Origin of the sequence: Fischerella thermalis PCC 7521 (genome assembly GCF_000317225.1) — a bacterium.
GTDB lineage: Bacteria > Cyanobacteriota > Cyanobacteriia > Cyanobacteriales > Nostocaceae > Fischerella > Fischerella thermalis.
This window is the reverse complement of record NZ_AJLL01000106.1, coordinates 1-57,671: the sequence shown is the minus strand read 5'-3', so window position 1 is coordinate 57,671 and position 57,671 is coordinate 1. Positions and strand designations below refer to the sequence as shown.

Annotated in this window: 45 protein-coding genes and 4 pseudogenes (1 of these 49 running past the window's edge); 28 read left to right on the top strand and 21 right to left on the bottom strand. The window is 40.7% G+C overall.

All coding sequences use genetic code 11. The annotated features are described in order from the left end of the window. Both UYK_RS0123140 and UYK_RS0123135 read left to right on the top strand, forming a co-directional pair. Positions 1 to 635: the 3' end of a CHASE2 domain-containing protein gene (locus UYK_RS0123140; protein ID WP_016872242.1), read on the top strand. 1,708 nt of this gene lie to the left of the window's left edge; the window shows 635 of its 2,343 coding nt (coding positions 1,709-2,343); its start codon lies off the left edge, out of view; the stop codon is at positions 633 to 635. Positions 636 to 1,041: 406 nt separating this feature from the next. After that, positions 1,042 to 1,806, top strand: coding sequence for a DUF928 domain-containing protein (locus UYK_RS0123135; RefSeq protein ID WP_026086570.1), 765 nt, complete (start codon positions 1,042 to 1,044; stop codon positions 1,804 to 1,806). Between the two features lie 167 nt (positions 1,807 to 1,973). On the opposite strand, the gene UYK_RS0123130 is transcribed toward UYK_RS0123135, so the two are convergent. Further along, the gene (locus tag UYK_RS0123130) at positions 1,974 to 2,597 is read right to left on the bottom strand and encodes a class I SAM-dependent methyltransferase (protein ID WP_009456640.1); all 624 of its coding nucleotides are present in this window, start codon (positions 2,595 to 2,597) and stop codon (positions 1,974 to 1,976) included. A 94-nt stretch (positions 2,598 to 2,691) separates the two neighbouring features. On the opposite strand from UYK_RS0123130, the gene hemH reads away from it, so the two are divergent. Continuing rightward, entirely contained in the window at positions 2,692 to 3,855 is a 1,164-nt protein-coding gene (hemH, locus tag UYK_RS0123125) for a ferrochelatase (protein ID WP_009456642.1), read from the top strand. Between the two features lie 257 nt (positions 3,856 to 4,112). Here the strand turns inward: hemH and hpsU are convergent, their stop codons facing one another. The 4 genes from hpsU to UYK_RS0123105 form a co-directional block, all read right to left on the bottom strand. Next, on the bottom strand, positions 4,113 to 4,715 hold the full coding sequence (gene hpsU / locus UYK_RS0123120) for a hormogonium polysaccharide biosynthesis acetyltransferase HpsU (protein ID WP_009456644.1): 603 nt from the start codon (positions 4,713 to 4,715) through the stop codon (positions 4,113 to 4,115). A 127-nt stretch (positions 4,716 to 4,842) separates the two neighbouring features. Next, on the bottom strand, positions 4,843 to 5,784 hold the full coding sequence (locus UYK_RS0123115) for a glycosyltransferase family 2 protein (RefSeq protein WP_009456645.1): 942 nt from the start codon (positions 5,782 to 5,784) through the stop codon (positions 4,843 to 4,845). Between the two features lie 89 nt (positions 5,785 to 5,873). Next, a complete protein-coding gene (locus UYK_RS0123110; protein ID WP_009456647.1) occupies positions 5,874 to 6,809 on the bottom strand; it encodes a glycosyltransferase family 2 protein in 936 nt (311 codons plus the stop codon). A gap of 251 nt (positions 6,810 to 7,060) precedes the next feature. Further along, a complete protein-coding gene (locus tag UYK_RS0123105) occupies positions 7,061 to 7,828 on the bottom strand; it encodes a hypothetical protein (RefSeq protein ID WP_009456649.1) in 768 nt (255 codons plus the stop codon). A gap of 383 nt (positions 7,829 to 8,211) precedes the next feature. Between UYK_RS0123105 and cobU the strand changes: the two genes are divergently transcribed. The 12 genes from cobU (at position 8,212) to UYK_RS0123040 (ending at position 19,828) form a co-directional block, all read left to right on the top strand. Continuing rightward, positions 8,212 to 8,757, top strand: a complete 546-nt coding sequence (gene cobU / locus UYK_RS0123095; protein ID WP_009456650.1) for a bifunctional adenosylcobinamide kinase/adenosylcobinamide-phosphate guanylyltransferase — start codon at positions 8,212 to 8,214, stop codon at positions 8,755 to 8,757. Positions 8,758 to 8,919: 162 nt separating this feature from the next. Beyond that, positions 8,920 to 9,360: a hypothetical protein gene (locus UYK_RS0123090; RefSeq protein ID WP_009456651.1), complete on the top strand. Its 441-nt coding sequence runs from the start codon at positions 8,920 to 8,922 to the stop codon at positions 9,358 to 9,360. 312 nt (positions 9,361 to 9,672) lie between these two features. Then, positions 9,673 to 9,924, top strand: a complete 252-nt coding sequence (locus tag UYK_RS0123085) for a CTB family bacteriocin (RefSeq protein WP_009456652.1) — start codon at positions 9,673 to 9,675, stop codon at positions 9,922 to 9,924. 42 nt (positions 9,925 to 9,966) lie between these two features. Beyond that, the gene (locus UYK_RS0123080; RefSeq protein WP_009456653.1) at positions 9,967 to 10,221 is read left to right on the top strand and encodes a CTB family bacteriocin; all 255 of its coding nucleotides are present in this window, start codon (positions 9,967 to 9,969) and stop codon (positions 10,219 to 10,221) included. Between the two features lie 77 nt (positions 10,222 to 10,298). Further along, positions 10,299 to 10,547, top strand: a complete 249-nt coding sequence (locus UYK_RS0123075) for a CTB family bacteriocin (RefSeq protein ID WP_009456654.1) — start codon at positions 10,299 to 10,301, stop codon at positions 10,545 to 10,547. A 187-nt stretch (positions 10,548 to 10,734) separates the two neighbouring features. Further along, entirely contained in the window at positions 10,735 to 11,046 is a 312-nt protein-coding gene (locus tag UYK_RS0123070; protein WP_009456655.1) for a hypothetical protein, read from the top strand. A gap of 66 nt (positions 11,047 to 11,112) precedes the next feature. Continuing rightward, positions 11,113 to 13,263, top strand: a complete 2,151-nt coding sequence (locus UYK_RS0123065; RefSeq protein ID WP_009456656.1) for a peptidase domain-containing ABC transporter — start codon at positions 11,113 to 11,115, stop codon at positions 13,261 to 13,263. A 111-nt stretch (positions 13,264 to 13,374) separates the two neighbouring features. Further along, entirely contained in the window at positions 13,375 to 14,784 is a 1,410-nt protein-coding gene (locus UYK_RS0123060) for an HlyD family secretion protein (protein ID WP_009456658.1), read from the top strand. Between the two features lie 219 nt (positions 14,785 to 15,003). Next, entirely contained in the window at positions 15,004 to 15,663 is a 660-nt protein-coding gene (locus UYK_RS0123055; RefSeq protein WP_009456660.1) for an HAD family hydrolase, read from the top strand. Positions 15,664 to 15,934: 271 nt separating this feature from the next. Further along, positions 15,935 to 16,612, top strand: a complete 678-nt coding sequence (locus UYK_RS0123050) for a response regulator transcription factor (protein ID WP_009456662.1) — start codon at positions 15,935 to 15,937, stop codon at positions 16,610 to 16,612. Positions 16,613 to 16,695: 83 nt separating this feature from the next. Beyond that, complete coding sequence (locus UYK_RS0123045; protein ID WP_009456666.1) at positions 16,696 to 18,582, top strand: sensor histidine kinase; 1,887 nt, start codon at positions 16,696 to 16,698, stop codon at positions 18,580 to 18,582. Between the two features lie 508 nt (positions 18,583 to 19,090). Continuing rightward, positions 19,091 to 19,828 carry a DUF928 domain-containing protein gene (locus tag UYK_RS0123040; protein ID WP_009456668.1) on the top strand — a complete coding sequence of 246 codons (738 nt, stop codon included), beginning with the start codon at positions 19,091 to 19,093 and terminating at the stop codon, positions 19,826 to 19,828. A gap of 64 nt (positions 19,829 to 19,892) precedes the next feature. Here UYK_RS0123040 and UYK_RS0123035 read toward each other — a convergent pair whose 3' ends face one another. Then, entirely contained in the window at positions 19,893 to 22,514 is a 2,622-nt protein-coding gene (locus tag UYK_RS0123035) for a CHAT domain-containing protein (RefSeq protein ID WP_009456670.1), read from the bottom strand. 496 nt (positions 22,515 to 23,010) lie between these two features. On the opposite strand from UYK_RS0123035, the gene UYK_RS0123030 reads away from it, so the two are divergent. After that, positions 23,011 to 23,967, top strand: a complete 957-nt coding sequence (locus tag UYK_RS0123030) for a ribonuclease Z (RefSeq protein WP_009456677.1) — start codon at positions 23,011 to 23,013, stop codon at positions 23,965 to 23,967. A gap of 294 nt (positions 23,968 to 24,261) precedes the next feature. On the opposite strand, the gene fabG is transcribed toward UYK_RS0123030, so the two are convergent. Continuing rightward, positions 24,262 to 24,960 carry a 3-oxoacyl-ACP reductase FabG gene (fabG, locus tag UYK_RS0123025; RefSeq protein ID WP_009456679.1) on the bottom strand — a complete coding sequence of 233 codons (699 nt, stop codon included), beginning with the start codon at positions 24,958 to 24,960 and terminating at the stop codon, positions 24,262 to 24,264. Positions 24,961 to 25,495: 535 nt separating this feature from the next. Here fabG and UYK_RS0123020 point away from each other — a divergent pair. Further along, positions 25,496 to 26,548 (top strand): J domain-containing protein, encoded by a 1,053-nt coding sequence (locus UYK_RS0123020; protein ID WP_016872239.1) that lies wholly within the window; start codon positions 25,496 to 25,498, stop codon positions 26,546 to 26,548. Positions 26,549 to 26,555: 7 nt separating this feature from the next. Here UYK_RS0123020 and UYK_RS25715 read toward each other — a convergent pair. Beyond that, positions 26,556 to 26,745: pseudogene (locus tag UYK_RS25715) on the bottom strand (IS701 family transposase); the annotation flags it as partial. An 837-nt stretch (positions 26,746 to 27,582) separates the two neighbouring features. On the opposite strand from UYK_RS25715, the gene UYK_RS0123015 reads away from it, so the two are divergent. Beyond that, positions 27,583 to 29,877 (top strand): GumC family protein, encoded by a 2,295-nt coding sequence (locus tag UYK_RS0123015; RefSeq protein ID WP_009456685.1) that lies wholly within the window; start codon positions 27,583 to 27,585, stop codon positions 29,875 to 29,877. 112 nt (positions 29,878 to 29,989) lie between these two features. Here UYK_RS0123015 and UYK_RS0123010 read toward each other — a convergent pair whose 3' ends face one another. Continuing rightward, positions 29,990 to 31,252 carry a sensor histidine kinase gene (locus UYK_RS0123010; RefSeq protein ID WP_026086569.1) on the bottom strand — a complete coding sequence of 421 codons (1,263 nt, stop codon included), beginning with the start codon at positions 31,250 to 31,252 and terminating at the stop codon, positions 29,990 to 29,992. Positions 31,253 to 31,398: 146 nt separating this feature from the next. Then, positions 31,399 to 32,076 carry a response regulator transcription factor gene (locus UYK_RS0123005; protein WP_016872237.1) on the bottom strand — a complete coding sequence of 226 codons (678 nt, stop codon included), beginning with the start codon at positions 32,074 to 32,076 and terminating at the stop codon, positions 31,399 to 31,401. Between the two features lie 114 nt (positions 32,077 to 32,190). On the opposite strand from UYK_RS0123005, the gene UYK_RS0123000 reads away from it, so the two are divergent. Continuing rightward, positions 32,191 to 32,568, top strand: coding sequence for a hypothetical protein (locus UYK_RS0123000; protein ID WP_016872236.1), 378 nt, complete (start codon positions 32,191 to 32,193; stop codon positions 32,566 to 32,568). Here UYK_RS0123000 and UYK_RS0122995 read toward each other — a convergent pair. Then, positions 32,546 to 32,785 carry a hypothetical protein gene (locus UYK_RS0122995; protein ID WP_016872235.1) on the bottom strand — a complete coding sequence of 80 codons (240 nt, stop codon included), beginning with the start codon at positions 32,783 to 32,785 and terminating at the stop codon, positions 32,546 to 32,548. The genes UYK_RS0123000 and UYK_RS0122995 overlap by 23 nt on opposite strands. Positions 32,786 to 33,013: 228 nt before the next feature. Here UYK_RS0122995 and UYK_RS0122985 point away from each other — a divergent pair, with 228 nt between their 5' ends. Together UYK_RS0122985 and UYK_RS0122980 are read left to right on the top strand one after the other, a co-directional pair. Continuing rightward, positions 33,014 to 34,366, top strand: a complete 1,353-nt coding sequence (locus tag UYK_RS0122985; protein WP_016872233.1) for an efflux RND transporter periplasmic adaptor subunit — start codon at positions 33,014 to 33,016, stop codon at positions 34,364 to 34,366. Between the two features lie 87 nt (positions 34,367 to 34,453). Then, complete coding sequence (locus tag UYK_RS0122980; RefSeq protein WP_016872232.1) at positions 34,454 to 37,621, top strand: efflux RND transporter permease subunit; 3,168 nt, start codon at positions 34,454 to 34,456, stop codon at positions 37,619 to 37,621. A 487-nt stretch (positions 37,622 to 38,108) separates the two neighbouring features. Here the strand turns inward: UYK_RS0122980 and hemN are convergent, their stop codons facing one another. Together hemN and UYK_RS25470 are read right to left on the bottom strand one after the other, a co-directional pair. Continuing rightward, a complete protein-coding gene (hemN, locus tag UYK_RS0122975) occupies positions 38,109 to 39,506 on the bottom strand; it encodes an oxygen-independent coproporphyrinogen III oxidase (RefSeq protein WP_009456691.1) in 1,398 nt (465 codons plus the stop codon). A 157-nt stretch (positions 39,507 to 39,663) separates the two neighbouring features. Next, positions 39,664 to 39,789, bottom strand: a pseudogene (locus tag UYK_RS25470) (coproporphyrinogen III oxidase); the annotation flags it as partial. Positions 39,790 to 40,096: 307 nt separating this feature from the next. Between UYK_RS25470 and acsF the strand changes: the two are divergent. Beyond that, positions 40,097 to 41,161 carry a magnesium-protoporphyrin IX monomethyl ester (oxidative) cyclase gene (acsF, locus tag UYK_RS0122965; RefSeq protein ID WP_009456695.1) on the top strand — a complete coding sequence of 355 codons (1,065 nt, stop codon included), beginning with the start codon at positions 40,097 to 40,099 and terminating at the stop codon, positions 41,159 to 41,161. A 200-nt stretch (positions 41,162 to 41,361) separates the two neighbouring features. Here the strand turns inward: acsF and hetL are convergent, their stop codons facing one another. Next, the gene (gene hetL, locus UYK_RS0122960) at positions 41,362 to 42,075 is read right to left on the bottom strand and encodes a heterocyst differentiation pentapeptide repeat protein HetL (protein WP_039990798.1); all 714 of its coding nucleotides are present in this window, start codon (positions 42,073 to 42,075) and stop codon (positions 41,362 to 41,364) included. A gap of 183 nt (positions 42,076 to 42,258) precedes the next feature. On the opposite strand from hetL, the pseudogene UYK_RS25710 reads away from it, so the two are divergent. After that, positions 42,259 to 42,342, top strand: a pseudogene (locus UYK_RS25710) (photosystem II protein D); the annotation flags it as partial. A gap of 65 nt (positions 42,343 to 42,407) precedes the next feature. Here the strand turns inward: UYK_RS25710 and UYK_RS0122955 are convergent. Further along, a complete protein-coding gene (locus tag UYK_RS0122955) occupies positions 42,408 to 42,770 on the bottom strand; it encodes an ArsR/SmtB family transcription factor (protein ID WP_009456699.1) in 363 nt (120 codons plus the stop codon). Positions 42,771 to 43,521: 751 nt separating this feature from the next. On the opposite strand from UYK_RS0122955, the gene UYK_RS0122950 reads away from it, so the two are divergent. The 5 genes and pseudogenes from UYK_RS0122950 to UYK_RS0122930 all read left to right on the top strand — a co-directional run bounded on the left by UYK_RS0122950 (position 43,522) and on the right by UYK_RS0122930 (position 49,961). Then, positions 43,522 to 44,442, top strand: coding sequence for a ribonuclease D (locus UYK_RS0122950; protein ID WP_026086566.1), 921 nt, complete (start codon positions 43,522 to 43,524; stop codon positions 44,440 to 44,442). Positions 44,443 to 44,669: 227 nt separating this feature from the next. Further along, positions 44,670 to 45,506 (top strand): tetratricopeptide repeat protein, encoded by an 837-nt coding sequence (locus tag UYK_RS0122945; RefSeq protein ID WP_009456702.1) that lies wholly within the window; start codon positions 44,670 to 44,672, stop codon positions 45,504 to 45,506. 47 nt (positions 45,507 to 45,553) lie between these two features. Further along, positions 45,554 to 45,946, top strand: a pseudogene (locus tag UYK_RS0122940) (sodium:solute symporter family transporter); the annotation flags it as partial. Between the two features lie 403 nt (positions 45,947 to 46,349). Then, positions 46,350 to 48,287, top strand: coding sequence for a tRNA uridine-5-carboxymethylaminomethyl(34) synthesis enzyme MnmG (gene mnmG, locus UYK_RS0122935; protein ID WP_009456719.1), 1,938 nt, complete (start codon positions 46,350 to 46,352; stop codon positions 48,285 to 48,287). A gap of 354 nt (positions 48,288 to 48,641) precedes the next feature. Further along, positions 48,642 to 49,961: a type II secretion system protein N gene (locus UYK_RS0122930; RefSeq protein WP_009456720.1), complete on the top strand. Its 1,320-nt coding sequence runs from the start codon at positions 48,642 to 48,644 to the stop codon at positions 49,959 to 49,961. Between the two features lie 585 nt (positions 49,962 to 50,546). Here UYK_RS0122930 and UYK_RS0122925 read toward each other — a convergent pair. From UYK_RS0122925 to UYK_RS24500, 6 genes are all read right to left on the bottom strand, one after another. Beyond that, positions 50,547 to 50,891: a hypothetical protein gene (locus UYK_RS0122925; RefSeq protein WP_016872230.1), complete on the bottom strand. Its 345-nt coding sequence runs from the start codon at positions 50,889 to 50,891 to the stop codon at positions 50,547 to 50,549. Between the two features lie 172 nt (positions 50,892 to 51,063). Beyond that, a complete protein-coding gene (locus UYK_RS0122920) occupies positions 51,064 to 51,450 on the bottom strand; it encodes a nuclear transport factor 2 family protein (RefSeq protein ID WP_009456724.1) in 387 nt (128 codons plus the stop codon). A gap of 184 nt (positions 51,451 to 51,634) precedes the next feature. After that, a complete protein-coding gene (locus tag UYK_RS0122915) occupies positions 51,635 to 53,527 on the bottom strand; it encodes a hybrid sensor histidine kinase/response regulator (RefSeq protein WP_009456726.1) in 1,893 nt (630 codons plus the stop codon). 15 nt (positions 53,528 to 53,542) lie between these two features. Next, entirely contained in the window at positions 53,543 to 53,989 is a 447-nt protein-coding gene (locus UYK_RS0122910) for a response regulator (protein ID WP_009456727.1), read from the bottom strand. Between the two features lie 130 nt (positions 53,990 to 54,119). Further along, complete coding sequence (locus tag UYK_RS0122905) at positions 54,120 to 57,035, bottom strand: PAS domain-containing protein (RefSeq protein ID WP_016872229.1); 2,916 nt, start codon at positions 57,033 to 57,035, stop codon at positions 54,120 to 54,122. A gap of 170 nt (positions 57,036 to 57,205) precedes the next feature. Beyond that, positions 57,206 to 57,671: response regulator (locus tag UYK_RS24500; protein WP_040469551.1), on the bottom strand; the 466-nt coding region annotated here is incomplete at its 5' end.

The window sequence follows — 57,671 nt, the reverse complement described above, 5'->3', positions numbered from 1 at the left end:
GCCTTGCGAGTCGTTACTTAAAAAATCATGGTATTCAACCTCAGCTAACTCCTGAAAATAATTGGCAGTTCGGCAAAGTTGTGTTTAAAAATATACAACAAAACAGTGGTGCCTACACTGGTATAGATAATCTCGGTCATCAAGTCTTGTTAAATTGGCGCGCAGCCGATTCAGTTGCCCAACAAGTTACTCTCAAAGAAATTTTCAACGATCAACTTACTGCCGATATAGTACGCGATCGCATAGTTCTCATTGGTACGACTGCCGAAAGTTTTCATGATTACTGGTCTACTCCCCATAGTCATCAAACGCCAGGGGTAGTTGTACAAGCACATATGGTAAGTCAGATCCTCAGTGCTGTCCTAGATGAGCGACAGTTGTTATGGGTTTTACCAAAGTGGTCTGAAATATTGTGGATCTGGAGTTGGTGTGTAGTTGGTGGTGTACTAGCTTGGCAGATGCGATCGCGCTTACGTTTGCTGATTGCTCTAGCAGGTGCGAGCAGCATTTTATATGTGACTTGCTTATACTTAATTATACAAGGAGGCTGGATACCACTGCTTCCCTCAACATTAGTCTTACTAGCTGGTGGAGCAAGCGTAGCAACCCTCACTTCATCTCAAAGACAAGAATAAAATATATACACTGAACCTTGTGTCTGCCCTAAAAAAACTAACAAAAGTATGCAACTTTATAGCGTGTATAAGAAATTATTATGTTTATAAATTACACGCAAGTGCATAATCTTATTTTAATAACACCAATAAATAATAATAGAAAGATTAGCTTAATAGAAATCAAACCAAAAAATTGCATTCTCTAGGAGAAATTCCAACAAGACAGCGCTTTGTATCTAAATAGAGTATACTCTCTGCCCCCGATCCCGGCGAGGGTGAACGTAGCGCGGGTGGGGTTATTCTGTAACTCACGCTTGTTGAAGTCTGCTTTATGTAACCAATCAAGAAGACAATTGTTTTTTTTGATTTGATGATTACATGCTCAACCTATGACTATTGATTAAACATACAAAAGCAATGACAAATGAGCAAATCAAAATGTGCATTGACTATAGCTTGTATGTTGCTTGGCTGGATGAGCTATTTCCTACCAGTAATAGCACAACCCAATCAACCGACTAATAACAATTCTCAGACCACACAAATTCAATTTCAGGACAAAGAACCAGATGGATCAAGCCGGGGTAGGCCTATTAAAAGGAAAGGAACTGGAAGCCGTGGTGACTGTCCGCCTGTGGATGTTTTAACGACTGCATTGATACCGGAAAAAAATGTAGGTTTGACTGTTGATGAATCTCCTAGCTTTTGGTTTTTTGTTCCTTATAAACGGACAGACATACCGATTGGTGAATTTGTATTACAAGATGAAACAAATAATGACGTTTACAGAACAAATTTTACTCTGCCTAATACGCCAGGTTTTGTGAGCTTGAGTTTACCATCTACAGTAGCCTTAGCAGTTAACAAAGACTATCAATGGTATTTCAAACTTTATTGTTCTAAACAACAACTATCTAACCCAATATTTGTACGTGGATGGGTGCAAAGAATACCTCTCAAACCTGAATTAGCAAGTCTTTTGAAATCAGCCACCACACCACGGCAGCGCATCGCTATTTATGCTGAAAAAGGCATTTGGTATTCAGCTTTGTCTGAGTTAGCTGAACTTCGCCTTGCTGAAACAAAAAATCCTATTTTTGCTAATGATTGGGCTAACTTGTTGCAGTATATTGGTTTAACTGATTTTGCATCAAAGCCAATTGTGGGAGAAGTAACAGAGGTGAAATAATATCATGTTCGCTTGAATACTTAATACTGTCGCGTAGGCTGGTAATAGGTAATGGGTAATGGGTAATTGATAGTAGGTAATGGGTAATTTATTTTCTATTTTCTTCCGTGTCCCCCTTGCCCCCTTGTCTGATCACTGAATTCTATCAGAAAGATAGTGAAACGGTATCATTTCCTTGCCTGTACTACCTGCAAACTTCCACCTGCATACAAACATTGCTTGTCGATACTGAACCCCATCTCCATCAATAACCCAGGTAAATCAGTTTTTAACAACTGCCAAGCAGTTTCGGTTTCAAATAACCATAAAAATAGCCATACAGATGGCAAAAATAAGGGATTATGAGGATTGTGGAAATCAACAACAGTAAACACTCCACCAGGCTTAAGCACACGATATACTTCTCTAATAATTTCTCTCAATTGTTCGGGCTGCATTTCGTGTAGGGCAACACTTGTATGCACCAAATCAAATTCATGATCTGCAAAGGGCATCTCTTCAGCAAAAGCTTCTACATATTCTGCTTGGGGAACATTCTGTTTTGCCCTTAGCAGAGATAACGGTGATGCATCTAATCCTGTTACATTTTGTGACATTTTCACTAAAAATTGTGTTGTTTGTCCACTGCCACAACACAAATCAAGAACTTTAGTATCTGAGTGAATTGTTAAGCCTTGCAAAGCCAATTGTCGAAAACGTTGTTCACCACCAACACTGATAGCTGCCAAACGGGATACACCATCGTACAGCCACTGGTAACGATAACTCCAATCTCGTAAAATTGTAGCCACTGTCTCTATCCTTTGTCGTTAACTTATATATTTAATAAAGATATATTGTTAACATTAGTAAAAAAGCTGAAAAGATTGGGGGATTGTTACTGCTATGGGTCGTGTAGGCGTATTACTACTCAATCTCGGTGGCCCGGAGAAATTAGAAGATGTAGGGCCGTTTCTTTTTAATTTGTTTTCTGATCCGGAAATTATTCGCCTACCTTTTCCCTGGCTGCAAAAACCCCTCGCCTGGTTTATTGCTTCACGGCGTACGAAAAAATCTCAAGAGAATTACCGCAAAATTGGTGGTGGTTCTCCACTACGGCGCATCACCGAAGCTCAAGCAGATGCCCTCAAAGGACAATTGCAAGCCTTAGGGCAAGATGCGAAAATCTACATCGGTATGCGTTACTGGCATCCTTACACCGAAGAAGCGATCGCTCGCATCATCCAAGATGGCATTGAAAAACTGGTGATATTACCTCTTTATCCACAATTTTCTATCAGTACCAGTGGTTCTAGCTTCCGACTTTTAGAAAAACTTTGGCAAGAAGACCCCAGACTCCAGCAGATAGAATACACAGTTATTCCTTCTTGGTACAAACAACCAGGCTATCTCCAGGCAATGGCAGAATTAATAGCCCAGGAAATTGACCAACTACCCAATCCCCATGAAGCTCACGTCTTCTTTAGCGCTCACGGCGTTCCTAAAAGCTATGTAGAAGAAGCAGGAGACCCCTACCAGCAAGAGATTGAGGAATGCACCTATTTAATCATGCGGACACTTGATCGCCCCAATGCGCATACATTAGCTTACCAAAGTCGTGTTGGCCCAGTAGAATGGCTACAGCCTTATACTGAAGATGCTATCCCTGAACTTGCAACAAAAGGTATTAAAGACTTAGTAGTTGTACCAATTAGTTTTGTTTCCGAACACATCGAAACCCTGGAAGAAATTGATCTTGAGTATCGAGAATTAGCAGAAGAAGCAGGAATTCACAACTTCCGCCGTGTACCTGCTCTCAACACCCATCCAGTATTTATTAAAGCTTTAGCAGACTTAGTTATTGATGCCCTCAAAACACCCAGTGTCAAGCTCTCGCAAGTCTACCAAATGAAGAAAAAGGTAAAAATTTATCCGCCAGAGGCTTGGGAATGGGGTATTACTACGAGTGCAGAAGTCTGGAATGGGCGTATTGCTATGCTTGGCTTTATTGCTTTGATGATTGAATTGATTACCGGACGCGGTTTATTGCATATGATCGGGATTTTGTAACTGCCATATGGACTAAAACTCAAAAGTTAATGAGTTCATTGTCATTACCTAACATTTTTGTAATAGTCGAAGTTCGCGCTCTCGTGTTATTCCGCCCAGAACTCAAGTTCTGGGCTAATAGCCTAAGTCCACTTGAAGTGGACTGAAATTTTTGTTGAGTCTACTGAGCGTAGACTTTGGCTATTAGCAAGAGAATTTATTCCCAGGCAGGATACAACGAAGCGAGAGGATTTAAAAGATGTGGGTAATGATAAGAGTTAAAAACATGAGTTGCCTTCTGTCTGTTGGCTTCTTTCTTCTGCCTTCAATCTGGAATATCGAGGACGGCATGGTGTTCCCCAAGATACCTTAGCAGCAGGAATGTCAGTAAAAACACTGCTACGTGCACCAATGACTGCATTTGTGCCAATTGTAACTCCTGCACCAACAAAGCAATCTGCTGCTATCCATACCCCATTGCCAATGCAAATACTCGCTGTTTTCAAGCCAAAGGCTGGATCGTACATATCATGACTACCAGTACACAGATAGCTTTTCTGGGAAATTACGCAATTTTCACCGATATGTATGTCATCCAAACTGTATAAAACTACGTCATCACCAATCCAACTATAGTTACCTATAGTGATTTTCCAAGGGTAAGTGAAGCGAGCAGTAGGTCTAATTATTACTCCTTTACCAACACGAGCGCCAAACAGACGTAATAAAGCACAACGCAGACCATTAAACGGATGAGGAGTTAGAGGAAAAGCGATCGCTTGCACAAACCACCATAAAAGAACATACCAACTTGGACGCCCCCGGTCAAACCAAGATTGGTCATATTTGCGTAAATCTATAAATGCTTGGTCATTAGTCATTTGTCAATGGTCAATGGTCATTAGTTAATTGTTGGTTGTTGATGGTTGTTATTTACCCCTCACACTCCACCCTACGGGAAGCCGTGCAAAGCGCGTCTACATACTCCCTCTACTCCCCATCTCCCCATCAAACAACTGTCTGTCTCACTTTCTGAGGGAGAGCAGTTGTTGTCACAGAAGTAGACTTGGTGTTAAGTTTGCCGCCACAGTGGCGTAATTCGTAGAGTTTAACCCCAATTTGATATTCATATTGGCTCAGCAGCTTTGCATAAATGTATCCAGCTCTACCATCCAAAAAACCACGCTGGATCCAATAGAACAACACAAACCGTAAAAAAGGTTTAAATGGCAGTCGCACCCAAATTTTTTTCAAAAAGCGTTTACGCTGCACAGCATCACCAAATAATTTAGCGCCAATAGTACCGTTGTCGTGATTACCTGTAAGCAAATTATAGTAAACACGGGCTTCCCAATTAGAATAGCGATTATGTCGTTCTAACCAATGAAAAAGGTCACGAAAATCCTCGTGAATCATATCATTTTGCAGATATCCTACTTTTCCATCTAGGATGACGTGTTCGTGAACTTCGTTATCACCTGTATTCGGAATATCTTCTGTATTAAGATTTTCGTAACGCCCTTTTTTATGCTTAAATAAACGCAAGTTCCAATCCGGATATTTACCACCGTGGCGAATCCATTTACCTAAGAAAAATACACGGCGATTGAGGTAGTAGCCATTATATTCAGGATTTTGAATTGCTTGGGCAATTTCTTCCCATAACTCAGGGGTGATGCGCTCATCACAATCCACAATTAAAACCCATTCATTCCGAAAATTGAGGTTTTCTAAAGACCAATTTTTCTTTTTCGGCCAGCGTCCATTGAAATGAAACTGCACGACACTTGCACCATAACTTTTAGCAATTTCGACGCTTTGATCACTACTTTGTGAATCTACTATAAAAACTTCGTCTGCTCTTTGTACACTAGCAAGGCAAGCTGGCAAATTTGCTTCTTCGTTTTTAGCTGGGATTAGTACAGAAACTGGTATTTTAGAAGATGACATAATATTTTGTTGGTGGTTGGTTGTTAGCGGTTGGTTGGATTGTACAAATCGTAGATCTGTACACTAGTTAATAGCTAATGACAAATTGGCTATTGACTATTGACTCTTTTTGCTAGTAATCCTGCAATGGCAGCATTTAAGTAACCAATCTGACCATAGGCATAGACAAGTTTGTCAAATCGTTCTGCGGGGTCAGCAAAATATTTAACTGCTTTGTACAAACCACGCAAAAAACGCTCGCTACCGCGTTTTAGCTGGCTAAAACCTGCTGTTCCTGCTAGTTGTTCCCGATAACACTCACTAATACCCTGCCACCAACCCCGATTTAAAAACCAAGAACGTTTAATACGTTCGGGTGAAACATTATGAAACACGTGGGCTTCGGGTAGATACATGACTTGCCAACCTGCTTGGAGGGCAAGTTCAGTTATTTGCAGTTCTTCGTTAGATAATAATTTTTTACCTATGCGACCAAGTTGAGGATCAAAGCCTCCAATTTCTTCGAGAAAAGCGCGGCGTATGGAGTAATTTAAACCTCTAGGAGTTAAACCAGGCTTGTCTATGGAGACTATGTTCTCACCCAGGTCATATGCCCCTAAATTAGCAGCTAGTCCTGGAGAAAGCCATAGTGGTGATTGCATTCCCTCAGGCCATAACAAGCTGACTTTGCCACCAGCGATCGCTAATTTTGGGTTATTTTTATAAGCGTTATATAAAACTTGCAGCCAGCCACGGCTAGCGACAGCATCATCATCAAGATATGCCAGGATTTCACTGCTTGCAACTTGAGCGCCTGTATTCCGGGCTACAGATAGACCAATAACAGGTTCATAAACATACTTGAGGTGGGGATGATTTGCCCTTTGTTCTACAACAGAACGAGTGCGATCGCTAGAACCATTATCCACCACTATCACTTCAAAGCCAGAAGCAAAATCTTGCGTGAGGAGGCTATCTATAGCAGCGCCTAAATAATTGTCTCGATTGTGAGTACAGATAATGGCAGAGATTAGCGTATCTGGCATAGGGAGTTATTGGTTATTGGTTATTGGTTGTTAGTTGTTGGTTGTTGTTTTAATAACCACTAACTACTAACCATCAGAAAATTCAATCTTGTCTGTTCTGGAGCTAATCTATACCAAATAACCCTGACTCACCAACCGAGTTTTTTCGGAAATCACCCTGATATCTTCACCCAAGATGCTCATAGCTAAATTTGCTATCACCGCAAATTAAAAATTTTGAGGCTTTATTCTGCAATTGCCTGTTACTTGCTTTACTGACATTGAATGTGACCATGTAATACCACGAGTGTCTCAGCCAGTTGTGAGAGACGAGTTTCTAAGTATTGCTTGCGTCCTAACAATTGACGTAACTTTTGGTAACGAGCGATCGCCATACTCACACTAGCAACCTGATCTGGAGGACAGGGACGTGTCCACACTGTACCGGAAGCATCCAAACCACACAAACGGTAGCCACTAGAAGATGATTGATAGGAAATTTTCGATTGTTGGGCGCAAATTTCTTCTACATAATCCATCAAGCGGTTGACTTCTGCATGACGTAGTGTCGCACTTCCTCTTGGTTCGTTGTCTGTGTGCGATTCTAACCAACCATTGACTATTGGTCCTTCTAGATAAACATCTTGTATTTGCCGCACGATTTTTTGCAATTCTGCCTGCCAACTAGCAACAATTTCCTGGATTTCTTGCAACAGATTCATTGCTAATGCTGGGTTGGCTGCATTGCGATGGTTACTAAAGCTAGGAGTTTTGAATTTGGGTAGGCTTGGTGTTTTGCAACCGTTTTCTTCTACTGGGAATGTCTGTACAGAGGTGTGATGAAACTGAGAGTATTCTTCTGGTTGCTGATCATACTCATCTTCTGATTGAATATCATCATTTTCTGATTTTTCTGTTCCACTAACACTGATCCGAAATGATAAAGGCTGCTTGTTGACTTCTGATGACTCAGTAGTAGTGATGTCGCGATTTCCTAAATCGTGTAGAGTAGCCTCAATACGCTTTAAACCTGCTTTCATAATGGGTATCTCTAACTATTCTGTGACTTGTGATCGTGGATGGTGCTGAATTGATAGTTGGGATTTTTGACTCTTCCCAATAGTTGCATCATATAGATGCTGAGTGTTAATTTTATCTCTTAAAAGTTATTTGGGGTCAACAATCTCATCCCCAAAGTGAAAAATTATGGTAAACGGTTACAACCCCAGCTAATCCAAGATACTAAGGAAATAGCTTGGAGTAAAGCCACCAGGCAGGGACATTGGGGATTTTGCTTCGGGGATCAGGCATGGGATAAGGGTAATATTGATTTCTAAGTTTTGATTCATAATTCCCACTTCCTAATTTTATTTTTACCCCTGTGTTATGAAATTTTTATAATTCTAAGTTGAGCAAGCAAAAAATGAATCAAATCATTCTGGTGACTGGACCTGCACGTTCTGGGAAAAGTGAGTGGGCAGAAGCTTTGGCAATACAATCACACAAATCAGTAGTTTATATAGCAACTGCAACACACGATTCTGATGATCAAGAATGGCAGCAACGTATTCAACGACACCAACAACGCCGTCCTCAAGATTGGACGACATTGGAAGTACCAATGCAGTTGTCTGCTACTCTTGCCCAAATGCAACCAAATACCTGCGTTTTAGTTGATTCTTTGGGAACTTGGGTAGCAAATCTACTCTCTCAGGAAGAGGCTATGTGGGAAAACACTATGCAGGAGTTATTGGAGACGGTGCAACTAGTAGCAGCCGATATGATTTTTGTTGCTGAGGAAACAGGATGGGGTATAGTTCCAGCTTATCCGATGGGTCGAACTTTTCGCGATCGCTTGGGTGGATTAGTACGATACTTAGGTTCCATCTGTGAACCTGTTTATTTAGTCACTGGTGGTCATGTTCTTAATCTTAGTTTACTTGGTTCTCTGTTGCCTGTGGGGGAATAGGGTGATGGGGAGTGTGAGGAGTGTGAGGGGTGGGCATTGGAAATTACCAACAACCAACTACTAACTACTAATTACTAACCACCAACCACCAACAATTGATTATTGACTATTCTTAATTATTTATTCCAAATTTATTATCGAAATTCTAAATAAAATTAGAGTATGGCATCTCAAAATGAAGTTAAAAAATATCTAGCTTACTGGTTTCAGCTAGGCAAAAAAGTAATCATCAGTAATGGTGCAGAAACTTTGTTGCCTAAGCCTGTAATTGCAGGCGATCGCTATAGTGATGAATTTGAAGAATGCTGGCGGAAAATCACCTCTGAAAAAGCAGGTGATTGCTATCTTGAAGGTACAAGTGAAACTATTGCGGAATTGCTAACATCCGATTGGGAAATGTTTGCCTGTTCGCGTTGTACAATGCCCATACCTGTGCGAACTCTGGGTATGCCTGCTGAATCATGTCCATGCAATGATTTATCTGACTGGCCAAATACAGAAGTTCCTCTTCCCAGAGGACCTGTAAACAGTCAAGTACAGCTAAAGTTGATTCGTGATCAACTTGTAAAAATGAATGAGATGTCTCATCATTCTAATAGTTGATTATTGAATAAATTGATTCAGTCTCAAGATTTTTCCAATTAATTTTATATTTTAGATTATTCAGTAACCCGGTTTTGATATCAAAACCGGGTTTTCGGTTTTATTGCCATGTATTTTTCAGAAATAGCACTCGTATAATCCTGCAATTAATGCTTCTTAAGGTGGTAAATAAGTTTACATAAATTGCAAATGACTTATGTATTAGAAAGGGTATATCGTAATAGGCAAGCAAGAAGTTGAGCTACTCAAGAAGCTAATCAACTCCAATCATCACACGTAACAACAACAATACAAGCAAGGAGTCTTGTAACTATGTCTCACGAAACATTTACATCTAATTTGTTTAGTGAAGTAACCGAAGAACAACAGCAGATGGTTGCTGGTGGTAAGACTATCTACGACGATCTCAGCACCTACTTTAATGCAGATACAACCGCGTTTGCTTTTGCAGCAGCATCTGGTCCTGGTGGTAGTGTTGTAACTCAGGAATTTGCTGAGCAGGAAATTAACACCAGCGCTTACAAGAGTTTCCAACTCAATCCCTACTTCTACTATCCATATTAAATAATTCAAAAGTTCCACATAAACAATAAAGGATTTTCAACCATGTCTAACGAAGCTTTTGCATCTCATCTGTTCAGTGAAATTAGCGAAGAACAACAGCAGATGGTTGCTGGTGGTAAGAGTATTAACGACTATATCAGCACCTATTTTAATGCAGATACAACCGTGTTTGCTTTTGCAGCAGCATCTGGTCCTGGTGGTAGTGTTGTAACTCAGGAATTTGCTGAACAAGAAATTAATACTAGTGCTTACAAGAGTTTCCAACTCAATCCTTACTTCTACTACTACCCATACTAAGTCAGTCGAAAGTTGAGTACCTCATGATACTCAACTTTCAAAACGACAGTATAAAGCTGAGCAAGGAGTTTTTTATCATGTCTAATGAATTGTTTACCGAAGTGTGCGAAGAACAACAGCAAATGGTTGTTGGTGGTACGAGTATTTACGATTACATCAACACTAACTACTATCAAGAATTAACTGCTTTTAATTTTACAGTTGCCTCTGGGCCTAATGGTAGTTATGTTACCCAACAATTTGCTAACCAAACGATTGATACCAGCGCTTATAAGAATTTCTTGCTCAATCCTTATGGCGGATATTACGACGACCTAGATAGCTAGATGTGGATGATTAATTTAGTTGAATACATAATGTAATTCAACTGGGTATCCACAAGCATGTTGAAGAAAGTCAGCTATCAAATTTATAGATTTAGTCGATAGCTGACTGTTGTTCACAAGCAAAGTTTTTGTCTGAATAATTATATTTTTTCAGCTGTATATACAGGTATAACAAAGAGGTAAAGCTGTGTCTACAGATAGAGAATTAACTAACTCTGAGCTTTTTGTAGAGTTATCTGAGGAAGAACAAGAAATTACAATTGGAGGGCGTTCATCTTCACTATATGACTTTGTGATCAAAAAGACAAACATTGTTACTTTTGCAAATCATGAAAACAATTTTTCGGATGGTATAAATAACATTTCATCTAAGCAACAAACTGGATATTCGCTTTCAGAAGTCACCTTTGGTTTTAATTTTAGTGGACTACGTGGACGTAAATATGGTTTGAGCGGCTTGGAAATATTACGTCGATTAATTTTTTATCTCTTTACCTAATTTTTCAGCAACAAGCAAACAGATTGACCAAACCTTCAGGCGCTCAATCTTTTGGGTGGACTAAAGATGAAATACAAGTTTGTTAAACAGCATAGTGAAGAAGACTGTGGAGCCGCTTGTTTAGCTACCATTTCTAAGCATTATGGACGTAATTTTACTCTTAATCACATCCGTGAAATGGTAGGTACTGGACAGTTTGGAACTACTTTATTAGGGTTAAAACGGGGTGCAGAATCACTTGGATTTAATGCTCGTCCAGTTAAAACTTCACCAGAACTTTTAAACCGAATGAAAGAAGCACCCTTACCAGCAATTATTCACTGGCAGGGAAATCATTGGGTTGTTTTATATGGCAAGCAAGGTAACAAATGTGTCATTGCTGATCCGGCGGTAGGTATTCGTTATCTGTCTAAAAAGGATGTAGCAGATAATTGGACAGATTGGTTAATGCTGTTGTTACAGCCAGATCAAACTCGCTTTTTTTCCCAAGAAGACGATAAAGTTAGCGGCTTTTGGCGTTTCTTGCGGCGTGTTTGGACTTTTCGTGGCATACTGGCGCAGGCGTTACCTTTAAACTTAATTTTAGGACTGCTATCTTTAGCCTCGCCATTTTTGCTACAAATTCTTACTGATGATGTGTTGGTGAGAGGAGATACAAGGTTGCTCACAACTGTGGCTATTGCTGTAGTTGTGATGCATTTTGTTTCTACTAGTCTTTCATTTGTACAGTCTAATTTAATTGCTCATTTTGCTCAGCGTCTGCAATTAGGTTTAGTGTTGGAATTTGGACGACAAATTCTGCGCTTACCTCTTTCTTACTACGAAGCTCGTCGCAGTGGAGAAATTGTCAGCCGCTTACGGGATATAAATCAAGTTAATCAGTTAGTTGCTCAAGTTATTGTTGGTTTGCCTAGCCAATTTTTTATTGCTCTTATTTCTTTTGGCTTCATGCTGTTTTATAGCTGGAAGTTGACGGCAGTGGCTGTAGTAATTGCTATAGTAATGAGCATTTCTACAGTTATATTCCAGCCTACTTTACGAAATAAAACCCGTGAACTATTAGTTCAAGAAGCAGAAAATCAAGGTGTTTTAGTAGAAACTTTTAAAGGCGCACTTACCTTAAAAACTACTACTGCATCACCACAATTTTGGGATGAATTTCAAAGCCGATTTAGTCGCCTGACAACCCTAACTTTAAATACAATTCAAATTGCGATCGTCAATAGTACATTCTCAGGATTTGTTGCTGCTGTTGGCGGTGTTATTTTGTTGTGGTTTGGTGGGAATTTGGTAATTCAGCCACAGGAAAATCTGAGTATTGGGCAATTATTAGCTTTTAATGCGATGAATGCTAATTTCCTGGGTTTAATTGGTAGTGTAATTGGTTTTGTAGATGAATATACTCGCGCAAAAACTGCTGTTCAACGACTGACGGAAGTTATAGATGCTACACCAGAAGATGATAAAGATGGTAAAAAGCAATTTGCTAGGATACCTGGAGATGCTGACATTACTTGTACTAATGTCAACTTTCACTATGCAGGTAGGATGGATTTATTAGAAGATTTTTCGTTAACAATTCCAGGTGGTAAAGTAATTGCTTTTATTGGTAAATCTGGTTGTGGTAAAAGTACCCTTGCTAAATTAATTGCAGGCTTATACCCATTACAATCTGGTAATATTCGGATTGGATTATATAACTTAGACGATCTTGCTCTTGATTGTCTACGTCATCAGATAGTTTTAGTTCCCCAAGATGCTCACTTTTGGAGTCGTTCGATTATTGAAAATTTTCGTTTAGGATCACCTCATATTACTTTTGAGCAAATTGTTCGATGTTGCAAAATAGCAGAAGCCGATGAATTTATTAGCAAACTTCCTGATAAATATCAAACTGTTTTAGGTGAATTTGGTGCAAATATTTCTGGTGGTCAACGTCAAAGATTAGCTATAGCACGTGCTATTGTTAACGATCCACCAATCTTAGTTTTGGATGAGTCTACGGCTGGACTAGATCCAGTTAGTGAGGCGCAAGTATTAGATAAGTTGCTTCAGCATCGTCGAGGAAAAACAACAATTTTGATTAGCCACCGTCCGCGAGTTATTAGTCGTGCTGATTGGATTGTGTTTTTAGAACAAGGTCGCTTAAAACTACAAGGTTCTGTGGAACAATTAAGCTCTATAGCTGGTGATCATTTAGATTTTTTAACTCCTTAAATTAGTTGTTGGTTAGTAATTAGTAATTAATATTTGTTAGTGATTTTTGATTAATCAAAAATGCCTACTAAATACTAACCATTAACCACTAACCACTAACTATTAATAAACATGCTTTATACTCATAATCAAAAATTTCTTCCTTCGGTTAATATCGATGAGTTTTTACCACCAATTAGTCGTTGGACAACCTTAGCTGGTATATTTTTGGTTACAAATGTCGCCACAGCGATCGCTCTTGCCTCATACATTAAATATAATGTCACTGTCAAGACTTCTGCAACTGTACGTCCTACAGGAGATATTCGGATTGTACAACCAGAAATAGAAGGAACTGTTAAAGGTATTTTTGTTAAAGAAAATCAGATAGTTAAACAAGGAGATGTAATTGCAAAGCTTGATGATATGGAATTACATATCAAAAATAGTCAATTACAAAATAGTATTGAAGAAGTTAATTTACAATTAGCTCAAATTCAAGCCCAAATCCAAGCTTTAGATATTCAAATCAACGCAGAAAAACAAGTCATTGAAACAACAGTTATTTCTGCCCAAGCAGACTTGGCACGTAATCAAAGAGCTTATCAACAAGAGCAAGTCAAAACTCAAAGCGAATTACTATCAGCACAAGCAAACTTGCAAAAAGCTGAAGCGAGTTTAAAAAAAGCCAAGGCTGATTTGAATTTCGCTAAACAGGATCGCGATCGCTATAAAGAATTAGCACAATATGGAGCGATTGGTAAACGGGATTATGAGCAGAGAAAATTAGCTGTTGAACAAGCAGAATTAGCAGTAGAGGCGGAAGAAAGAGCAATAGATATAGCTCAAGCTAGCCTCCTAACAGCAAAAGCTGCTCTTAATCCTAGTGCAGCGACTGTGGAAATTGCTCAGGAACGCATAGCACAAGAAAAGGCAAAAGGTCAATCTAGTATTGCTGCTTTAATTAGAGAGAAAAATACTTTAATTCAGCGACAAATTGAACTTAGAAATCAAATTAAACAATACCAACAGGAATTACAAAAAAATATAATTCAAATGCAAAGTAGTGTCATTCGTGCTACTAGCGATGGTGTGATTCTCAAGCTCAATTTACGCAATCCTGGTCAGGTAGTACGTCCCTCTGAACCTGTTGTAGAGATTGTCCCTCAACATGCGCCTTTAGTCGTGAAAGCCATCATTCCTGCGGCTGAAATTAAAAAGGTGGAAATTGGTCAAAAAGTACAGCTGCGAGTTGATGCTTGTCCGTATCCTGATTATGGTACTCTCCAAGGTGTTGTTACTGCTGTTTCTCCAGATACAATCGCACCTGTAAATAATTCAGATGTGAGTGCAGCAAGTAATACAAGTCCTGCTGCTGGATCTTTTGAAGCAATTATCAAACCAGAAAGTTACAGTTTTGGAAATCATGAACATACCTGCAATCTGCAAGTAGGTATGAATGCATCTGCTGATATTATTTCTAAACAAGAAACAGCCCTAAAATTTTTACTTAGAAAAGCCAGATTAATCACTGATTTGTAATATTTAATAAATCTTTAATTCAGGTAAAAACTATGCATTTTTCGGTAATAAAAACAGCTTGTTTAGACAATTATCTTGTCTACTTCAAGCAATTTTTTGAAGAGAAATATATCGTATTTTATTTAATACTACTCCATTTGTCTGAGAAAATAATAAAGAAATCAATGTGCTGTGAATTACCAATTAACTGTACAAATTTTAATTTTCATCTTCTACTTTATGACACTAATTTTGTTAGTGAAAAAATTGTATCAAACTCAACAAGCATTGCAATGGTGGTGTTGTAGACAATCACTAAAAATGTTCTTGGAAGCAGAGAAAATTCGAGATGGTATATTACAGGAATCTTTTACTATTCGTCGTAGTCTAGAACTCTTGCCAGGAGGCAATTTAGATTTATCAACAAGTAAAACTCAAGAACTTTTAAAAAGATTTGACAATTTTCACCAATCTTTAGTGCAATTGAGCGATCGCTTATTTCCAGTGTATATCCAAGACAATTTTCCTTTGGCAATTCAGCATCTATTAGAACCCTGGTTTACATCTCACTCTCAGATATATTTTCATCTTGATATGCCTAAGTCTTGGCGACATGAATCAGTAGATCGCAGTCTAATTATTTTAAGGACTCTAGAAGAGTTACTGAAAATTAGTTTACCTGAAGTTTTAACCCAAGTTTCTATTTACATCTGTCTACAACAACAAGCTAATCTCGGTAAGCTTGTATTACAAATTACTTATCCTGATATTTCTACTCTTGTATTTTACAAAAATTTACCTGAACGAGAATATATTTGTAAAACTTTTAGATTTTTAACATCAGGCAAATGTTTTTGCTGTATTAATAACCTCAGTTTAGTTTGCTACCTATATTGGTAGATGATTATGCTTATACTAGAATTAAAATTAAAGTATATTTAAAATCATTTTTAATACAAAGTATTTATTTTAACTTTTACTATTAGCCAAGAATTCTGAAAAAATCCAAGCTCCCAGATTTATCTGTGGAATCAATCCCAAATCCAAAATCTAAAATTCAAAATCGAAGAACCTGTGGAAAACTCCACAGATTGCATCTACACTCTATGACAAGCTTTGAATTTTCTAGGTAGCAGTAATAGTTATCTACTCAATTGTTGGGGTGTGAATTATGAAACAAGCGTTAACAAGACAAGCATTACTAAAAATTTTAGTCATAGATGACCATGAATCAGTATTGGGTGGAACCATAGAAGTACTACGAAAAAAATACGTGGATGCTGAGTTTCTAACAGCAGTCACAGCTCAAGAAGCACTTGAGCAAGTAGCAAATATGCAACCTGATTTAGTAGTTATGGATCTTTCTCTACCAGAGAGTCCTGGCAAAATGGCACGACCAGATATAGGTGTCAAACTACTTAGAAACTTGATGAAACATCATATAAATTTGAATATCGTTGTCCAAAGTGCTCATGTGAGAACATTAGTACGAATCAGACCTGATATTGATATTCATAAAGGAGGTTTTACAGTTGCCGATAAAAGTCTTTCTAGTCAAGAAATGTTGACTAGGGTAGATTGGGCATTACAGGGATTAACTCATACAAAAGATATTAAAGGTGTTCATGCTGGATTAGAAGTAAAACCAGAATGGTTAAGGGTGCTAACTCTCGCATTTGAAGAAGGATTAACAGATAAGGCGATCGCAGAGCGCATGTGTGTTGGTGAACGCATGGTGCGTCATTATTGGAGCAAGTTACAAGATGCTTTAGATGTTTATCCTGAAGAGGGAAAAAATATGCGAATTCAAACGGAAATGCGAGCCAGAGAAGAAGGACTAATTGATTAATATTTAGCTGTTCGTAGTTCGTTGTTGGTTGAAACAAATGCCAAACAACTAACATCAAACAACAAACAACAAACAACAAACCAATGCAGGCTGAACTGTGGAAAATTATTAAAGAGGAAATAGCCATTTGGCGTGTAGGTGCATTACCAGGAATAGCAGTTATAGCGCTGGTAATAATTACTCGTTTAAGTGGTTATATGCAATCTCTTGAATGGTTAGCCTTTGATAATTTTCTGCGTATACGTCCAGCTGAAGCGATTGACGAACATGTTGTCATTATTGGAATTAATGAAGAAGATATCCGTAGGGTGGGAACCTACCCCATACCAGATAGAGAAATTGCAGCACTATTGAGAAAACTCAATTCTCTAGCACCCACAGTCATTGGTCTTGATATTATTAGAGATTTACCTGTTGAACCTGGACACCCTGAACTAGTTAGTGCATTTCAGGATATCAAAAATTTAGTTGCGATTGAAAAAGTATTACCGGAAAAAATTGCTCCTCCGCCAACATTACCTCCAGAACAAGTTTGTTTTTCAGATCAAATTATCGATGCTGATGGGAAATTACGACGCAGTTTGTTGGCAACACCAACAGAACAAGGATACAAGTTTTCTTTGTCTGTTTGCTTAGCAAAAACTTATTTAGCTAAACAAGGTTACACCCTAGAAAACGGTATTCGTGATCCCCAAGCGCTTAGGTTTGGCAATCTTGAACTACCCCGATTTTTTCCCAATTCTGGAGGATATGTCAGAACTGATGCTGGTGGAGTGCAAATGCTGCTCAATTTTCGCAGTGGTCAAAAAAGATTTAGAATTTTATCTCTTAATGATATTAAAAACGGAAAATATCAGGCGCAGTGGATACGCGATCGCATTGTCATTATTGGTGTAACTGCGCCTAGTGTGAAAGACTTCATCACTACTTCTGCGGTGACATCCATAAAACCTGCACAGGGACGTGTTTATGGAGCGGAAGTTCAAGCAGATGCTAGTTCTGCAATAGTGAGTGCGGTGCTGGACTCCAGATCACTGTTGAATAGTTGGGCAGAGTGCTGGGAATATGTATGGATAATCAGCTGGGGTGTTTTGGGAATTGCTTTCGCCAGACTCACCAAATCCCCATGGCGAAATCTAGTTGCTGTTGTGATTGCCAGTACTATTTTAATAGCTGTTAGTTATTTACTTTTGTTGTATTGGGGTTTATGGGTTCCACTAGTACCAGCAATCCTTGTTTTAAATTTAAATGGTATTGCCATGACAGCTTTATACCAGTATGACCAAGCATTGCGTTCTAGAATAGAAGCTCGTCAAGCCCTAATTGAACGTACTTTTGAAACAATTCATAATGGGCCATTGCAAACCCTGGCTAAAGCATTGAAGACAATTCGTGAACAAGATTTATCGTCAGAAGAATTACTACCAGAACTTGAAAAAGAATTAGAAAAATTAAATTATGAACTAAGAGGTATATATGAATTTTTACAAAGAGAGCCTCTAACCCAAGATAGAAGTTTATATCTCGGAAATGGTCTGCTACTAAATTTACAAGACCCGATTCATACAGTTCTCTATCAAGTTTATGACCATACATTACAGCGAGAATTTGCTTGCTTCAGTACACTTAGGGTTAAGATAGTAACATTTGATCCCATTGATGATCACCATTTAAGCATTGAACAAAAACGGGGACTTTGTCGATTTTTAGAAGAAGCTTTATGTAACGTTGGCAAGCACGCTACAGGTGTAACTCGCTTGGAAATCAGTTGTACCCAAAATGAAGGATGGTACACTCTGAAAATTATTGATGATGGCTTAGGTAGTATTGCAGCTAAAGAAGGTAGAGGAACACAACAGTTTAGAAATCTAGCTCGACAATTAAGAGGAAAATTCACGCGATCGCCTCTTTCTCCTCGAGGTACTCTTTGTGAATTATCTTGGCCTGTGGCAAAGTTTGGCTTTTGGTAATTGTTTTTATTCTTAATAAAAAATTCTTGAGCAATAATTCCGAACAAGGGCGATGGAAGCTACTTCTGGCCTCTCTAAATCTTCAAATCTAAGGTCAGATGATTGCTGTGAAAACCTGAAAAAGTGGATTTATGCAGGCAAAAATATTATATGTATGATATATAAGCATTTTTATCCATTACTAATAGTATGACCATTGCAGATTAATATAATAAATATTATAAAAAAATGTGAAACATGGTAAATATAAGCAAGCCTGATGTAGTTTTCAGCAATGTAAATCACCAAAATATGAAATGAAATTAGTCATTTACTAGTAATACAATTAGAATAGATATGTAGCCTGTCTTACAAAACATATTTTTTAGAAACAATGGTAATTGGCAATGATCTATGGCAAATATTTAATCGCAATTAACTATTAATAATTGTTCATCTCCAAGCTACTACATATCTACTCTACCAATTAATATGAATTTTTTGAGTGCAATGCCAAGGGGGTAAGATAATGACTCACAAGCAGTGGCTCTTGCACAAAATTTTTAATCCTAAGATTTTAATAATTTGTGCTTTGACCATCCCTTTTTTGTTTACTCAAATAACTTTAGCTGCGTATAAACCTCCCCGGAATCAAAAACCACCAAGTGGTTACACAGAATCATCAGGAGTTAGGGGAAAATGCAAAGCTATAGATGCTGATTCTGTAACCCTGCTTGCTCCTTCTACACACATTGGACAAACCACATCCAGTCATCCCACCTTTGCTTGGTTTGTACCTCATCACCAAAGAGTTTCCCTTGAGTTCTCTATTTATGAGTTAGGCTCTAACGAGCAACTGAAACTAACTTATAAATCTCGATTGCAGAGTTCGCCAGGAGTTATGAAACTATCTCTACCAGAAAATTTGCCTGGCTTAGCTTTGGGTAAAAAATATCTATGGCAGGTAGAAATTTTGTGTGACTTTAACCATCCTTCACGCAATTTACTAGCTACAGCAGATATTACAATTGTACCCATGCCAGCCAATTTACAAGCAGCACTGCATCACAAGAGCGATCGCACCCAAAGAGCTAGCCTCTATGCTCAAGCAGGTATGTGGTACGATGCCTTGGGTGAAGCCTTAGCTGACAGTAACGATGGCGAACTGGGAAAACTAGCAGCAAATTTATTAAAAGACCTAGCAAGCTTAGAAAAGTCACCAGAAATTAGAGATTTATCTCAAGTTGCTTTAGGACAAAATGAATAGGGGTCTAAAGCTCGTGAACACCATCCGTTTCCTCCGTTTAGTTGGAAAAAGGGTAAAAGTTAATCTAAAACCAATTTCCTAAAAGGATGAATGGCGCCCAATAGTAAGGATGGGCATATTTTTTCCCTAGAGTAATTAGATCTTGCTGTGCTTTCTGCAAAGCTTCTACTTTACTAAAACCGTAATCATACCAGTATTGATAAAATTTTGTTACTAAAGTCACTGTAGCCGCATCGTTGATTGACCATAGAGACGCAAGAGTACTTCTTACACCTGCTGAGACTGCTACACTAGCTATACCCAAGTTAGTATGGTCATTTCCACGGGCGGTTTCACAAGCAGTTAATAACAATAAGTCAACTGAATTGATACCCTGGGATACGTTTTGAATCATACTATACAAGTCTGTCATGGTAAGCTTTTCGTTTTTACCAATGACGAGAAATGTATCTTCAGGAGCAATACCAAATTCAGCATGAGTAGCAATATGAATTATTGGATAAATACTATGCTGGAGTTCTGCTTGCAAGCGATCGCGTGTAAGATCCTGATTTAGTAACTGCTTGCTACCCGGTATAGTCATCAAAACCTGATCGATTTCTTTTTTGATATTGGTCAAAGCTTTATATAGGCGACCATCTACCCTTGCATCTTCAGTCAGTCCCACAGCTAAAGCCCGTAAATTTTCTGATTTGATTTTGAATGGATCTGTTAAACTCAGACTAGGGGTAGATGCGATCGCGTATTTCTCGATTAAAAAATTCTGACCGTCATGTAGTGCTGCCATTGGTACACTACAGAGAAAACTGTCTGGAACAAAAACCAGTGTCTTAACTTGAAGTGACTCTAAATCAGCAGCAAAAGGACGAACAATCAAATTATATAGCTTTTGTGCCTGCCTGCGATTATAAACAATGTCACTGCGCCTCTCTAGCCCCAGGCGAAATTTGCTGATTTCATCTTTGAACCTTTGACTATCAAAGTTGATCCACTTTAATTTAGTTTCACCATTAGGAAGATAAACTACAATTGCGGTACGCTCTTCTAGGACTATTGACCAAAATACAGCTGTATTTTGAATTTTGTCAGAGCTTAATAAATTAGCTTTAGTTGGATGAAACTTTATTGCTAGATCATCTTTGCGGAAGTAATTTCGCAGTTGTGCTAGTTTGAGAGCATCAAGGTAAGTGATTGCAGAATCAACTTCCTCAAGACCTAACTTTAGTGCGATCAACTCCCGATATATCGATTCTAACGTATCGTAAGGGTCTGGCTGTAAGTCTGGATTTGTGACAACTATCTGAGTATAGATTTTTTCTAGGGTCGTCACAGCTTGCTCGTATGCTGCGATCGCTTCCAGTGGTCGATTTTGTGATTTTAAAATTCTTCCTACTTGCCAATACCACAAATACAAGCTATCTTGAGCGTTTGGTTTTGTTTGTGCAATTTGTTGTGCTTGTTTCGTTAATTTCAGTGCTTGCTCGTAATTGTGGCGACACTCATAAATGTGACCAAGATTACCCAATGCTAAAGATAAAGCACGATATTCTGACAAGTTTTGAGCAACCGCTACAGCTTGATTGAGTAAATCAATAGCTTGTGATTCTCGGTCATCAGTTGGACATTTAGCAAAAGATAAATTTGTTTCAGCTGAAAAATACTTCAATAATTCAGCTAAGTCAATAGCCGCATAAGCTTTTGCTTCTGAAATTGGTAAACGTTCTAGCAGCAATAAAACTAGTTGTAATTGTGCTGTCGCTAGTTGTGATTTTCCAATTCGATTAGTCGGTGGAATAGAGTAAATTAATAATTTTATTTCTTTGAGTTTGTCTTTGAATTTACGGGAAATACTTAAACTTTTTTGGAAAGATTCTAACGCTTGAGAATCATATTTTGATGCTTTTTGTGTGAAATCTTCAGCTGCGTCAATTTCACCTGTATCCCAGGCTATTTTGGCATAGTTATAATTTTTTTGAGACAAATTGATATAAGTAATTCCCAGTTGATTGAAAGCAGCAGCTTGATATGCTAAATTATGAGTATCTTGAGCAGCTTTAATACTAAATTTTAAATCAATAATCGCTTTGTTATAATTGCCTTCAATGCGATGAGCTTCACCTCTAATTCGTAAAGCCGCAGACTCTAAAGTATCATCATGGTGACTACGAGCAATTTGTAAAGCAATTTCAGAAAGCCTCCTGGCATCATTGGGTTCACCCAGGCTATTATAGACCTGTGCTTGCTGGATCAAAATTTGCCCCACACTAGGCCAGTTGTTCGTTTGACGATAATAGGCGACTAATTCTTCCCAATAGGCGATCGCTGCTTTGAACTCACCTATTTGGTGATATGCTTTTGCCAATTTCTCAACAATAGCTATCTTGCTGCTAACCTTTTGATTTTCATTGGATAGATTTAAAGCTATTTGCCAATCTGCGATCGCGCCTTGGAAATCTTCTGCTTCATATCTTTTCTCAGCTCGCTTGAGCAGCTGATTAACATCAGTCGGTGGAGTTAGAAAGTTCTGAGTGTATTCATTTTGAACTACTGCTTTTACTGAAATTACTTCGCTAACTATTCTTGACCATGATGGAAAATATTTTATGCACAAGCCACAGGCAAAAATGCATATAAATAAAAACTGCAATAAGCGTCGGATATTTAATATCCGATGTCTGCTTAACATAGGACAAAAATGGTAATAAATCTTAATCGATTACTTTAGCTCATAGCCATAGAAAAATAGGTAGTTTTTTTCAAATCTAACGTTTTGATTACAAAAATAACTGATTATTTATAAATATTCTGTAAAGAAATCATGTAAAGCTGCAAAACTTTTGTATATATTAAAATATTTATACTAAATAAAAAATACTAATTGAACTATTTTTTGCAATATATATCTTTAGGTAGATACTAATTGCCAAGTTTGGGTGATGTGGAAACCTTTATTTTAAAAGAAAATGAGAAAACGGCACGCACCCGTTAATGGGTAATAGCTTGTTGGTAATTGGGAAGAACTTGTTCTGAGTCTTGCAATAACCAATTCACAATTACCTATTACCAGACGCCTCCTATAAAGATGCACCCTAATTTGCGGCAAAGTGTCAAAATTCCATGCCACTATATAAAATAAAGCACTCAATTATAGTTAGTAGTAAAAGGAGGGCGGGTATAACGCTGTGCAAATCACATTCTTAGGGACGAGTTCAGGTGTACCAACACGATCGCGTAATGTTTCCAGTGTCGCTTTGAGATTACCCCAAAGAGCAGAGTTGTGGCTATTTGACTGTGGTGAAGGTACTCAGCACCAACTTTTACGGAGTGAACTCAAAAGCAGCCAACTCTCCCGAATTTTTATTACTCACATGCACGGCGACCATATATTTGGTTTAATGGGTCTGCTGGCCAGTTGTGGTTTAGCAGGCAATGTCGAACGCATTGATATATACGGTCCACCTGGATTGAATGAATATTTGCAATCAGCTTTGCGCTACTCTCACACACATTTTTCTTACCCTATCAAAGTTCATGCCATTCGTCCAGGGCTAATTTACGAAGATGACGAGTTTACCGTCACCTGTAATTCTTTGCATCACCGTATCACTACCTTCGGCTACCGCGTGGCAGAAAAAGACCGACCGGGACGTTTTGACATTGAAAAAGCCAAAGCTATGGGAATTCCCCCTGGTCGGGTTTATGGTCAACTTAAACGTGGTGAAACCGTCACTCTACCCGATGGAAGGGTATTTAATGGTGCAGATTTTAGTGGTCCAACAGAAATTGGACGCAAGATAGCCTACTGCACAGACACAATTTATTCTGATAACGCCGTGGAATTAGCACAGGATGCAGATGTGTTAATTCACGAAGCAACCTTTTCTCATCAAGATGCTGAGATGGCTTTTCAGCGTCTACATTCTACATCTACAATGGCGGCGCAAACAGCCTTAGCTGCTGGGGCGCATCGCTTGATCATGACTCATTTTAGCCCTCGTTACGCTCCTGGTAATGGCATAGAATTAAAAGACCTACTTCAGGAAGCCCGTGCTATTTTCCCCAAAACAGACATGGCTTATGATTTCATGACTTATGAAGTACCCAGACGGCGAGAAGCAGAATTAGCCTTTGAATATTGAAATAAAATTTAGGTAATGGGTAATCGGTAATGGGAAAAACCAATGACCAACACCGAAGAGACGTAGCATTGCTACGTCTCTACAATAATGATTTGGCATCGAACTACAAAAATGTATGCACGCATAATTCATGACCAAATTCAGCAACGCCATTTCTTTTGTAACAGTTTCAGGTGCGAAATGTAGAATATAAACAACAGAAACACACAACCAAAATCCATCAGTGTGCATCGGTGTACATCTGTGTTCGTTCCCTAAAACCCGATCTTCATCATCACGACAATCCATCAGCAATTAAACACTCCCGTAAACAGGAACCGCCGCACCTCGAATATCTTTAGCTGCTTCCGAAGCTAAAAAGCAAATCACCTGCGCCAAAGACTCAGCTTTCACCCATTTATCAGCATTTTCTACACCCATCGCTTCCCGGTTACTAGGAGTATCAATAACGCTAGGAAGAACTACATTAGCAGTAATATTAGTTCCTTTGGTTTCGTCTGCGATCGCTTTCGTCAGCGCAACCACACCAGCTTTAGAAGCACAATAAGCTGCGAGCTGTCCAGATGGTTCCACAGCACCTCTAGAACCAACAGTTACAATCCGTCCATAGCGATTTTCTAACATTCTCCTCAGGCTATGTTTACAAACCAAAAAAGTTGTAGTCAGGTTTAAATCAAAATCCTTTTTCCAATTCTCCAAGCTGTATTCATGGGTTTTCCCCATCGCAAACCCACCCACCAGATGAATTAACACATCTACTCTTTGCATCTGGTTGATAATATTTTCTACTGAAGCTTCTTCTGCTAAATTTGCACAGACAAACTTAATTCTGGCAATCTCAGCAGGTGAGAGAATTGCCTTGAGACGTTCGACTTCTTTGGGGTTGTAATAGGGAATTGTGATTGCTGCTGCTCCTTGCGCTAAAACTGCTGGTGTCACGCCTAAACCTAATCCACCAGTACCGCCTGTGAGTAAAATGTGCTTGCCTTTCATGAGTTTGTTTAGTTCTGCAATATATCAAATTCTCAATGGTTGGTAATTAAAATACAGCCAGAATTTCTTTCTACCACGGTTTTTAAACCACATGACAACTAGCGCTGGTATGAATTTCGGCAATACTGCCAATATCGAAGTATACAACCATAGTAAACCTTGACGCTCCACTAAGTCTTGTACATCACCTCTACTGTTGGATGTTGGCGATCGCGTAGATAGTCTCGAAATTTGTAATCACTAACAATAAAAGTTAGAGCTAGTAATATTAGCTCATCATACATTACGGCATGGGTAACATCATGATTTAATTAGCGGTATCATGCTTTATGCAATGATATTCACACCGACAGATGAACCAGTTTCAACCTATATCCGCCGAGCTACTACTCTGATTCTGAAATAAAAATAAAAGATTGTACTTTTCAAGGATTATATAGTGCCATAAAGTAGTAAGGTAGAAATTATGGATTGATAACAATTTAAATATGAGTTTTAATTGTAATCTTTAACTTAAATTTAACCTATTTACTCTATGGCTAGACGTACCTCTTCCCCATCTCCTGTAACTGCCACAACTACACTAGCTCTTTCATCTCTCCATATTCGTCTAGAAGCGCTAGAAAAAGAACATCAATGGCTGCTGAAACAGATTAAGAAGAAACAAAAGGAACTGAATAATTTTGTTGAGCAGATGCGCTCTTTCGCCACAGAAATATTTCATAGAGGTACTGCTAGCTTTAAAAAACTTGCAGAAATCGACGAAGAAATTCATAGTTTATTCGATGAAATATTTGCCACGAGAAAGTTCGGGAAACAAACCAAGAAAAGTATTGAAGGAATTTACCGCAATCTCCAGATGGCAGGAATCATTAGTCCAAAACGCGATCACGATGATTCAGACACAGAATTAGATGAACTGTTTGAAACAGATGATCAAAAGCAAGAATTTTTTGGTTCCTCTCAACAAAACAATTATCAGCATCAACAACATTCAGAATTTACCCCTACAAGTAAATCTGATGAATCGAGAAAGGTTAGAAATACATTTTTGAGGTTAGCAGAAATATTTCACCCTGATAAGGTGACTGATGATGAAACGCAAATGCGTCATACAGAAATCATGAAGGAAATTAATAAAGCTTACCAAGAAGGGGATTTAGCCAGACTTTTAGAAATTGAACGACAACATCAAGCAGGAGAATCTGTAGATAGTAACAATGAAGATGATTTAACTCGCAAATGTCATCGTTTAGAACAAGAAACTGAATTCCTCAAAACGCAATATGAGACAATTAAGAGAGAACTGCGTTTAGTCAAAAATACCCCAGAAGGGATGATAGTTGCTGATTGTCGCAAAATCGCCAAAGAAGGAATTGATCCTATAGATCAGATGTTAGGACAAGTTGAATCTGAAATTCAAGTTATTTCTCATATCCGCGATTTTGTGAAGGATTTTCGAGAGCAAAAAATTACAATCAAAGAGTTTCTCTGTGGACCAACTATTTTGCAACAGATGAACGAGGAAGTGATGGAAGATTTGTTAGAACAAATGTTGGAAGAATTAAGTGCAAGAATAGTGTTTTAACAGTTATCAGTTGTAGGTGAACACTACATACAATCTCCCACGATTGCGTGTGGGTCTTGATAGCGAGTCAAACGATAATCCGCCCAACCCAATTCGTGTTTACTTTGCTTTCAGCCATATTCAATCCAAGTTCTTAACCCATAAAAATTCCCAACATCTCTTGGGGTAATGTCTGAGTATTTACTCATTACATACCATGCTCTGTGGCGAAGTTCTACCTGTTGTATCTTCTTATACTACTGCTCAAGTGAGACAACAGGGATAGCTTGAAATATTGGCGCGGACTTACCCATATCCTCATATCCCCCTTGTTTTTTGAAAGTTTACATAATCTTTAATTTTTTCTAGGATAATAATTCAAAGTATTTAAGTAACTTGATAGTTTTTTTTGAAATATAAAATACAAAGCATAGGAGTAACAAATTTTTGTTTGGATATTTGCAGACTCTTGTTAATGCTATTTTTATACAAGGTCATTTCATGAAATCAATTGTTTATTTGAATAAATTTCAAATTTTCTCTTTGTTACCATTTATTCAATAAACAAGCTTCACAGGATTCCGTATTTATTGAAAAAATTGGATGCTAAAGCTAGAGAATATCAACATTCCACCTTGATTAATTCATTGCAATTCCCAAGACAGATTACATATTGTTAAGTGTGTTAATATACTATTTTTTTGTATGAATAGTAACCTTAAAAATATTTGTAATTCAGCAATATTTTAAATGTCAGCAAAATTTATAACCATGAGTGTAAATATAAAATTTATTGTATAAAATACCAAAGCATATTCATATATTTTAACAAACTAGACTTATAAGAAAATAGCAAATCTTTGTCGAGGGTATTGACGATTTCGTGATGATCACTTTAGGTTAATATGAATCAAAAATTGCGAAAATCATCAACTAACAAACAAGTCTATTCTCTTTGCCTATTGAAGCTTATTTACATGACTATTAAAACAGTTAACAGTGAACAGCTATCAGTTTCATTGCTAGGTATACAGCAGATTTAATCGAGGATTTCGATGGTGAATGACACTAGTCTGGATAGAGGAAAACTGGTTTTGACCTCCCCAAAAGACACGGTTGATATCAAAAAAATCTCTACAATTCTATTTCGCAGGCGCTTTTTAATTGTGGGTATTTCCTGTGTAGTGATGTCGGTTGCAGTCCTTTTAGCTTTGAAAGCAAAGCCTGCATATCAAAGCTCTATGCAGATACTTGTGAGTTCCAATCTCGCAGAAGAAGAAGTATCAAATAATATCCCAACAAGTACAAATAAAGATGCGATCGCATCTACATTAAAAGGTGTAGAATACAGTCCTCAAGTAGGTTTAATACTCAGTTCCAAACTGATTCAAAAAGCCGTAGATTCGTTGCGTTCTGAGTATCCAGATCTCACAGTTGAAGATATCAAAGGTAAGAAGACTCAAAAAAGACCTCTAGCGATCACTGCCATAGATCCTGGAACTGGAGCTAATCAAGTTTTTGGGCAAGTATTTGAGCTTTCCTTTGAAAGCAACGATCCTGTAAAAACCCAGAAAGTTCTACAAGCTCTGCAAAGAGTATACACAGATTATGTTCTCAAACAACGACAGGAACGGCTTGATCAAGCACTGACTTTTGTTAATGATCGCCTCACCAAAATTAAACAGGAAGTCAAGCAAGCTGAGGGAAATCTAGAAAAGTTTCGCAAAAAGTACAACTTAATTGACCCAGAAGTGCAAGGTGAAATCCTGCTAGAAACCCTTGCAGATATTAAAAAACAATTGCAAACCACTCGCGCTCAATTGCAAAATGCCCAAGCGCGCCACAAAAATCTGCAAAAGGAAATAGCTTATTCTCCGCAAAATTTAGCCCTTACCTCAAGTCTGAGTCAGTCGAACCCTTATCAAACACTACTTGATGAAATTCAAAAAACAGAATTGTCTTTAGCTAAAGAACGTCAACGCTATACAGACGACTCTCCCAAAATCAAAGACTTGATTCAGCAGCACCAAAGCCAACTAGAGTTATTACAAAAAGAAATTGAGCGATCGCTCACTACCAAAGACTCACCTAAGCAAGCAATAAACACAAACTCGACTGAACCAAGCAAGTGGGAAACACTCAAGCAAGCATTAGCAGAAAAACCATCTCCCGCAGCCAACCCAGAACAACAGCAATTAATTCCAGGATTGCTAACAGAAGTAAATCAAAAGCTCATGCAACAATTAATCGAGGTGCAGACAACGGTTGAGGGACTACGTGCTAGTGAACAGAGTTTGGTTGCATCAGAAAAGCAAATTCGCTCAGAACTCAGCAAATATCCCAGCCTCATCTCGGAGTACAACCGTTTGTTACCTGAAGTGCAAGCAACTCGCAAAAAACTTGAGCAAATGACAGCAGCACAACAGGCTTTAGGATTAAGAATTGCTCAAATAGGCTCTGACTTGCAAGTATTGGAAGAACCCCAACGCGGAACTGATTTAGGTAGCAACAGCTTATTCTTCCTTCTGGGAGGATTGATCATAGCACCTTTATTGAGTGTCGGAACAGCCGTAATCCGGGAATTGTCTGACGATGTGATCTCCTCTCCCTCAGAGTTACAAAGGCTAACAAATCTGCGGTTACTCGCAACAGTTCCAAAACTGAGCAAGCCTCGTCGTTACAAACAGCTTTTACACTTGCCCAAGATGTGGCACTCTCACAAAGAGAAAAACACATCTGAGGGCAAAACTCTGCCTGTTTACGCTACTTGGCCATCCCATGAAACGTTGGATATGGCTTATCAAAATCTACAAATCATCACACCTTCTTTTAAGTCCGTGATGTTGACATCCGCACAACCAAAAGAAGGTAAGACGAGCATTGCTTTGGGACTAGCGGTTAGTGCTGCTCGTATGCATAAACGGGTGTTGTTGATTGATGCCAATCTGCGAGAACCGAGTCTGCACAAAACCTTGGAACTTGCCAACGATTGGGGACTATCTCTGTTGTTGGTTGATGAAAGCAATACCTCTGATCACAATTACATTCAACCAGTTCATCCCTCCATTGATGTTTTAACAGCCGGTTCCCCAATTGAAGATGCAGTCAGATTGCTCAGTTCTGGACGTATGAAGGAACTGTTGGAATCATTTGAGCAGACTTACGACTTGGTGTTAATAGATGCTCCCGCCATTCTCAAGACAGTTGATGCCAGAATTTTAGCAACCTTGTGCGATCGCATCATCATGGTGTCATGCCTTGGTAAAATTACTCAACCTGATGTTATTCAAGTTACGGATATTTTGAAAAACTTGAATTTAGTTGGTATTATTGCTAATACTGCTCAGTAAAACAACAACAGAGATCAGGGAATGGGAAGACAAAGCAGACAAGGGAGAACATCTGCACTCCCTACACTTCCCACACTTCCCATAATCCCATCTACCCAATCCCCATTTCCTTTTAAATCTTCAGCGGAAGTTCTATTTGAAAGGCTGAACCTTGAGCAAGCACACTCTTGACAGAGATTTGTCCGTGGTGCGCTTGCACAATTTGTTGAGCGATCGCCAGCCCAAGTCCAAAGCCACCGGTTTGGCGAGAGCGGACAGTGTCTACGCGATAAAAACGATCAAAGATATAAGGCAAATCGCTAGCAGGAATGCCAATACCGTTGTCTTCCACCTGAATCACAGCGCGGTGGGACTGGGTGAAAAGACGCAACTGTACTTTACCCTTTGCTGGAGTGTATTTTAAAGCATTACTCAGGAGGTTGATTATGGCTTGTTTCAGCAAATTAGCATCAGCATATAAGATCACAGGTTGCTCTGGAATTTGAGTGCTAAAATTTAAACTTTGAGCAGCAGCTTGGGCGGCGAACTCTACAGCAAGCGATCGCAAAAGTTCACTCAAATCAATCGGTTTTAATATAGTTTCTGCTAGTGGGCCATCATGGCGTGAAAGGAAGAGCAGATTATTGATCAGCGCACTCATAGACTTGGCAGTCTCTGCAATCTTTTGCAAACGCAGTCGTTGTTCCACAGTATCTTCAGGTGGGATTAAGGCAACTTGAGCATTACTCAACACCGTTGCTACAGGTGTGCGTAGTTCATGGGAAGCATCGGCTGTAAATCGCTGTAATTGCTGATAAGCCCGGCGAGTTGGTCGCATTGCCAATCCCCCTAAAAACCAACCTGTAATTCCAATCACGCCAAAAGTGAAGGGAACACCTAAAGCTAAAAATAAGCGAGCTTGATTTAATCTGCTGCGTAGGGATTCCAAGCTAGCTGCTGCTTGGAAATAACCGATCAGCTCCTTATTTTGCAAAACGGGAATAGTAACTTGGCGAACCCAAGTAGTTTCAGTGTATTCTACGGCAGATCGCTCTTGCAAAGTTTGAAATCCAGGTTCTGTGGTTAACTGTCTAACACTCGAAGAACCACCTATATGCTGTACTAGTTGTCTGTCAGCATTGTACCATCGGGCGTATAGCAGTCCACCATTTAATGACACGTCTTGCTCTACAGGAGTGCGATCGCCTTGATTTTGACCCAGCGTGTACTGAGTTTTACTAGCAAAAGTTTTACTTTGGGCAAACAGTTCCTCATCAAAAAAGCGCAACTGCTCCTCTACATTTAGACAGTAGCCTACTCCTGCAAACGCAAACAAAATTCCACCCATTGATAGGGCGAACCAGTGAGCCAGATTACGGCGACTACGATCAAACATTGTGTAATGAAATGAAAAGGATGGGAGATGGGGTGATGGGGAGATGGGGTGATGGGGAGATGGGGTGATGGGGTGATGTTCTCCCTTGTCTTCCTTGTCCTCTTTGTCCCTCTTGTCTTTTTCCTCCCTTTATCATGATTTATAGTTCACGGATTGGGCGGATTCAACCGATAGCCTACCCGATGCACAGTTTCGATCCAATCTCTGGCCCCGATGATTTGCAGACGTTGACGCAAGCGACGCACTAAAGTTGTAACTGCGTTACTTTCGGGTTCTTCTCCGCAACTCCACAAAGCTTGCTCAATCTGGTCATGAGATAAAATTTGGCGGGGATGACGCATCAAGTATTCCATTAATTGGAACTCCCGGCTAGAAAGTTGAGTTGTGACTGAATCAAGCTCGATAGTTAAATTAGCTAAATGCAGCTGCAAATCACCTAAGCTGAGTATATCTCCTTGCCACATTGGCGATCGCCTTCCCAATGCCCGCACCCGCGCCAACAGTTCTAACACATCCACTGGCTTGACTAAGTAATCATCTGCTCCTGCATCCAAACCCATCACCTTATCTGAAATTGTATCTTTTGCTGTTAGTATCAGCACTGGAGCCACTTTACCCGCCCGTCGATATGACTGACACAATTCCACTCCACTCACCTTAGGTAACATCCAATCTAGAATCAGTAAGTCATAATCTTTGTGAAAAGCAAACCATTGTGCTGTTTCTCCATCTTCAATCGCATCTACTGTATGCCCCACTTTTAATAATGCTGCCCGCAGAGGTTCCAACTGGGCTGGGTCGTCTTCAACTAGTAAGATCAACATCCCATTTGTTTAGCTTGCTGTAATTTTCACTTCTTAGTTCTAAGGTTAAGCTAAAAGAGTGACATAAAAGTGACATTCAGCAATTAACAGTAAGCAATTAACCCTATTCTTTCCATGCGTCAATTGCAAATTTTTCCAGTTTTACGAACATTAGGGTTTGTGTTTTGGTCATCCTTACCGTTGATTGGTCTGGTTTTTTGGCTGGGAAGTGGTTTAGTGGGAGATCAAATCCTCAGTCGTCCCTATACCCACAAAAAATATCTGCAAGCGGATACACAATTGGCACGGCAGATCATGAAAAAGATAGTAGCTATAGAGGTGAAAGTTCTTCCACAAGAAGGGATTTCGTTAGTAAATGTGAAAACAAATCACTCACCTCTCAAAAAAATGACATTTGAGTTTCCAATCACCGAACCCGGTCAACTTGAAGCCAACCTCAGTCACGAGTTGGGCTTATCGCGGGAGCGAATCAGAGAACTAATTCGCTATTGAGGGCTGGATGGGTAATTGGTAATGGGTAATTGGTAATGGGTAATGGGTAATGGGTAATGGGTAATGGGTAATGGGTAATTGGTAATGGGTAATGGGTAATGGGTAATGGGTAATGGGTAATGGGTAATTGGGCATTGTTATTAGCCATCAACAACCAACAACCAACTATCAACAACCAACTATCAACAAATGACAAATAACCAATGACGGTCTTCACGAGTTAACTCTAATTGTGTCGAGCTACTTACATATTGAAATCCAAGTTTGCACATTTTTGTAACATTTATCCATCAAACTACAAACTTTGACATTCTTTTGTCATATTTATCCATCAAACTGCAAGTAAGAAAACTTTCCGCATTTTTGAATATTATTCCTTCTGCCTTCTGCCCTCTGCCTTCTGCCCTCTGCCTTCTGCCCTCTGCCTTCTCAATCATCAACCGCTATGGATACTTCTGAAGCTCCAGTTTCAAACCCTGAAACCCAGTCAGACAGTTCTGTACCCTCTGAGTTAATGCCTACTCGTTCTGGCAAACCCTGGTTCCGAACATTAATAGTTTTGTTTTTGACCACTGGGGGCATTATCCTTTGGCGGATGCTGGCTCCTGGTGGCGCACCCCAATCTTCTGTGGCCCAACAGCAGCAAGGGCCACCCCCACGTCCAATTGAAACGATCGCTCTGGCAACCGGAACTGCTACCAGGAATATACAGCTTTTAGGACAGGTGGAAGCTACTCAACAGTCCACAATTCGCGCTCGAACTAGTGGAATTGTGAAAAAGATATTAGTGCAACCGGGCGATCGCGTCAAGGCAGGAATGGCAATTGCCATCTTAGATGACTCGGATCAGCAATTGGCGATCGCCCAAGCACAGGCACAACTGGCACAGCAACGTAGCAATTTAGCACGCTTAGAAGTAGGTACTCGTCCAGAAATTATTGCTCAGCGTCAAGCAGCAGTGACATCTGCCAAGGCGCGAGAACAGGAAGCGCGGGATAACCTCAAGCGTACTAGCAACCTAGTGAAAGAAGGTGCTTTGTCGCAAAGATTACTAGTAGAAGCTCAAACAAATTTAAATGATACCCAAGGAGCGCTGCTAGAAGCTGAAGCTGAGCTTGCCGAAGCCAAAGCAGGACCAATCCAAGAGGAAATTGCCGCCCAAAAGGCCAATGTAGAAGCAGCCAAAGCCAACTTAGCACAAGCACAATTGGCACAGCAGCGGACTCGGATCGTGGCACCACAATCGGGTGTGGTGCAGACACGCCATGTCAGTAATGGTGATTTAGTGCAAAGCTCTGACCAAATTATCACCTTAGTAGCAGGCGATCGCTTTGACATTTTCCTCGAGTTACCAGAAGAGCTTACCGGTCGAGTTACCCCAGGTATGGCAATTGAACTCACAGCTCGCGCCTTACCACAATGGAAACAACGGGCGACGATCACCGCCGTAGTTCCCTCCGCCGACAGTGCCTCCCGTCGCCAACGCGTACGTGTCCAAATTAACAATCCACCACCAGGATTATTACCAGGTATGGCGATCGCAGGCAACCTCAATATGCCTACGAATCGCTCTAGCTTTGTTGTCTCGCGAGACGCCTTAACCAGAAGGCAAAACGAGTGGTTTGTCTTCACAGTTGCTGATGGCAAAGCTAAACAAATTCAGGTAGAAATGGTTGCTGACATGGGCAAAGACATGGCAATTTACCATCCTTCCCTCCGATCCGGTCAACGCATCGTCCTGCGTGGCGGTGATGGGTTGCAAGATGGTGCGCCAGTGAAGATAGTTGATCGCAGTTGAGGCTGACAGACAAGGAGGACAAGGGAGAAAATCTCCCCATCACCCCACTGCCCCTAATCCCCATCACCCCTACTCCCCAATCCCACTATGAACTTTATCGAAACTTCTGTGCGTTGGCGACATGGGACTTTTGTCCTGTTTTGCTTGCTCTCAATATTTGGGGTGTTCTCGCTCCTGAATTTGCCTTTAGAATTGCAACCAGGAGGCGATCGCCCGGAAATCACGATTACTACCACCTATCCAGGAGCAGGACCGACGGAGGTAGAGAACCTGATTACGCGCCCCATTGAAGAGCAAATGGAAGAGGTGCTGGGTGTTCAGGAAATCAGCAGTAACTCTCGGGCTGGACGCAGCAGCATCACGCTGGAATTTACTCCAGATGCTAATTTACAAGAGCGGATGATTGATGTCATCAACCGCTTGCAGCAGGTGGAAAGCTTGCCCCCAGAAGCTCAGGAATCGAGTGTTGAACTGGTAGGTGGCAATAGTTCCCCAATGATGTGGATTCCTTTTGACACAAAAGAAGGATGGGAGCCGGATGCCAACCGCTATCGAGATTTAGCCGAGGAAGTAGTGGTTCCGCGCTTGCGCCGAGTGGAGGGAACAGGGCAATTTTTGGTAATAGGTGGACAAGAGCGAGAAGTAGAGGTGAAGGTTGACCCAAAAGCATTGTCTGACCGTAACCTGACGATTGGTGACGTGGTGCGGGTACTGCGGGAAAACAACCGCGATATCCGGGGTGGGCCGTTGATTTTAGGACGAAGAGAATATCGGGTACGTACAGTCAGCCGATCGCAGGATCTATCACAAATAGAAGGCTTTGTACTGCGGCGCGATCAGTCCGGTACGGTTTACTTGCGGGATGTGGCTCAGGTACAAATGGGACGCAAACCCCAAGATAGCGCATTGATATTCAACGGCAAACCAGGAGCAGCAGTTGGTGTGATTCGCCAAATAGGGGCAAATGTGCCAGAGGTTGCTAAAGGTATCCGAGCAGAAATTGCCGCACTGCAAGCTGAGTTCGATAAGCAAAACCAGGGAATTCGTTTTGTCTATAACTACGACGAGAGCCAATATATCAATCAATCTGTAGCTTTTGTCCAAGGTAACTTGGTGAGTGGGGCGCTACTAGCAACCATTGTCCTGATTTTGTTCCTTGGCTCTATGCGTACTGTGGCGGTGGTAGCGATTACAATTCCGACGACACTGATTATGGTGTTCATCGTCATGTCTGCATTGGGAAGGACATTGAACATTATCAGTTTGGCAGGATTGGCGTTTGCGGTGGGTATGGTCGTGGATAACGCGATCGTCGTAATTGAGAATATCTTCACCCACATGCAGCAGGGTAAAAGTGCCATGCGGGCAGCGATTGAAGGTACGCAGGAAGTTTGGGGCGCCATGCTGGGTTCTACTCTCACCAACGTTGTAGTGTTTGTGCCGCTAATTATGGTTACAGGCGAAGCAGGACAACTTTATGCTGATATGGCGATCGCTCTTTCTGCTTCTTCTCTATTTTCGTTGTTTGCTGCATTGACCTTAGTACCCATGCTATCGGGATTGTTCCTCAAGCAATCGGAAGCGATGCAAATGATGGAGGGCGGCGAATATCGCGGTGGTAATTGGTTGGAGCGTTCAGTTGCCAAGTCTTCAGCCGTATTTCGTCATTTCCAAGGCAAACTCGAAAATTTTCTAGCTTCTACTGTCAGTTGGTCATTGGGACGTAAGCGGATTGGTCGTCGTTTACTAGTGTTGTCGATTCCTGTTGCTTTACTTGTCATTAGTGTTCTGCTACTCCCACCAGCAGATTATTTACCGGAAGGTAATCGCAACTTAGTTGTGTTGCGGGCGGAACCTTTACCAGGAACCAGCATTCCTGAGGCAATTAAGCAATCTGAACCTGTGCAGGCATTTTTGCGATCGCAACCAGAAGTAGAGCGGATTATGTATGTGGATCGTCCCGGCGCACTAAGGGGAATAGCAACAATCTTAAAGCCAGAATTTGCCACCACAACTGGGTTAGCTGAGATGGTGGAACGGTTGCGCGCCCAAAGCAGCAACTTTGCTGGATATCGCTTTATGGTTCCGACTCGGATTTCTATCTTCCGCGATCCTGGCAAGGAATTTGAAGTCGATATTGTTGGAGATGACCTCAATCAACTTAGCGATCTGGAGAAACAAATCACAGGCAAATTGCGCCAACTTCCAGGAGTGAATAATATCCGTTCCAACTTTGTTATGGGAGCAGCAGAACTACAAGTGATTCCCAATCGGGAACGCATCGCCGAAGTCGGACTCTCGGAAGCAGAAATTGGTTCGATGGTGGAAGCAGCGTTGGGTGGACGCATTGCCTCCGATTACATTGATGGCAAAGAAGAACTCGATGTTTCCGTGGAACTACAAAATACCGCCGTCGAAACACCAGAGCAACTGCGACAATTGCCACTGTATGCCCAGGGACGACAGGTACAACTAGGTGATGTTGCTGAAGTCAGGGAAACGACTGGCCCCGATGTGATTAATCACGTTAATTTAGAGCGATCAATTAGCCTCACCGTCTCCCTCGCACCGGATGCGCCCCTGGCGACGCTGGTAGAACGCACTGAAAATGAAATTCTCGCTCCTTTACGTGCGAATCTACCCGCAGGTTATCGTCTAGAACTGGCGGGTTCAGCAGATCAGTTAGCAGCAACCGTTGCTCAATTAGCTGCTGCGTTTGCATTTTCGATTTTAATCACTTATTTGTTACTAGTGGCGCTGTATCGCTCATTTCTCTACCCAGTGGTAATTATGGCAACTGTACCAATGGGGATGAGTGGCGCACTCTTAAGTCTCGTCATTGCCAACCGTATTCCAGGAATGAATGTGGCGTTGGATATGATTACAGCTTTGGGATTTGTGATCCTCACAGGTGTGGTTGTCAACAACGCAATTTTGCTGGTTGATCGAGCCTTGCAACTTCAGGAAGCAGGCGAGGATTATGATGCCTCACTATACAATGCCACTAGCGATCGCCTACGCGCCATTTTCATGTCTGCTGGAACTAGTGTGTTAGGAATGTTACCGTTAGCAGTGCTACCAGGTCAGGGTTCAGAACTTTACCAGGGATTAGGTATTGTCCTGACAGGCGGTTTGGCATTTTCTACTATTTTGACTCCTACTGTTGTACCTGCGCTCATGGGTTTACTATATGATCTGTCTGGACGCAGATCGCGATCGTCTGCCACAAAAAATACTGCCCCAGCTGTGAGGTAGTGGTTTGCGGTTGGGTAGGTGTAGGGAAAACAAACACAGTGCAAGGCGATGCACACAGATAAAGCAGCGTTGCATATTTGCGGGATGATTTTCTCTGCCAATGAAAAAACTTAATTCTTGGCGTTCTACCGTTCCGGTAGACACGAAGTGGCTTCTGAAAGTAACCGCTGCGCGTCTATGGCGTCTTGGTGAGACCAGTCTCCGTCTTTTCATATCTTGCATCAAATGTTCATACGCCAAGGAATAAATTCCTTGGCTAATAGCAAAAGTCAGATAAATCTGACTAGGATGGTATTTCAGTCCGTTTCAACGAACTTATGTTATTAGCTTGAGAATTTATTCTCAAGCGGGATATGGGGTAGGTGCAAGATGTCAGTCTTGGCGGTCGCCGTCACGTAGACGCGTAGCACGGCTTCAAGGTAGAGTACCCGGAGGGTGGTTCATTCTCCATCCCCATCTTATGCAACGCCTTATTTCCTTTACAACTTCAAATGGCTCTTGAAAAACCACTCATTGCGCGATCGCGCAGATAGCGATCAAACACAGCAGCGATATTACGGATGAGTAAGCGTCCGGTAGGTGTAACTTCGATCTGATTGGGAGAAAGTCTAATCAAACCATCAGCTTCCAACGATCGCAGTTGCAAGCGTTCGTTAGCAAAATACTCTACAAAATCATAATCAAAGTTCAGATGGTATTTTTCCGCAATTTCATTGAGTGAGAGTCGAAATTGACACATTAACTCCATAATCACTGTGCGGCGAATGATATCATCGCGATCAAGTTTGACTCCTTTTTCAATTGGTAGTTTGTCTGTGTCGATCGCTCGATAGTAACTTTTCAAATGTTTATGGTTTTGCACATATACATCATGCAGCATAGTAATGGAAGTCATGCCAAACCCAAATAAATCTGACTCCGGTTTGGTGGTATACCCTTGAAAGTTGCGATGCAGTTGCCCATTTTGTTGAGCGATCGCCAATTCATCATTTGGTTTGGCAAAATGATCCATGCCAATGAATACGTAGCCATTTGTGCTTAATTCTTCAATCGTCATTTGCAAAATATTGAGTTTTTCGGAAGCTGGTGGTAATGCTTCCTGGGGAATTCGCCGTTGCACTGGTTTTAACCATGGCACATAAGCAAAGTTAAAAACGGCTATGCGATCGGGATTCAGTTGAATGGTTTTGTGGACGGTATTTCTAAAAGTCTCTAGGTTTTGATATGGCAATCCATAAATCAGATCAACGTTAATACTGGTAAACCCAGCATCGCGCATCCAGTCCATCACCTGAAACAGCATGGCTTCTGGTTGAATCCGGTTGACTGCCTCCTGTACCTGGGGATTAAAATCTTGAATACCAAAACTAATCCGGTTGAACCCCAAGTCCTTCAAGAAAAATAGGTATTCTCTATCGAGCGATCGCGGATTGACTTCAATAGAAATTTCTGCGTGATCATCAAATTTAAAATGCTCACTCAGAGTATTCCACAGAGTCTCAACTTGACTGAGGGATAAATAGTTAGGAGTACCACCGCCCCAGTGTAATTGCCCAACGGCACGATCGCTATCAATCAAAGCTGCTACTTGGCGGATATTGCGAGTCAAGTAGTCTAGATAACGTTCTGCCACTAATTTTTGTTGCGTAATCACGGTATTGCAGCCACAGAAATAGCAGGCGCTTTCACAAAAGGGAATATGACAATACAGCGATAATGGCGTTTTTTTGTAATTGCCGATGGCGATCGCAGCTCGAAAATCTACTTCTGCAAAATCTTCTGTTAACTCTGTAGCTGGTGGATAGCTGGTATAGCGTGGTAAAGGCTGATCGTATTTTCTCAGCAAATCAGCATCAAATCTAACAGTTTGTGGCAAAACTTTCATACGTGAATTTATACTTTCTGTTAATGAAAAAAACAGCAATCACCAATTACAAAATCTATCCGTGTCCATCTGTGTTTATCTGTGGTCGATTTATAAAACATGATCTCGGTCACAGCTTGAATTCACATCAGGCGTTATTTTTGTCTGTCCGCCCCTAAGTTTGTAAACCGAAAACCGTTCCCCGGTCATATACCAAGTTCAATTCAACATAACGACCCCGGCGATAGAGTTGAAACTGATGTTGGCGATCGCCATACTTTAGTCTTTGTCGCCGTTCTACTAAGAAATGCCTGACCGCAGGATTGGACAGTATATTACTAGGAGGTGTGAGTAATTGTGTTTGTTGCTCTGAATTACAACTCATGCTGGATACCTCTTAATGCTCTGAGTAAGATTAACTACAGTTAATAACTTTATAGTTATCAAGCTTTTAAGTATATAAATTTTTCAAAACTTAATAAAGGCTGATTTTGGCTGATCCTTACATTGCTAAAGAAATGTAGAAATTGTAAGTATGGGGTCTAGCCAAAGAATTACAAGTATTATAACTTGATAGCTATAGAAAAAATTAGTTGATTAGCAGCGTAATCATGGTTAATACCCTACCTCAGCAACCCAAAGCCGGAATTAAACAGCCAAGTCAAGAAACTATACTCACTCCCCGCTTTTACACTACAGACTTTGAAACCGCCGCCAGCCTGGATTTATCGGCTCAGGAAACCGAGTTAAAAGCGATGCTCGAAGAAATGCGAGCAGACTACAATCGTCATCATTTCGTCCGCGATGAGACATTTGAGCAGTCGTGGGAACATATTGACGGAGAATCACGCCGTGCTTTTATTGAATATCTGGAACGTTCGTGCATTTCAGAGTTTTCTGGGTTTTTGCTGTTCAAAGAACTATCCCGGAGGCTGAAAGGGCGCAATCCACTGTTAGCAGAAATCTTTCACTTGATGGCTCGTGATGAAGCTCGTCACGCTGGATTTCTCAACAAAGCCATGGGCGACTTTAAACTCTCACTCGATCTTGCCCATATGACTAAAACCCGCACCTATACGTTTTTCCCGATAGAGTGGGTAATTTATACCGTCTATCTATCAGAAAAAATTGGCTACTGGCGTTACATTATTATCTATCGCCATTTAGAAAAACACCCAGAAAATCAGTTTTACCCGATTTTCCGCTACTTTGAGAGTTGGTGTCAGGACGAAAATCGTCATGGGGATATATTCAAAGCATTGTTGCGATCGCAACCCCAACTTTGGAAAACCTGGAAAGCCAGACTGTGGAGCCGCTTTTTCCTGTTATCGGTATTTACTACCCATACATTGACGGTTCATGAACGGGCTAATTTTTATCGCTCACTCGGACTCGATCCAACGGAATTTGATCGCCAAGTTGTATACGAAACTAACGAAACTGCTGGTCGTGCTTTTCCTGTGAAGCTCAATACCGCACATCCCCAGTTTTTCCCACGTCTGCAACGCTGCTCAGATTACAACATGAAATTGGTGGAAATTGACCGCAGTTCTCAGCCGAAAGTTGTGAAGTTTGTCCGTAAATTACCCAGGATTGCAGCAATTGTTTGGAATTTGTTGCTGCTTTACCTGATCAAACCAATTGATACTGAAGCATTACGGGGAACCGTTCGTTAAATTGCAAGTGCGATCGCTCATTGAAATTTGTGGAAATTGTGAGCGATCGACCTTTAATTTAAGGGCTGACTGAAAAATTTTATAACTACCCCATATTAGTAGTTTGTCAACTGATGATCACTATTGCAGATGCATTCATCGGCTTTAGGTATTTGAGAATATTAGGTAAACCAAGCTGCTAGTTATGCGATCGCCCATTTTCAATCGTGAAGTGTTCCGTCGGGCATAATTGCTCCCTCTAGCTCAACATCGGTAAGGATTGCTCCTGTTAAGTCTGCTCCTTGCAGATTAGCCTTTCGCAGAATAGCACTGGTGAGATCGGCGTAACTTAAATCTGCTCCTTGCAAACTAGCTTCAGTTAAATCCGTTGCCAAATCCCCCCATTGCATTGTTCGACCAAGATTGGCGCGACACAATTTTGCCCCATCCAAGTTGGCGTGATGCAGTGAAGCCGCTCTCAAGTCAGCGTAACTTAAGTCTGCTCCAGTTAAAACTGCATATCCCAAATCTGTACGCTGGTTGGAACTGGGACGGAAGTCTGCTTGAATTAGCAGAGAACCAGAGAGTTTCACAGCATTCAAATTAGCACCACATAAACTAGCTTTAATTAAGTTGGCTTCATCTAAGCGAGTCTGAATTAGCTTCGCACCCGTCAAATCAGCTTCACGCAGAATCGCCCGATACAAGTCTGCTTCACTCAAATCTATTCCCCAGAGAATGGCTTCACTCAGGTTCACTTCCCGCAGACAGGCTTGGCTGAAGTTGGTTTTACCCAAGCGTGTCTGACGTAAATCAGCATAGCTAAAATCTGCGCCTTTAAGGTTGGCATTAGTCAGTTCTGCTTCTTGCAGATTGACTCGCTGAAAGTTTCGTTCTCCAACAGCATAAAGTTTGAGAATTTGATCTACATCCATAATCATTTATTATTTACGATGTTGTATTTACAACCAGAGCCTGGGTAAGTGCTATCAGTTCGGCAACGGATATGATGCGCTCAGTATGACTATATAAACAATAAGACAAATTGTACCAATTGGCACAATAATTACGACAGTGTGGATAGCTCAAAAGCTTATCAGCGAGATATTTGACAATCAAAAAATGCTCACAATTTCCCTCTAGATTTGGCGTCTGGTGAGCCTCAAGCGATCGCACTTACTGCTCCTGCGATCACCAGTTAATCCTCGCTTTCACAACTGCTTGATTTTGCACCCTCATTTTGGGGGTGCTTTTCTATTGAAGAAATTCAAAAAACTGTTGTTTTACCCCGTAGAGCTTTGAGAGTTTCAGCCTGTCGTAGTACACGCTCACTAATGCGGTCGCACGCTAATTCACAAAGCTCAAAAATCATTGGATCGGCTATCTCGTAATAAGCACTAGTACCTTTAGGCTGACGAGATAAAATCCCAGCCTGAGTTAATACTTTCAGATGCTTAGACAGATTTGCCTGACCTAAGCCAGTAGCCTCGGCAATTTCCATCACATTCATTGGCCCTGACCTGAGACAGGTCAAAATCTGTAACCGACTTGCCTCTGATAACACCTTAAAATAATCAGCAACCGCCACGAGAACAGCTGGATCAGGCTTGGGTGGCTTAGTTTTTGGCATGGGGAATTCAGTCGTCAGTAGTAAAATTATTTAATAACTAATTGGTATTATAATCATTAAAAATCCTTGTTCAATACAGCAGTTCTCAATTGGGTGTCAATGCTGCTCGGTTAAGGATTTGTCGTCATAATTTTGGGCATGTAGAGATGTTGCACTGCAACGTCTCTACAGGTTTTAAATGTCAATTGATTGTCTTATCCAAGCAGTATTGAATTGGGTGTTGTATTAAAACAAGAATTACGCCTGATGTGAATTGATATTGAGACGCAATGTTCCTTGCGTCTGGTAAAAAATCGTTTTTTTTAGAAATCGACCACCGATGTAGACGCCCGTAAGGGCGGCTTCCCGCAGGGTACACCGATAAACACAGATGACACAGATGGATTTTTTTATGGGTGGTTGGGTGGTGATTGGTATTTTGACTATTCCCTATGATCTATTAGCGTCTTTGTTAATTCACATTAGATGTGAATTGTTATAAATCTTTAGAAAATGAGAGCGATCGCATTTCCGCTCAAGTGTGCATATCACTGAATTTTTACTGATGAAATTAGCACCAGAATTCTAGCAAATAGGAGGAAAATTTTATTAGAAGCTCCAATCCTAAATTGTGTCGCCTTCTTCACAAACCAACCTGTAGATGGAGGTATAAATATGGAATCTCTGACCAAGAAAGAGCAAATTTAAACTTTTAACAAGAGCAACGCTAAACTTGTAGAATATCGTCTAAATGTTACATGCTTTATTTAACATGCCTTATCTGACATCAGCTAGTGCCATTCGTTCTCAGATTGCTGAATTTACTCAAAGATCAATTTTGTGGATAGATACAGAAGTGGCTGATTATAAAAGCAAGAATCCCAGATTATCACTGATTCAGGTACTAGATGACCCCACAGATATGAGTGGCGATCGCATTTATATTTTAGATGTATTAGATTTACCGGATATTGTCGCTGATTTCATTGCTCAAATCATGATCAATCCTGCAATTGAAAAGGTCTTTCACAATGCCAGCTACGATGTGAAGTTTTTAGGTAACAAAAAAGCCAAAAATGTCACTTGTACTCTAGACATGGCAAAAAAAATTCCTTACTATATTCTGCCTTTACCTAACTACAAACTTAAAACTCTTGCTAACAAACTATGCAAATTCTTACATGTTGACAAGCAAGAACAAACTAGCGATTGGGGACAACGCCCTCTAACTGAAGAGCAAATAGAATATGCTTACCTAGACTGTATTTATCTTGCTCAGGTACATTCACGACTGATAGAACTAAACCAAAAAAATAACCCTGATCCTGAAATAGAAGATTTAATAGAACTAGCAAAAAAATATCAACAAATTGAAGAAAAGTGGAAAATAGTTAAATCAGAATATGAGCATTTACAAGAGCGCCTCAAAAAGGCTATGCAAGCTCAAAATTTATCTGAGACTTCTGATTTTAAGTTAATTAGTTATGAACGCACAACGGTAAAAGTTGCGTTAACAGAGTTAGCTAGATTAATACAAAGTAAAGGAATTGAACTAGATTTACCCATTACATTAACCCAGAAAATGCAAAAAGATTTGGGAAAAAATCTGGAACAATTATCGGTAGAGGTAGAGAAAACCCAAACTTGGCGCTTGACAGCTAAAAATCAAGAAGATAGCGATAAAGATGAGTAAATTGTGTAATATTGTAATTTTCTTGAAACTCTAGGGTTTTTAGCAATTAATCAAAAAGTAAACAAAGTCTATAAATCAAGGATGTTAGGCGAGTATTTGACAGATATTTAGTATTTGTTGATGAATGACATGTTTTTTAGTTTTTATAGTTAAATATAAACAATAATGGAAAATTATAGAGGCAATCAGCACAATTTTTAGGAACATCTACTTATTTATAATTACTTATGAAAGTGTGGTTAGAGGAGCAAAAATTGACAAGAGTAACAGTTAGCATAGCTACGCTTACCGCGTTTATAGCCGTTGCAACTGTTTCTTGTGCGAGGAGTAATGAGGTACTAGTAACAGAAATTGGTGTCAATCCTCCCAAGAGTCCAACATCTAAACCATCAAAAGCAGGGGACTTTTACATTCAAGGTCAGTATAGACATATCAAAGGCGATCCTCAAGGTGCGATCGCAGCTTACACAGAAGCAATCAAGCTTAATCCCCAGTATGCCGAAGCTTACAATGGTCGGGGACTTGTTCACTTTGATCTGGGAGATAAACAAAAGGCGATCGCAGATTATAGCCAAGCTATTCGTCTATTTCTCAACTATGCCGAAGCCTACAACAATCGAGGTAATGCCCGTGCTTCTACAGGAGATGTCAACGGGGCTATCTTAGACTATAACGAAGCCATTCGTATTGCTCCCAACTATGCTGAAGCCTACAATAACAGAGGCAACGCTTACGCCGCCTTGGGCAAAAGAAACGAGGCGATCGCAGATTATGATCAAGCTATTCGCCTTAATCCTAAGTATGCTGTTGCTTACAATAACCGAGGTAATGCCCGTTCAGTTCAAGGCGATAAACAAAGAGCAATTAATGATTTTGATCAAGCTATTCGCCTCAATCCCAATTTTGCCGCAGCTTACAACAATCGTGGTAACACCCGCGCCGCCATAGGAGATAAACAAGGAGCAATTTCTGACTTACAACAAGCCGCGAAGATTTTTCAAAAACAAAAGAATACTGAACTGTATCAGCAAGTGATGCAAAATATCAAAGATCTTCAACGTTAGCCCACTTCTGTAGAATAATTATTTCCTAAGCGTTTAACAAGTCATTTTATTTTGGTGTGAACCCGCCTGGTTTTGTGGCTCAGGTAGTAGCGTTTGCCTTTGGTTTAGCTGCGGCTAGCTTTTTCCCGATCATTATTTTGGGAGTATTCGACAAGCGGACAAACCGAGAAGGAGCGATCGCTGGCATGGTAGTCGGCTTGTGCTTCACTATATTTTATATAGTCGGAGTGAAATTCTACGGAATGCAGCCTTGGTTCTTCGGAGTCTCTGCCGAAGGAATTGGCACTCTTGGTATGTTAATCAACTTCGTTGTCACTTGGAGCGTTTCTCGACTCACACCACCTCCACCACTGGAAGTCCAAGAGATGGTTGAAGTACTACGAACCCCTGGTGATGAACCACCAGCAATTGAGGAACTGGATGAAGATCATCTGGATTAGTAGGTAGGGGTGTTTCATTCCCTCAAACAAGTAAAATTTGCAAGTATTGAGGGAATTGAATAATTGTGGCAAATCTCTCCAAACACAGAGCGATCGCTTTCTATTTGACCTCTTACACGAATATTTGATAAGGAGGAACGAACCGCCAAGATGCCAAGAACGCAAACAAAGAAAATTTAGTGCAGCCGCACAGCGCGGTCTAGGCTATTTTGTCATTTGGCAACAAGCCAAGATGGTAACTAGTTTCACCAATTACCAATTACCCATTACCAATTACCGACCCCAACGGATAATATCAGTGTTCAAACGGATATGATATGAATGGATTACCGTTGAGCGTGGGGAACTTACGGTGAGTTAGTTAGAATTAGTTAGATATCTCCATGCTTAGTGTTTTTTCGTTATGACCATGCACAATTCTATAGATTTCCAAGACGTATTTGATGTCATCGTCGTTGGTGCTGGTCACTCTGGTTGTGAAGCAGCGCTTGCTACCGCACGCCTTGGTTGCCGTACCATGCTGTTGACACTCAACTTAGATAAAATTGCTTGGCAACCTTGTAACCCAGCAGTAGGTGGCCCTGCAAAATCTCAGTTAACCCATGAGGTGGATGCACTTGGTGGAGAAATAGGTAAGATGGCAGACCGTACTTACCTGCAAAAGCGGATTCTCAACTCTTCGCGGGGTCCTGCGGTGTGGGCATTACGCGCCCAGACTGATAAGCGGGAATATGCAGCAGTGATGAAGGGTATTGTTGAGAATCAAGAAAATTTAACTGTCCGTGAGGGGATGGTTACGGATTTAGTGCTGGGTGCTAATGATGAGGTTATTGGTGTTCAGACTTATTTTGGTGTAGGTTTCCAATGCAAAGCGGTAATTCTCACAACTGGTACATTCTTAGGTGGCAAAATTTGGGTCGGTAACAAGTCGATGTCAGCTGGAAGGGCTGGAGAATTTGCCGCTGTTGGGCTAACGGATACTCTACAGCGTTTGGGCTTTGAAACTGGGCGCTTGAAAACAGGTACGCCTGCACGAGTGGACAAGCGGTCTGTAGATTACAGCAAAATGGAACCACAGCCAGGGGATACCGATGTGCGTTGGTTTAGCTTTGACCCCCAAGTGTGGATAGAAAGGGAACAAATGCCCTGCTACATGACGCGGACAACAGCCGAAACTCATCGTCTGATTCGGGAAAATCTCCACTTGTCGCCGGTGTATGGTGGTTGGGTAGAAGCGAAAGGGCCGCGTTATTGTCCTAGTATTGAAGATAAGATAGTGCGCTTTGCTGATAAGGAAAGCCATCAAATTTTTATCGAACCGGAAGGTAGAGACATACCAGAACTCTATATTCAAGGGTTTTCTACAGGATTGCCAGAAAACTTGCAATTGCAAATGTTGCGCAGTCTTCCTGGTATGGAAAACTGTATCATGTTACGTCCGGCTTATGCTGTGGAGTATGATTATTTACCTGCAACTCAGTGTTTTCCCACGCTGATGACAAAAAAAATTGAGGGGCTGTTCTGTGCCGGGCAAATTAACGGTACGACTGGCTATGAAGAAGCGGCAGCCCAAGGAATTGTGGCAGGAATTAATGCGGCAAGATTTGTGCGGGGAGAAGCGATGATTGTGTTCCCGCGTGAAGAAAGTTACATCGGTACACTAGTTGATGATTTGTGTACAAAAGACTTGCGGGAGCCTTACCGGATGTTAACTAGTAGGTCAGAGTATCGTTTAATTTTACGCTCTGATAATGCTGATCAACGCCTGACTCCTTTGGGAAGGGAAATTGGTTTGATTGACGATCGCCGTTGGGAATTATTTACCCGCAAGCAAGCAAATATTGCCGCCGAAAAAGAACGGTTACACAGCACCCGAGTGAAAGAACATGATCAAATTGGCAAAGCGATCGCTCAAACCACAGGACAAGCAATTAAAGGTTCGATTACCCTCGCTGATTTATTACGACGTCCTGGATTTCATTATACAGACCTCAACATCTACGGACTCGCAAATCCCCACCTCAACCGTGCTGAAACAGAAGGAGCAGAAATTGATATCAAGTACTCTGGTTATCTGACCAGACAGCAAAATCAAATTGAGCAAATTGCTCGTCAAGCCAATCGCCACTTACCTCCAGATTTAGATTACGGAGCAATTGATACCCTTTCTAAAGAAGCACGGGAAAAGCTCACCAAGGTAAAACCGTTGACCATCGGTCAAGCAGCACGGATTGGTGGTGTGAATCCGGCTGATATTAACGCTTTGTTAATTTATTTAGAATTGCGTAGAACAAAGACGGATACTGAGTTTTCAGCTTTAGCTTCCCAACAAACTTTATGAAGCAGGAGTATAGTAGTAGGGTATATCAGGGTATAGTTGAGTATGATTGATGACATCATTATATACTGAGAATAATCATCTAGCTTCCTGACTCCAGTCGAATTTAATACCAAATCCCTCATTAACTCGTCTAACTAAGACGGGATAATAGATTTTTGCTCCCAGATCAGCACACAGGGCTAACAAAAATAGGGGAAAGGTTAAAGGGGAAAACTAGATGATGGGGGGATGGGGAGATAGGGGGAAATTTCCACCCCACCTCCCCACCTCCCCATCTGGTAAACTTTATCCTTTCCCAACTTCTACAAGAAGTCTATTGGTTCGCTACGACGAAGCTAAAACTGAAAAATCGCTATGTCTCAAGAAGCCAGTACCAACCTCATTATTCCAGAACCATCAGAGGAATTAATCGCCATTGAACCTTGGACGATAGATACCTACGCAGATGGTTTTATGGATGATCTATTTGCCGAAATAGACTCAATTTTGGATAGTAGTGCTAATCTACCTTCGCACACGGTGCAGCAAACATACCCGCATCTACAAACAATAAGGATGTCGCCAGTTGTTTTGCCCAATCAACCGTGGCAAAATATGCAAACAGTGACGCACTACAAAAACAACCCAAATGCAGTGGTGGTGAATACTGCTCCTGTTAGAAAAGTTGTCAAGAGAGTACGCCCAAAATCACGACACTGGTTCAGTCGAATGCTAAGTGTAGGAACAAACTTGGCAGTGGCGATCGCTAGCATTGTCTGGTTAATGAACTCTGGTTTGTTCCACCGCTTCAGATTAGCATCTTTCCAGCAAGCCTTAGAAGCACCCCAACCAAAACTGCCCACAAAGGCAGAAATAGAAGCAGATTTTGTGAATTATATGTTGGGTTCGCTTGCTGCCATAGACAGACAAGAAGCGAAAACCAAAATCAAACCCATCAACGTTGCACTCACACCAGGAGTAACAAATAACCACACAGCCTTAGCTTATGTCAGGAATGACCAACCTCCTCCCAGCCTACCACCAGTTTTGACCGCTAACAATACATCTCCTGCTCCGACTTCTACTTCTACGAACGTTGTTGAGCGAATTTATATTCCTGTTTATAAAGCGCCATTACCAATGCGCTACGTACCTCCAAAAGTTTCTGGCATTAGTACAACTTTGCCACCACTGCCATCTGCCGTGAATCAAAAGGCAACAAATACCTCTAAACCACCATCCGTTGTCAAACCTTCTGCCAATAGTGGGATTCAACCAACTAAACCCGCAAATGTCTTAGCAGTAGTGCAACAAAACCTGAAACCCGTAGATATAAAAACAGCACCAATTACAGTTAGACAAGCACCCAAAGCAACGCTACCGTCTTTGTCAACTTCGTTAAAACCTGTACAACAACCTACAGCTACAGCACCGCAATCACAACCAACACCAGTCAAAGAAGTAACAGCTATTGCATCTGCTCCTACTCCTGCCTATATTCTTGAGGGATTGCTAGAGTCAGAGAATAAATCCAAATCTGCTGCTTTATTTCAAATCAATGGTGTAACTCAGCGCGTTGGTATTGGTGAAAGCATCGGTTCTAGTGGTTGGACACTAGTAGATGTGGCAAACAAAGAAGCAATCATCCGCCGCAACGGCGAAGTGCGATCAATTTTTGCTGGACAGAGATTTTAGTTAATATCATGTTCGCTTGAATACTTATACTGTCGCGTATGCTGGTAATAGGTAATTGGTAATCGGTAATGGGAAAAACTAATGACCAACAGCCAAGCATAATATCGTAAGCAGTTAGTCGAACTTGATAAGTTAGTGTGAACAAATGGCTGGTTAAGGCTGTGAGTAGTTAGTAGGTAAAAACAACTTCCAATTTCCGTCTACACCTTAACACAGTAATATCTTTCGCCTTTTGTGCAAACCAGACAAGGGCACATCATCTTGAAACTGAAGTTTAATTCGACAAAAATAAACTTACATCTTGCACCAAGGTCGAAACTAAAGTTTTGAACCCAAAGCACACCATGAGTTAAAACTCTTTCTAACCTTTGTCTGAGTAAGCTTTGAGCTTACTTAAACTTTTAGCCCCAAATTTATTTGAGGGCGGTATTTTGGGCTGGTGCAAGATATAAGTAAAGCTACTAAACTGTCCTAATTCAAAGATTCAAATGCAGAAAAACTCTACGACCATTTGGATTGAAAAACGCTATGTTTTCACGGAAAGCTCAACCAAATAGTTTATCGAATTAATTGATTTTTACACTTTTAACGAGACTCTAATTTAGTAACTCGCTTTTCTAATCCTTGGACTTGGCGCTTAACTTCGACTACTAGCGTCGCCAGTCTATCAAACATTTTATCTTTTTCTTGTTGGGAAAGATTTCGTCGGGATGGCGACGGAGTTATGGTTGTTCTGGGTAATGAAGAAGGACGATTTGATAACTGGGATTGGAGTTGATTTAGTTCTGACTGCAAGCGATTAAAATCGGCTTCTAAATTGTTAAGTCGAGATTCTATTTGTTGCGATACGGCAGGATGAGAAAACAAAATACCCCAAATAAAAATAAACGCTAATATTCCCAGAGAGATTAACACCCCGATTCTTTTCATTGCTTTGCTATGGTGACAATTAAGTAGGTCGGTGTTGAAAATTGTCGTTATGACAAGGCAGGAGGCAGAGGGCAGCTATGCTGAAGGGAAGAGCTTTTTGGGCAACTTTACTTTCCGTTACATAGTTCGGTTTTTTTGCACCGTTCTACTTATATCACTACGTTAGCGCATCTCATCGCATAATCGGGCTGGCATGATGATGGATTAAGTACCATTTTCCTCCCAAAAATTCAAAAATATTTGTAGCAAGCGATCGCGCTTCGATTTTCCTACCGTTTATCACTTGCATCACATTTTCTACTAATATAATGTAAGCAAGATGATCGCGTATCTCTACACTAATTATCTCGGTGTTAATTTCAATATAAGGAGTATTTTTAAATATCTTCTGCCAAGAGGTAGAAATTGCTTTCCAACCCCGGAGTATATCCCAGCCAGGGTGAATACAAAGACTACCAGTTCCTTGAGACCAAACTGCACCCATAGCCTTAATATCTTTTTTTTCAAACGCCCGATAAAAAGCATCATTCACAGCTAAAATTTCAGAATTATTTGTCATTTTTCATTGGTTAGTGGTTAGTAGTTAGTGGGTAGAGACGCGATTAATCGCGTCTGTACAGTGGTTAGTAGTTAGTGGTTATTCCTCCACTCCTCACACTCCCCATCTCCCCATCTCCCCATCTCCCCATCTCCCCATCACCCCACCTCCCTATCACCCCACCACCCCATCACCCCACCACAAACTACTTTCCACTTTTCACCACACCAATGGTTTGCAATAATTGCTTGGCGGTGTAGGGTTTAGATAAAAAGGCTTTGACGCCGATGTCGGCTGCGGCGTTAACCTTTTCGGTGGAAGCCAGTCCACTGACGGCGATAATTTTGACGTTGGGATTAATTTTTTTCAAGGTGCGGATGGTTGTCAGTCCATCCATAGATGGCATGAGCATATCTGTTAATACTACAGATATTTCGTCGCGATGTTCTGCATAAAGAGCGATCGCTTCAATGCCATCGCTAGCTGTGATCGCTTTATAATTGTGGGTTTCTAGGGATGTTTTGGTGATGTCCCGAATCGAATCTTCATCATCAACGACCAAAATTAATTCACCATTGCCGGTGGGTAATTCTTTTTCTGGTTCTTCTAGACTTTCTGGTGTCTGTTGTGCTGGCAAAAACACTTTAAATTGACTACCTTTGCCAACTTCACTGTAAACACTCACAAAACCACCGTGACTTTTGACAATTCCTAGTACTGTAGAAAGACCTAAACCAGTTCCTTTACCAAATTCTTTTGTCGTATAAAATGGCTCAAAAATCCGGTCTATGATTTCCGGGGCAATACCCACTCCTGTATCAGCAACGGTAATAGCTACGTAAGCCCCTACTTGCGCGTCTAAATGCATTCTGGCGTAATTTTCGTCGACTAAAAAATTTTCTGCACAGATCGTTAAAGTACCGCCGTTGGGCATAGCATCACGGGCATTGACACATAAATTCATCAGTACTTGATGCAGTTGGGTAGCATCACCGTATATAGTCCAGAGGCTTGGAGGAATAGAGGTAGAAACATCAATAGATTTCGGGAAGGTTTCTCTAATTACTTGCTGAATTTCTCTGACTATGTGCTTGAGTTGCAGCAAAGTGCGATCGCCTTCCATCCCCCGAGTAAAAGATAATACTTGTTTAACTAAATTTGCTCCCCGTTTGGCATTACTAATTAAAATTGGTAAAAGTCGCTTACTGCGCTCATCATCTAGTTGTGATTCTAAAAGTTGTGCTGTCATCAATATTGGCGCTAGGACATTGTTCAGGTCATGGGCAATACCACTAGCCAAAGTACCTATACTCTCTAATCTTTGGGCGCGTAAAAATTGTGATTCTAATAATTTTTTTTGAGTAATATCAGTATTTACAACTAAAAAACATTGGGTTGTGTTGTCAAAATCTTTTACGAGTGTCCAACGGCTTTCAACAGTAATCTCCTGACCCGTTTTTGTTATTTGCTGTAATTCACCTTCCCAGGCACGATTTTTCATTAGAATCGAGAGGGCAGCTTGTAATTTTGATAAATCTTTTTCTTGCCAAAGTTCTGAGGCTTTTTTACCAATAGCTTCTTCTTTCTTCCATTTATAAAGATGTTCAGCAGCTTTATTCCAAAATAAAATTTTTCCATCTAAATCCTGGACAAAAATGGCATCAGTTGCCACATCTAATAAGGCAGCTTGCTCCCGGATTTTTTGCTCATTTTGTTTACGTTCTAAGGCATAACGAATAGAACGTTCTAGTAAAGGGGCTGCCAATTGGCTTTTTTCGAGATAATCTGCGGCTCCGGCTTTCATCGCTTCGATGTCTATTTCTCTATCTCCCTGACCGGTGAGAAAAATAATCGGGGCTGTACAGCCATGAGCAATAGCTTCGCGCAATAATTCTAGTCCGTTGCCATCGCCTAAACGGTAATCTACCAGATAGACATCATACTGCCCAGAGGCGATCGCATTTCTGCCTGCTTGATAGTTATTTACCCATTCCAATGTACAGGAAGCTACTTGAAATTCTTTAAACCAATCGCGAGTTAATATATAATCATCTTCATCATCATCAATCAGCAAAACCCTGATTAAGTTACTTTTCATTGCTGTCTCCCACCCTTATAGCGGCAGTTCTACAATTTCAAACCAGTACTTTCCTATAGTCTTCATTACTTCTACTAAGGCGGCAAATGTCACCGGTTTAATGATGAACGAATTTGCTCCCAAATTATAGGTACGATAGATATCTTCCTCGGCTTTTGAGGTAGTGAGTACCACAACGGGAATTGTCCTTAGTTCTGGATCATTTTTGATTTCCCTAAGTGCTTCACGGCCATCTTTTTTCGGCATATTCAAATCTAACAAAATCAGACCTGGACGAGGTGAAATATGAGGATCGGCATATCGACCGTGCCGATACAGATAATCCATTAACTCTTCCCCGTCTCGAACCATGCGTAGCTCAATGGTCAAGCGACTTTCTGCTAATGCTTCCCGAACTAACATACAGTCGTCCTCGTCATCATCGGCCATTAAAATAGTGACGGTTGTTTGCCGACCCTTCACCCTGCATTTTCTCCTTTATGAGGTTTCTTAGGATTAATTCATTATTAAATTGCAACAAATAAAAGGGTAAAAATGCAAAACTGCTAATTATCATATGGGGGTATGATAAACCCATTAGTAGCAGAAAAAATCAAGAGTGAGGATGAATTGGCAAAGTCACGATAAATTTTGCCCCTCGTCCTGGTTCGCTCTTGGCGGTGATGCTCCCCTGATGACGCTCAACTATTTTGCGGCAGATTGCCAACCCTATACCAGTGCCATCATATTCACTACGACCATGTAGGCGCTGAAAAACGTTAAAGATACGGTCTAAGTATTTCTCATTAAACCCTATACCATTATCTTCCACAATGATTTGACATTGTTCAGGACTGACGTGTTCTGAATCGTATAGAATTTTGCTGTAGATTTTCACAACAGGCTGTATTTCTTTTCGATGAAACTTCAGGGCATTACCGATGAGATTTTGTAACAATTGTCGCATTTGCAGCGGGTCGGCATCAATGACAGGCAATTCTCCAATTTCTATAGTTGCTCCGGTTTGCTGAATACTGATTTCCAAATCAGATAAAACTTCTTGTGTAACCTGCAAAATATCCACCGCCACAAAAGGCTGCGCCCTGGTGGTAACTCGCGAAAGGGTCAATAAATCTTCTATTAATGTCTGCATCCGACGGGCAGCATTTTGCATTCGTTCTAGATAGTCACGTCCTTGTTCATTGAGGACATCACCACAGCTAGCTTTGAGGCGATCGCCAAAGGTTTTTATTTTCCGTAGTGGTTCTTGTAAGTCATGGGAGGCGACAAAAGCGAATTCTTGCAGTTCTTCGTTAGAACGGCTAAGTTCCTGTCGTTGTCTGGTTTCTTGTTCTAGGAGTCTAGCTTGGGCGAGGGCGATACCAATTTGATCTGCTAGTTGGCGCAATAGTTCCGTTTCCCACTGATCCCAATGGCGGGGATGGGCGCACTGATGAGCAATCAACAGCCCCCAGAGTTGATTTTGCATGATAATGGGCACAACTAGGTTAGCTTTAACTGATAATCCTTGGAGAAATTCCACATGACAAGGTTGGATATCAGCCTGGGTGATATCTTCAATAGCACTAATACGTCCCCGGCGGTATTTTTCGATGTAATCTTCTTGAAAGCAGGGATCAACAATGTTTCGTCCTAAAATCATGGGTGTACTGGGAACCACAGCTTCTTTTACTACAGTCCCAGAACCATCAGGACGTAATTTAAAAACTACTACCCGATCTGCACCTAATAGCTTTTGGACTTCTGTGACGCTAGTTTGCAGAATATCATCGATTTGTAATGATTGGCGAATTTTGAGAGTGATATCAGCAAACAACCGCGATCGCATGTTTTGCCGCTGTAATTCTTCTTGTACCCGTTTGCGATCGCTAATGTCCATCATGGCGCCGATCATGCGTACAGGATTACCTGCGCGGTCAAGAACAACATAACCGCGATCAAAAATGTCTGCATAGGAACCATCGGCGCGACGAAAGCGGTATTCGTTAGACCAAAATTGTTGTTTACTATCTATAACAGCGTGAATATCAGCAATAATTCTCTGTCTGTCATCCGGGTGTATGCATTCATACCACCAATTAGTATTATTCCTGCTTGCTTCTGGTGGATAACCAAACAATGTTTGGACATTTTCATTCCACCACACTTGGTCGGTTGACAAATCCCAGTCCCATACGACATCGGTGGTAGCACGAGCAAGGATTTGAAAACGTTCTTCACTTTGATGTAATTGTTCCTCTGCTAGCTTACGTTCGGTAATATCTGTATGGGAACCTACCATCCGCACAGCGTTACCATCTTCATCCCACAGGGCTTGACCCCGATCCAAAATCCATTTGTAAGTGCCGTCTTTACATCTAATGCGGTATTCACTGATATAAAAAGGAGTTTTTTTATCAAAGTGGTCTTGAATCACTCGTCTCACCCAACCAAGATCATCGGGATGCACTCGGCTTGACCATTCATCCAAGTGGTTGGAAATCTCCTGTTCTTCGTAACCAAGCATTTCTTTCCAGCGTGTGGAAAAAAAAACTTCATTGGTTTTGACATTCCAATCCCAAATGCCATCATTACTACCCCGCACAGCTAATTGCCAACGTTGTTCACTTTCTTTGAGGGCTTCTTCTGCTTGCTGGCGGGCGATCGCTGTTGCTAATACATTGGCCGTTGCTTGTAAAAAGTAAATCTCATCTTTGCTGAAAGTGCGGTATTTGGTTGTATGGGCGCCTAGAACACCAAAAGCACGCCCTTTGCCATGAATAACGACGCTGAGACTACTAATTAATGGCTGTTCCTGAAAAAACGGCGAGGAATTGAACCGTGTTTCTGTGCGCAGGTCTTCTACAATCACTGGTTCGTTAACATTGAGAGTGTAGCCAGCTTGAGAATTGTTTCCAGCTTGGATAGTTGCTTTTCCCACCAGCTGTTGTTGCCAACCTACTGCTGCCCGCAAAAGTAGTGTATTGTTATCTGGTAGCAATTCCCAGGCTTTGCTATACTCTACTTCTAGGCACTGGGCAACAAAGGTGACTGCTTGCTGCATCAGGGAGGTAATGTCTGTTCCAGCTAGTGCCTGTTGACTGAGTTCTGCTACTAGAATCTGCTGTTCGGTTTGTTGTCGTAGCGCCTGCATTGCCTGACTGGCTTCTAATAGACGCTGCACTCGTTGACGCAATATTGGCCATATCACAGGTTTGGTAATAAAATCAGCCGCACCTGCTGCAAAAGCCTTTTCTAGAGATTCTTGGTCAGTAAGACCAGTTACCATCAATACAGGAGTGCGATCGCCACCAGGAAGGCTTTTTAATTGGGCGCAGCAGGTAAATCCATCCATCCCCGACATTAAAGCATCTAGTAACACCATGTCTGGTCGCTGTTGAGTATAAATAGCTAGGGCCTCCTCACCACTACTTGCCTCTAGTACTCTATATCCTGCTGTTTTTAACAATTCATGTAACTGTTTACGTACACAATGGTCGTCATCGACAACCAAAATTAAATTAGTCATTTGTTAAGAGTCAATGATTAATAGTCAAGATGTTTAAAATATTTTGATAAAAAAATTAATATTATTTTTTTACTTATTCCATTCTATGTATTTTTTGCTTCTTTTTCTATTACTTTCTGCATCAGATAAGCATTTTTCTGACTTATAATTCAACATCAGATGACCCTTGACTATTGACTATTAACTACATGTAATGTTTTTAATAATTCCTGTGCAGTATAGGGTTTTGGTAAGAAAACTGTACGCTTTGTATTGTTATTTAGTAAAATTTGTTCACCTGTTGCCAAGCCACTCACAGCAATAATACGTAAAAGCGGATTCATTTTCCGCAATGTGTTAATAGTGGTTGTGCCATCCATATTTGGCATCATTATATCTATAATTGCTGTACTAATTTTCTCTTTGTGTTGGGCATACAGTGCAACTGCTTCAATGCCATCACTAGCAGTTAATACTTTGTAGTTGTGATTTTCTAAAGAAGTTGCTGTAATCTCTCTGACGGCGACTTCATCATCTACAACCAAGATCCATTGTCCTTGACCTTTTGGGATTTCTATGTTTTCTGATGGTGCTTCAGTCTGTGTTGGAACTGCTGGTAAAAATACTTTAAATTTTGTACCTTTACCAAGGGTACTA

What these genes read in the sequence shown, in the direction of transcription:
- UYK_RS0123135 (WP_026086570.1), top strand. Translation starts at nt 1,042, where the DNA reads ATGAGCAAATCAAAATGTGCATTGACTATAGCTTGTATGTTGCTTGGC.
- hemH (WP_009456642.1), top strand. Translation starts at nt 2,692, where the DNA reads ATGGGTCGTGTAGGCGTATTACTACTCAATCTCGGTGGCCCGGAGAAA.
- hpsU (WP_009456644.1), bottom strand. Translation starts at nt 4,715, where the DNA reads ATGACTAATGACCAAGCATTTATAGATTTACGCAAATATGACCAATCT.
- UYK_RS0123115 (WP_009456645.1), bottom strand. Translation starts at nt 5,784, where the DNA reads ATGTCATCTTCTAAAATACCAGTTTCTGTACTAATCCCAGCTAAAAAC.
- UYK_RS0123110 (WP_009456647.1), bottom strand. Translation starts at nt 6,809, where the DNA reads ATGCCAGATACGCTAATCTCTGCCATTATCTGTACTCACAATCGAGAC.
- UYK_RS0123105 (WP_009456649.1), bottom strand. Translation starts at nt 7,828, where the DNA reads ATGAAAGCAGGTTTAAAGCGTATTGAGGCTACTCTACACGATTTAGGA.
- cobU (WP_009456650.1), top strand. Translation starts at nt 8,212, where the DNA reads ATGAATCAAATCATTCTGGTGACTGGACCTGCACGTTCTGGGAAAAGT.
- UYK_RS0123090 (WP_009456651.1), top strand. Translation starts at nt 8,920, where the DNA reads ATGGCATCTCAAAATGAAGTTAAAAAATATCTAGCTTACTGGTTTCAG.
- UYK_RS0123085 (WP_009456652.1), top strand. Translation starts at nt 9,673, where the DNA reads ATGTCTCACGAAACATTTACATCTAATTTGTTTAGTGAAGTAACCGAA.
- UYK_RS0123080 (WP_009456653.1), top strand. Translation starts at nt 9,967, where the DNA reads ATGTCTAACGAAGCTTTTGCATCTCATCTGTTCAGTGAAATTAGCGAA.
- UYK_RS0123075 (WP_009456654.1), top strand. Translation starts at nt 10,299, where the DNA reads ATGTCTAATGAATTGTTTACCGAAGTGTGCGAAGAACAACAGCAAATG.
- UYK_RS0123065 (WP_009456656.1), top strand. Translation starts at nt 11,113, where the DNA reads ATGAAATACAAGTTTGTTAAACAGCATAGTGAAGAAGACTGTGGAGCC.
- UYK_RS0123060 (WP_009456658.1), top strand. Translation starts at nt 13,375, where the DNA reads ATGCTTTATACTCATAATCAAAAATTTCTTCCTTCGGTTAATATCGAT.
- UYK_RS0123055 (WP_009456660.1), top strand. Translation starts at nt 15,004, where the DNA reads ATGACACTAATTTTGTTAGTGAAAAAATTGTATCAAACTCAACAAGCA.
- UYK_RS0123050 (WP_009456662.1), top strand. Translation starts at nt 15,935, where the DNA reads ATGAAACAAGCGTTAACAAGACAAGCATTACTAAAAATTTTAGTCATA.
- UYK_RS0123045 (WP_009456666.1), top strand. Translation starts at nt 16,696, where the DNA reads ATGCAGGCTGAACTGTGGAAAATTATTAAAGAGGAAATAGCCATTTGG.
- UYK_RS0123040 (WP_009456668.1), top strand. Translation starts at nt 19,091, where the DNA reads ATGACTCACAAGCAGTGGCTCTTGCACAAAATTTTTAATCCTAAGATT.
- UYK_RS0123035 (WP_009456670.1), bottom strand. Translation starts at nt 22,514, where the DNA reads ATGTTAAGCAGACATCGGATATTAAATATCCGACGCTTATTGCAGTTT.
- fabG (WP_009456679.1), bottom strand. Translation starts at nt 24,960, where the DNA reads ATGAAAGGCAAGCACATTTTACTCACAGGCGGTACTGGTGGATTAGGT.
- UYK_RS0123020 (WP_016872239.1), top strand. Translation starts at nt 25,496, where the DNA reads ATGGCTAGACGTACCTCTTCCCCATCTCCTGTAACTGCCACAACTACA.
- UYK_RS0123015 (WP_009456685.1), top strand. Translation starts at nt 27,583, where the DNA reads ATGGTGAATGACACTAGTCTGGATAGAGGAAAACTGGTTTTGACCTCC.
- UYK_RS0123010 (WP_026086569.1), bottom strand. Translation starts at nt 31,252, where the DNA reads ATGTTTGATCGTAGTCGCCGTAATCTGGCTCACTGGTTCGCCCTATCA.
- UYK_RS0123005 (WP_016872237.1), bottom strand. Translation starts at nt 32,076, where the DNA reads ATGTTGATCTTACTAGTTGAAGACGACCCAGCCCAGTTGGAACCTCTG.
- UYK_RS0123000 (WP_016872236.1), top strand. Translation starts at nt 32,191, where the DNA reads ATGCGTCAATTGCAAATTTTTCCAGTTTTACGAACATTAGGGTTTGTG.
- UYK_RS0122985 (WP_016872233.1), top strand. Translation starts at nt 33,014, where the DNA reads ATGGATACTTCTGAAGCTCCAGTTTCAAACCCTGAAACCCAGTCAGAC.
- UYK_RS0122980 (WP_016872232.1), top strand. Translation starts at nt 34,454, where the DNA reads ATGAACTTTATCGAAACTTCTGTGCGTTGGCGACATGGGACTTTTGTC.
- hemN (WP_009456691.1), bottom strand. Translation starts at nt 39,506, where the DNA reads ATGAAAGTTTTGCCACAAACTGTTAGATTTGATGCTGATTTGCTGAGA.
- acsF (WP_009456695.1), top strand. Translation starts at nt 40,097, where the DNA reads ATGGTTAATACCCTACCTCAGCAACCCAAAGCCGGAATTAAACAGCCA.
- hetL (WP_039990798.1), bottom strand. Translation starts at nt 42,075, where the DNA reads ATGGATGTAGATCAAATTCTCAAACTTTATGCTGTTGGAGAACGAAAC.
- UYK_RS0122955 (WP_009456699.1), bottom strand. Translation starts at nt 42,770, where the DNA reads ATGCCAAAAACTAAGCCACCCAAGCCTGATCCAGCTGTTCTCGTGGCG.
- UYK_RS0122950 (WP_026086566.1), top strand. Translation starts at nt 43,522, where the DNA reads ATGCCTTATCTGACATCAGCTAGTGCCATTCGTTCTCAGATTGCTGAA.
- UYK_RS0122945 (WP_009456702.1), top strand. Translation starts at nt 44,670, where the DNA reads ATGAAAGTGTGGTTAGAGGAGCAAAAATTGACAAGAGTAACAGTTAGC.
- mnmG (WP_009456719.1), top strand. Translation starts at nt 46,350, where the DNA reads ATGACCATGCACAATTCTATAGATTTCCAAGACGTATTTGATGTCATC.
- UYK_RS0122930 (WP_009456720.1), top strand. Translation starts at nt 48,642, where the DNA reads ATGTCTCAAGAAGCCAGTACCAACCTCATTATTCCAGAACCATCAGAG.
- UYK_RS0122925 (WP_016872230.1), bottom strand. Translation starts at nt 50,891, where the DNA reads ATGAAAAGAATCGGGGTGTTAATCTCTCTGGGAATATTAGCGTTTATT.
- UYK_RS0122920 (WP_009456724.1), bottom strand. Translation starts at nt 51,450, where the DNA reads ATGACAAATAATTCTGAAATTTTAGCTGTGAATGATGCTTTTTATCGG.
- UYK_RS0122915 (WP_009456726.1), bottom strand. Translation starts at nt 53,527, where the DNA reads ATGAAAAGTAACTTAATCAGGGTTTTGCTGATTGATGATGATGAAGAT.
- UYK_RS0122905 (WP_016872229.1), bottom strand. Translation starts at nt 57,035, where the DNA reads ATGACTAATTTAATTTTGGTTGTCGATGACGACCATTGTGTACGTAAA.